This window comes from uncultured Mobiluncus sp. (assembly GCF_902488535.1).
GTDB lineage: Bacteria > Actinomycetota > Actinomycetes > Actinomycetales > Actinomycetaceae > Mobiluncus.
The window spans coordinates 1-57671 of sequence record NZ_CABTWO010000007.1 but is presented as its reverse complement, the minus strand read 5'-3'; the positions used below and the strand labels follow the sequence as shown (position 1 = coordinate 57671).

The following is a 57671-nucleotide window of genomic DNA, read 5'->3' as shown; positions in this document are numbered from 1 at the left end:
GGATTCCCACCCGGTCCGCCTCGTCGAGGTTACGGGCTCCGTCATGCAGGTCGGTCTGAGAATAGCGTTCGTTATAGAACAGGGTCTGCCATTGGCGCACCATCCCCAGCGAGGAGTTGTTGATGAGCAGCACCTTTATCGGGATATGCATTTGGGTGCAGGTGGCCAATTCCTGATTCGTCATCTGGAACGAACCGTCTCCGTCAATGAGCCAGACTTCCCGATCCGGATTGGCGACTTTTGCGCCCATCGCGGCGGGGACGCCGAATCCCATCGTTCCCAGACCGCAAGACGAAATGTAGGTGCGCGGGTAACGGTAGGTCATAAACTGGGATGCCCACATCTGGTGCTGACCGACCCCGGTGACCACAATCGCGTCGTCGTCGCTGACCTCGTCAAGCACCTTGATAGCTTTCTGCGGGCTGACCAGGCCGTCCAGGGTATCGTCGAAGTACGCGGGGTACTTGTCTTTCAGTTTGGTCAAGGACTTCATCCACGCGGTTAAGTCCGGCCGGCCATACTGTTTGTAGGCTTGGGGCAGTGCCCGCAGCAACGCCGCGACGACTTCTTTCAAATCCCCCACGATAGGAACATCGGCGTGACGGATTTTTGAGATTTCGGCCGCATCGATATCAACGTGGATGACCTTGGCGTGAGGAGCGAAGGATTTCACGTCCCCGGTGACCCGGTCATCGAAACGCGTACCGAGCGCAATCAACAGATCCGCCTGTTGCATCGACAGCACCGCGGACACGCAACCGTGCATCCCCGGCATTCCCATATGTTGCGGAGAGTCATCCGGGAAAGCCCCGCGCGCGGTCAGGGTGGTGACTACGGGAGCCCCGGTGGCATCCGCCAATTCTTTCAGCTCTGCGGTCGCATCGGCACCAATAATTCCGCCACCGATATATAGCACCGGTCGATGTGCTCCCGCGATTTCGGTCGCCGCCGCCGCAATTTGCTGTTTGGAAGGCTTGCCAGGCAGTTTATATCCGGGTAGCTCCATCGGCGGAGGCCAGGTAAAGGCCATTTTTTTGTTCTGGGCCGTTTTCGTGATGTCCACTAAAACAGGTCCGGGACGCCCGGAGGAAGCGATGAAGAAGGCCTCCGCTAGGCGGGAAGGAATGTCCTGGGGGCGCGTCACCAGGAAACTGTGTTTCGTCAGGGGCATTGAGGCACCGACAATGTCGGATTCCTGGAAGGCATCAGTACCGATAGACTCCGCTCCGACCTGGCCGGTTATCGCGACCATGGGGACCGAATCCATCATGGCGTCAGCCAGACCGGTTAGAAGGTTTGTGGCGGCCGGTCCCGAAGTCACCAGCGCTACCCCGGTTTTCCCGGTGGATTTCGCGTAGCCCTCAGCAGCGTGGGCGGCGCCCTGTTCGTGGCGGGTCAGCACGAAGTTGAGTTTCTGGGAGTCATACAGCGGATCAAAAGTGGAGAGAATCGCCCCGCCGGGAATCCCGAAAATATCGGTCACTCCCAGTTCCTCCAAGGTACGAATGACAGCTTTCGCACCGGTCATGACTTCGCCGCGAGCGGCGGGATCAATTTCATTGGGGGTCTCCTCGGGGCCATAGGCTCCCATGGATTTCGTTTCTGGTTCGCTCATGCACCCAACTGTAACTCTGGGGCTAAAAGGATGGAAACCCGCAAGGGGAAAATCTCACTATGTGGATTTCGAACCGAATAATGAGACACTTCCTTACAGGGCTATACCCCCGCCAGAAAGCCGGAAGCAGTGGTAGCTGGCGCTCTCAAACTTAGGGTAGCCTCATCATTTCCGCTGGCTGTGCCCTTAGTCCTGATTAATGGCGTCCACCAGATGGTTAAATCTGTTTGTGTCATTGAATCTAAATTTTCCCCGACGCGTGAAAGAGCAGACCGCAATGTTTCTGTCAAAGCACTTGGAACGACTGCGTGGCGAGCGCGACCACGCCTTTACCCCCAAGAAAAAAGCTGCTGACGAGCCTATTGAAGTCAATACCCAGAGCATGGTTGAGTACGAAAAAATTCGTATCCAGCTCACGGAAGTCTCCCGCACAACTATGCGTTTAGGCCATATGCTGCAGTCCTGCGGGGCTTCTGCGTACCGGATTAAGATTTCTATGGCACGCCTGGCTACCGCGTTGGGAGCCGATGAACACCACGTCCAAGTCACCTTTGGCGAAATCAGTTCCACCGTCTATCTGCGCCCTTTTTCCCGGACCGAGATCTCGGAACAGAGGGACTTTGGCACCAACGCGGCCAAACTTGATCGACTGCGCCTGTTTATCCAAAACATTAAACCGGATACGCCCGTCAGCGAGGCAAACCGGCTCATGGATCGCATTGAGTCCTACAAACCTGAATTCAATAAGATTGCTAACACTTTGGCAGCAGGATTTGCCTGTGCCTGTTTCTGTTTCCTGAACCGCGGCGGGCTCATCGAGTGCGTTCTGGCTGGTGTAGCGGCGGGATTCGGGCAAAGCGTGCGCCGGATAATGATGGCAAAGAAAACTAATCATTTTGCGGTCTGGATGACCGCCGGTTTTGCTGCCTCACTGGTCTACATCGGTTGCGCCGTGCTACTGGAAACGATGCTGCAGCGCGCCTATTCACCAGCGGTTCTGGCGACTATACCGCCTTGGATAACAGCTGATCCTCTCGGATTCCGGGTGGGAATTGTCTCCGCGGTACTGTTTTTGGTTCCCGGTTTCCCGCTCATTACCTCGATGCTCGATTTGGTACGCCTGGATCTTTCCGCTGGGATACCGCGCCTGGTTTATACCTTGATGTTGATTATTTCAGCCGGAGTGAGCGTGTGGATTGTGTCCCTAACCTTCCACTGGGCGGTAGACCCCGCGGTGAACCCGCCTCTGGAGGGGCATTGGCTGTACTTCGCCCGAACATTCTGTTCATTTGTGGCCTCTGCCGGGTTTGCCATGCTGTTCAATTCGACCCGGCGACTGTGCGTCTATGCCGGGTTGATATGCGCTCTGGTTAATCCGTTGCGTTTTTTTGTTGTGGAATCGGGATTCAATTGGCAATTTTCGGTAGGGCTGGAGGCGCTGGCAATCGGTCTGCTTGCTGACGTTATTTCCCGTCTGTCGAACTTTAACTATTCACGAGTCTCGTTGTCCGTTCCGGCAGCAGTGCTGATGGTTCCCGGCGTTCCTCTCTATTCAGCCTTAGTACACCTCAACGAAGGAAATACGATAGGAGCTATCGCCTCCCTTAGCGAAGTGTCCGTGGTCATTTTGGCCATTGGCATCGGCCTTTCCACAGCCCGGATGCTCACGGATCGAAATTGGCTGCAAGACAAGGAAATTGTCGACACCCACCCCGTTCTTAATGCCGACGCTGACGATTCTTTCAGTATGCGCTGATAGACTGACTTTGTTGGTTTTCCCGACCACAAGGTTGATTTATCACTACGTCTCTGGAGGACATTTTGTTCGAATTTTTCGCAACCCACCCAATTGTCCTTTTAGCTGCTTTATTGGGAATAGGCATGGCCTTTGGGCACATCAAAGTCAAAGGTGTTTCTCTGGGCGCAGCCGCGGTGTTGTTCCTCGCTATCGGCGTCTCCGCCTGGGCCAGTGCTTCGGGCATAAAGCTCATGATTCCGAAAGAAATCGCCGTACTGGGACTCTCTTTGTTCGCATTTTGTATTGGTTCAAACTCTGGTCCGAACTTTTTTGCGACCCTACAAACTGCCTGGAAATCAATCCTCCTGTTGGTCGGAGCCTATGTGGGAGTCAGTGCTGTCGCGGTGGGAATCGGCACCTTGCTGGGAATGCCAATCAGCCAAATTGTGGGGACCCTCTCCGGGGCACTGACGAACACTCCGATGCTCGAGGCGGGAGGGGAAACATCCGGGGATATCGCCACCTCCACGGTCGGCTATTCTATTGCTTACCTCTACGGTGTCCTTGGAATGCTATTTTTCGCCTCCCTGGCACTGAAAAAGGGCAAAAATGACCGGGACGCCCCCAGTCCTGTCGTGTCCAAAACGATTCGGGTGGAGATCGACACCCAGCCCCGCTTAGGCGAAATTTATGAGAGATTCAACGAAAAATTAGCTTTTTCACGTCTGCGCCGTGGCGAACAGGGGCCAATCACCCGCCCCAATATGTCTGATACGCTCAACCCCGGCGATTTGATTACGATTGTGGGCGAGGCCTCTGCCGTTCACATCATTATCGAAGAATTGGGTCATTCGTCCTCCCATTCACTACAGACCGACCGCAGCTACCTGGACTATCGGCGCATTACCCTTTCCGACGCCACCAAAGCCGGCAAGACTATCGCAGAGCTAAACATGGGTGACCGCTTTGGTGCCACGGTGTCACGAGTTCGACGCGGAGACGTAGACATGGTGGCTTACCCGGACTTTACGTTGCAGCTGGGCGACCGACTGCGCGTGGTGGCGCCGAAATCAAGCATCTCGGTCATCACCAAATACCTGGGCGATTCCACCCGCGGACTCACCTCACTCAACCCGGTAGCGCTGGGCATCGGGATGACCTTAGGTTTCCTCATTGGTGAGATTCCCATTCCCAACCCCGGAGGCGGATACTTCAACATCGGGTATGCCGCCGGAATCATCATTATGGGATTGATTATGGGCCGCGTGGGGCGCATCGGCCCATTTGTCACGACTCTGCCCTACACCACTGGTCAAGTCTTGGGCGAAATCGGACTGCTGCTGTTCCTGGCCCAGGCCGGAACGAATGCCGGAGGCTCCATTCAAACCGCTTTCACCGGCGGGGATTGGTGGAGAATTTTGCTTCTCGGCTTCATTGTCACCAATGTGTTTGGACTCACCTTGTTCATCCTGATGCGTCTGGTAGCCAAAATGGGAGGCACGAAGCTCTCCGGCTTCATGGGCGGCGCCCAAACCCAGCCGGCGGTGTTGGGATTCGCTAACGACCAAACCAACACCGACCCTCGGGTTTCCCTGGGCTACGCCATGGCTTATCCCGTAGCAATGATTACCAAGATTCTGTGCGGAACGTTTGTCGGGATGCTTTAGACCGCTGCAGACCCGCCCTTACTGGTGGTAGCGGGAGACGAGTTTGCTCAGCTGGCTGGAGGAATCAGCAACCGCCTGACCAGCCTCCAAAGTCGTACGCGCACCCTCCGCAGATTTCTCTGCCGTAGACGAAACCGTCTCAATCGAACCCACAATATCCTGAGTCGTCTGCGCAGCCCCACGAACGACCCCAAACATCTCATTCGTCGTCGCTGTCTGCTCCTCGACCGCCGAGGCAATCGTCTGCTGAGAATCATTAATCCGCGCAATAATCTCACTAATCTGAGTAATAGCCTCAGCCGCCTTGGTGGAGTCTTCTTGAATAGAACTCACTCGCTCAGAAATATCTGCCGTAGCCGCAGCCGTCTGCGCAGCCAAATCCTTGACCTCGCCGGCCACTACCGCAAAGCCCTTACCAGCGTCGCCCGCACGAGCTGCCTCAATCGTCGCATTGAGCGCCAAAAGATTCGTCTGTTCTGCAATCGAAGTAATCGAATTCGTAATCTCCCCAATAGACTGCGAAGACTCACCCAACGTGTCGATAACCTTCGTCGCCGAACCCACCGACTCCACCGCCTCCTCAGAAATCCGCGAAGCCGACGTAGCCGACTCAGAAATCTGACGAATCGCCGCCTGCATCTCCTCCATCGCCGCACTCAAAGTATCCATATTCGTAGCCAACAACTGCGCCTGCTCAGCAGCCCCCGCCGCCCGAGACCGAGTATCCTGCGCAGACTGATCCAACTCAGCAGCCGTATCCGCCAAATTAACGGCATGCTCCTGCAACCCCACAGAAGTCCCGCTGACTTCCCCAATCAACTCATTAACCTGATCGTTCTGCCCATTAAAAGCCTTAGCCAAATCCCGAATCTCCGGCACCCCGGTATCGTCACGCAACCGGAAGCTCAAATCATACTGATCATGATTCTGCAAAGCCACAGTATGCCGAGAGAGGGGCAGGCGTACGGTACGCAGCGCTGCAATCAGGAACAGCAGCACCGCTACCGCCAAAACGATAAATATCCCAATCAAAATATAGATGGTGATCTTTTGCAGGGAGGCGGCCCGGCCCATTTGGGTATCGGCAGCGTTGGCGGACCCAGTTTCCAGCTGATTCAACATATTTAAAGGCGACATCACGGACTTGTAAGAATTGGAGTAAGTTTCTCCAAACACCAAATCCGAGGCTGTCTGCAGCTGGGTCGCGGAATCCATAGCCAGTTCCTCTGGCGAGAACTGGAAGTGTTCCAAATCTGCTGGCAGAGCGCTGAAGTCACTTCCCCGGCCCAAAGCCGCCAAAGCCATGGCGTGCATTTCGGTTTTTTGAGTAACTTTCGCGGCTTCCAAAGACTGCTGCACCAGCTTATCTTGGTCTTGCGTACCGCCGTTGTCGGCGATGAGGCTGGCTCCATACTCAGAATCGCGATTCACATAGACCTGGTTGAAGTAATCCAGCATGGCCTCTTCCAGGCCGGAAATTACAAAAACCCGCGCGTTGTCAGCCAGGCTGGTCCGGGCATTCTTGAGGTAGGTAATCCCGTTATTGCGCTGGTTGGATTCTTCTTGAGCCTGATTGACCTGACCCGTCGTGACAATGGTGCCAACCTGGGCAGCCAGACCGAAAACCACCAGCACCAGCACCACGGTCATGGTGATTTTAATCATTGATGAAAAACGCATTTTCATTTCCTCCCTGAAGAAAATTAAGCAATCGGCGGATTTAAGGTTGCGTAGTTGAGCGCGATGAATTCCTCGCCCCAGGGCGCAAGTACATCTTTCAGCATTCCCGTATCCATCATCTTTTGGAGACCGGCTTGAATGGCTTTGGCCAGCTCAGGATTGTCTTTCGCAGTGACCGGGCCCTGCGGCGTCACCTGGAAAGCCTCACCGATAGTGGCGAACTTCGGATTCCTCGACTCGGCGTAAGCCATAATCGGGCTCTCCCCGATGACGGCATCCAAGGTTCCTTCCGCAACCTGTTGCACCAACTTATCTTGGTCGGCATCAGAGACAATCTGTATCGCCGGTTTTCCAGCTTTCACACAAGAATCGCTGGCCGCCTGCAAAATTTCGGCCTGCGTGGTGTCTGCCTGGGTGGCGACTTTCAATCCGCAAGAGTTGGCGGGATCGAAATTATTGGGGTTGCCCGCCTGGGTGCCATAGATGTAACCCGCCTTAATGTAGGCAACCATATTGGTCTGGTCCATCCGGGTCTTGTTGAGAGTCATGGATGCCATGACGATGTCATAGGTGCCATCGTTAACCTTGGGAATAATTGCGTCAAATTCTTCATCGGCAATTTTCAGTTCCGACACGCCCATCAGCTTCGACAAGGCTTTTAAGACATCGACTTCGTAGCCGACCGGCTGATTGTTGTCATCGAAGAACTCGGCGGGAGAATAGGGAATATCCATCGCGACCCGCAGGGTATCCCGGTTCGCCTGCGGTACCATCGCCACGATTTCAGCATCCGGTTTGATGGAATCGAAGTTATAGGATTTCACCCCTGCTGAACTGGTCGAGCCGGAACAAGAAGTAAGCGTTGCTCCCAACAAAGCTGCACCCGCTGCTGCCGAGATCATCTTCACTATGAGTTTCATTGCCTTTGCTTTCCTCCCCTCGGAAAAGGGGCATCGCCAACAACTCTACCGTTCCATAGTATCCCAGAGAGAAAAATTTGAAAGGGATTTCAGGCAATCGGCGGGTTTAGCGTGGCATAGTGCAACGCTATAGTCTCTTCACCCCAGGGAGACAGCACATCCGCAAGCATTCCCGTATCCATCATCTTTTGCAGACCGGCTTGAATGGCTTTGGCCAGCTCAGGATTGTCTTTCGCGATGAAAGGACCCTGCGGAGCATTCCCGAAGGACTCCCCGAACATCTCAAAATTCTGGTATTTTGCCTGGTTATAGGCCAAAATGGGTGTTTCTCCGATGATGGCATCAATGCTTCCCTGGTCGACCTGGGAAATCAATTTGTCCTGATCTGGCTCAGTAATGATAGTGACCGGCGGCTTACCTATTGACACACACTCATCGCTGGCCGCCTGCAAGGTGTCGGCCTGCGTGGTGTCCGACTGTGCCGCCACGCTAAATCCACAAGGCGAGACCGGGTCAAATTCCTTCGGGTTATCTCGCTGGGTTGCATAGCTGTAACCTGCCTCAACATAGGACACCATATTTCCCTGGCGGAGCCGCTCTTTATTCAACGTCAAAGCGGCCATGCCCAAATCATCGGTGCCCTCGTTTACCTTGGGAATGATGGAGTCAAAATCTTCGTCGATGAATTGCACTTCTTTGATGCCCATTACCTTAGCGAGAGCTTTTAAGACGTCGACCTCATAGCCCACCGGCTGATTGGCGTCATCGAGAAATTCCGCCGGGGAATAATGCAGTTCCATAGCAACCCGCAACGTTTCCCGATTTTCCTGCGGCACCATCGCCGCGATAACCGGATCGGGTTTGATGGAATTAAAATCGTAAGACTGCATCGCCCCCGATTTTCCTGCTAACGCACATGACGAAAGCGCCACTGCCGTCATTGCTACACACGCTGCTGCAACCAACCTCATCGTGAATTTCATATCAGCCAACAACCTCCTGTTCTAGGCTGACCCCCCCAACATTTACAGAGTTAACACTAACTGAAGTACCCAAAATTTTACCCCTACCTGGCTGAAGATTTACTGAAAGATTCACTCTGCCAACGCGGTATCGTTCCGATCCAAAACTGCCAGGACATGGCCCAGCACCGGGGTGAGAACTTCTACTGTATCACGCACCGCGCCCGGAGAACCGGGGGAACACACCACTAGGGCGGCCCCCGCTGCCCGCGTGGAAATCCCCACCACGGGACGAGACAGCATGCCCAGGGGCCCAGCCTGTCGGTTACGTTCCAGCAACGCGGCTTCCACTCCGCTCAAACGGGCTGTTACCAGTCCCTCAACAGCTTCGGGCGTGAGGTCTCGGGGACTGACCCCCGTCCCTCCTGTCGTAAAGACCAACCGCGCCCCACTGCGACACGCCGCCGCCACGGCCTTGTGAACGGAGTCCACCCCGTCGGGAACCACCACCGGTCCAGTCACCGCAAATCCCAGTTCCGTCAGCAATTCCACCGCCAGCGGACCGGACCGATCCGGGTTCACGCCCGCAGAAACGGAATCCGAAACTGTGATGACACAAGCCGGTGTCTGTGGCGGCAAAGACTGTTCGACGTGGCTCATGATTCCCGCTCCCACGTGCCCGAACGGCCTCCGGATTTATAGGTCACGAAAGCCTCACGCAAGGTAATCTGGCGGTCCACCCCTTTCAGCATATCTACCAGCGCTAACGCCCCCACCGTGACCGCGGTCAACGCCTCCATCTCCACTCCGGTACGTTCCACACATTTCACCGTGGAGCGCAAAATGACCTCGTTGCCCTCCTGGGTAATGTCCAGGGCTACGTAGTCGATTCCCAAGGGGTGGGCCAGCGGGAGCAGTTCCGGGGTGCGTTTCACGGCCTGAATCCCGGCGATGCGCGCTACTGCCAGGGCGTCTCCTTTCGGGACACGATTATCGCGTAAAGCGGCGGCTACCTGGGGTGATACGCTGACTGTGGCTTGCGCCCGCGCTTCGCGCAACGTCTCACTTTTCGCTGACACGTCCACCATGCGGGCCTCGCCGCGTTCGTTCAGGTGGTTCATGGGTAGGGTATTTTCCATCACAAGTCTCCCCGGGGACGTCCCCGTTTCGGTGCAAGTTTCCTCATCTGACCCTTTTAATATATGCAGGAAATCGTTTCCTTTACTAGAATTGTCAGGTGGAATTTTTTGGGATCAGCGGTTCGGAGCTGCTGCTCATTTTGGTCGTGGGCGTCATCGTCATCGGTCCGAAACACGCCGCCCAAGCTCTGCTGTGGTTCAAAGGAGTCATCGAGTGGCTGCGGGCGTGGTCCGCCCGGCTGCGCGAAGAGGCAAATTTCACCAAGTCCGGCTTGAATGTTGATTTAAAAAACTTTGACCCGCGCGAATACGACCCGCGCAAGATGATTAAAGACGCGGTCGCCGAAGAAATGCAGTTGTGGATGGAGCAAGCCACCAGTATCGAGAAAGCCGCCACCCAGGGCCTTGTGCCGGAAAAAACCCCGGGCAATCCCAAACCGCAGGCCGGCCCTAAACCTGACGATTCCCCTGCTAACCCTCCGGCCGAGCCTCCAGACGCTCCTCCGGCCACTCCCCGTCAAGAGAAACCCGCGTAAACTGATAAACTTGTGTTGATTTAGCCCTATACAGAGGAGAGATTAATGGTTCCGGCGCATGTGATGTTGTTCAGCGTAAGCCCCGTAGTGTGGATTACTGTCATCATTATTTTGGTCGTGGTTTTCGGTGCCTCGAAACTGCCGGAGATTGCTCGCAACGTGGGCAAATCCGCAAAAGTCTTGAAGGAAGAACTCAACGATTTGACCGAGGACACCAAGGCTGACGGCAAGGCTATCGAAGGCAAGGACGACGCTGCTACCGGCGATTCCTCGAAAACTGACTCTGCCTCAGGCAACGATGCCGCTAAGTAACCGCTCAAGTGCCCACTGAGAAGTCCTCTTACCAGAATCGTGATGCCCACTCTGAAGGTGTCATGACAGTGACTGCTCACCTAGCTGAGCTGCGGAAACGTATCATCTGGTCATTTGTGGGCATCACTGCGGCGGCGATTGGCGGCTGGTTTCTCTATGAAATCGCGCTGGCGCACATCACCGCCCCCATGAAAGACATCGCCGGGGCTAACCTGAACTTCCAAACTATCGGCGCGGCCTTTGACCTGAAAATCCGCGTGTCCCTCTGGTTGGGGGTGCTGATTGCTTCGCCGTGGTGGATTTTTCAAATTATGGCTTTCATCTGGCCCGGTCTGCGCCGGCGAGAACGTTTGTGGTTGCTGATTTTTGGCGTGGCCGGAGTCGTTTTGTTCGCGGCTGGTGCGGTTTTCGGCGACTGGACCGCACCGCGGGCCGTGTCGATTTTGTCCTCTTTTACTCCCCCGGATTCGGCGATGTTGCTGCAGGCCGATGCCTACATCAAGTTCTATATTCGCCTGGTATTGGCGTTCGGGATTTCTTTCCTGATTCCCGAAATTTTGGTCATGCTGAACTTCCTGGGGGTGCTCAGCGCCCGCACCATGCTAAAAGGTTGGCGCTGGGCGACGATGGTGGCGTTTATTTTCTCGGCTATCGCCAACCCACTGCCAACCCCGTGGCCCGTCATTTTGCAGGCTTCCGCCCTGCTGGCACTGTACTTCCTGGCGGTCGGCATCGCGGCTCTCCACGATTGGCGTCGGTCCCGGAAAAATTCGTAGCCCCAGCGGTGCCACGCCTCCCGGGCTCAGATCTCGAGGACTTTCACAATCGACCAAGGGGCCACGGTCTCAACGTCTCGGTCAATCAGCATCAAGGCATTCGCTTTATGCAGCGAGGCCACCAGGTGCGACTTCGATCCCAAGGGGTGGGTGCGCTGCACCGTGGGGGTTTCTCCCGGCTGTCCCGGCGTCAAACGGACGGGCACGACCTGAACTTTGCCTCGCGGAGAAGTCCACGCCTCCACCACGGTCGCCTCCCGGCACGCGTGCGCCCGCTTCGGATCACGCCCGCCGAGCTTCGCCAGCACCGGCAGGGCAAACAGGTACCACGAGACGAAAACCGAAACCGGGTTTCCCGGCAGGGTCAGCACCGGTACCCGACGCCCCCCACTCGCCTGCACGAAACCGTAACCTTGCGGTTTACCCGGCTGCAGGGCGACACGGGCGAAATGGAATCCCCAGTCGCTAACGCCCTGTTTCACCACCTCATAAGCACCGGCCGAAACTCCGCCCGAAGTGATGACCAAGTCGCTCATGTCCGCCACCCGGCGCAAGGTTTCTCGGAACTGTGCCACGTCGTCCCCGCATTGGCCCGCAAAACTGACCTCCGCCTGGGCAACTCGTGCCAATGCTGCCGCCAGGGACGAGTTTGAATCTGGAATCATCGACCCTTCCAGCGATGCGCCTGCCCCCGCTAATTCGGAACCGGTGGCGATAATTCCCACCCGAACCCGCGGGAACGCCGTTACTTTCGCGTAGCCCCCCGAAATTGCCGAAGCGATCGCCCCCGGGCTCATGACCTCGCCGGCAGCCAAGACTTCGGAGCCGACCGGCAGGTCCTCTCCTGCCCGGCGCACGTTCGCTCCGGCTTGGGGAACACGATGAATGGTGACCTTTTCCGGTAGCTCAACGGGACCGGGCTTTTGATCCGTGTCCTCCACTTTCACCACGGTGTCCGCCCCGGCGGGCATTTTCGCGCCGGTCATAATGCGCCACGCCTGACCCGGCTGGCACTCGGCGCTCGGATCCGCGCCCGCCGGAATATCGCCCGCCACCGGCAAGGTTACGGAACCACCAACCGGTAGCCCCGCGCTATTGAAAGCAAAACCGTCCATCGCCGAGTTTGTAAAGGGCGGCACCGACAGGCGCGAAATGACCGGTTCGGCCAGGGTCAATCCCAGAGTGTCGCCTACCGGGAGCTCCCGCGGGGTCAGCGGGGTGATTTCCGTCAAGAGACGCGCCAAAAATTCCTGGTAATCAAGCAGTTTTTCTGTCTCATTCACGATTGTTCTCCTTTGAGTTCACCAGTCTTGCCGTGCAGGTTTTCGTAACAGTTTGAGTTTTGGGGTGCGGCGGCGCGAGCTGAATAATCCACCACGTTCCATTTGCCGATTCGGGCGTCCCCAATGACCAGGCGGCCGATGAGGGGTTCGCCCCAGCCGGAAACCATCTTCAGCACCTCGGTAGCCATCAGCGACCCGGCTTGCCCACAAACCGGGCCGAGAATCCCCGCGGTGGTGGAGTCCGGGGTACTTGCGGGCGGGGGCGGAGTCGGATAAAGGGTGCGTAAACACGTCCCGACCTCCGGAGAAAACACGCTGACCTCGAAGTTCGCTCCGACCGCGGAACCCCAAACCAGGGGTCGCGCCAACTTCGCGCAAGTGTCTGAAATCAGGTATTTCGAGGCAAACGTGTCAGTGGCGTCCACCACCAGGTCGTATTGAGCGATGATTGCGGCGGCGTTCTGAGGGTCCAAGGGCGGCTCCTCGCTGATATTCACCTCGGGGTTTAGCGCTCGGACGGTGGCGGCGGCAGAAGCGGTTTTTGGCTCGCCTTGGCGGTTAAACGGGTGAATGACTTGGCGGCCCAAGTTGCTCAGGCTCACCGTGTCGCCATCGGCAATGCCCAGGACTCCCCCAGCTGCTGACAGGCCGACCCCGGCGGCGGCAAGGTACGCGATAATGGGCGAGCCTAGCCCTCCAGCGCCCACCACCAAGACTTTTGCACTCGTGACACGTTCCTGACCGGACGCCCCAAACCCCGGAATCGCACTGTGGGCCGCATAGCGGCTCTCCGGTTGGAAGTCTGCGTCGAGGTTTGACCACGCGGCATCTCCCTCGGAAAAAACCTGTTTCTTCCAGATGGGAACCCGATCCTTGACGGCATCGACCAGCCAAGACACCGTAGAAAACGCAGCTTGCCGATGGGCGGCAGAGACTCCGACCAAAATAGCGACCTCACCGACCTGCAGATGCCCCACCCGATGGCGCAACGCAATCTCGTGCACGCCAGGAACTGTACCGGCCTCATCGGCAATCTGTTGCAGTTCGCGGGCCGCGTCCGGGTGAGCGCTATAGGTGATAGCCTCCACTCCACGCCCCTGGTCATGGTTGCGCACGCGGCCGATGAACACAAGCTGGCACCCGGCTTCGGGCGCGATGAACCCCGCCTCAAACCGAGCCGGGTCCAAAGGCTCATCGGTCAGGTCCGCTTGCAGTATATTTGCCAAAGATGCTCCTAAAATAATTCCAAAACTACGCGAGGATGTTAACTAGCCGCCGGCAAATGGCGGCAAAACGTCGATGGTGAGGTCGTCGAGATCCGCGAAGTCCGCGAGGCGTTTCTCGCCCGATTCGCGCAGACCCCCCACCAGGTATGACGAAACTGAAAGCACTCGATTCAAATCATTACCGCATCCACCAGCTTGAGCCGCTGCCTGAGCCAAACTCGAATCCCGCGCCACTTGTGCGGTCGCCGTATCGGTGCCCGCCGCTTCCGCAGCCGCCGCAAAAAACCGCACTTGCACACCTACCGTGGCATCGACACTATCTCGCATCTTTACCCCCCAATCTGTGCCATCGAAATCGTGGGAGATTGAAAATCACTCTGTCCCAAACCATGCCCGGAGGGTTTCCCCTGAGTCACGCCGACCCACGCTTGGGCCAGCTCATCATCACTAGCACCGCGACGCAGCATCGCTCCCAGGTCACAGCTCAAGTCAGAAAACAGACAGGGACGCACCAGTCCGGTCGGGGAAAGCCGGGTTCGGTTGCAGTTGGCGCAGAAAGGCGCGGATACCGAAGAAATCAACCCCATCGTCCCCAGGCGCTTTGTGCCCGCTAAGTTAAACACCTGAAAACGGGTCGCCGGGGCGTGAATGTCGATGTTGTCCCGCACCGGAGACAGGCGAAACTCCTGTTCCAAGACGGGGCGCAGTTTAGAAAAATCGAGTTGCTCAGCGGAACCAACCCGAACCGTGTGCGGGCCAAAAGGCATGTACTCGATGGCGCGCCACTCGATGCCCCGCTCCAGACAAAACCGCAGCAAATCCGGAGCCTCGCGCAGACTGGCCTCGTCCAACATCACCGTGTTCAGTTTCACCGGCTGGAAACCTGCGGAGAGCGCGGCGGCGATACCTTCCAAAGTCCGTGCGAGTTCATCGCGCCCGGTAATCTGTGCAAAACGGTCGGGGTCGAGGGTGTCTAAGGAAATGTTGATGCGCTGAACTCCCGCCGCCCGCAACGCCGGAGCCAGCGGCGCCAAACTTCGGGCGTTCGTGGTGAGAGCAACCTGTGGGTCACGCCCCACAGCCACAAACGTCTGGGAAATCCCCGCCGCAATTTCTAACAAATCCGGCCGCAACAGGGGCTCCCCACCGGTCAGGCGAACCTGGGTAATCCCCAGGCGGTGAATCGCTATCCCGGCCAAACGCAAGATTTCTGAGGAGTCCAACAACTCCCTACGCGCTACCCACTTGACGCCCTCGCGCGGTAGGCAATATGAACAGCGCAAATCGCAGCGATCGGTCACGGACAAACGCAAGTCGCTGGCCGTCCTGCCCCAGCTGTCCCGCAGCGGCATCGCCCAAGCAGACGCAAGTGAAGACGCCTGCTCCACACGATTGTCTCGTGTCAGCGTCTCAGTCAAACCTGCCTACTTCCTCAGCGATTGGTATATCCTGCCATTCTATCGTGTCTCAATTATTATTCCAGTTCAATAGGCATTTGTGGTTCGCCCTCGCCTGATGTTGCCTTTCCATTATGCTAATGGAGTGAGCCCGCCGGCTCACTTAATTTTTGACCACACTCACCGAGGAGCAGACATGGCAGCAGAACATCGCAAAGACGATCCGGAAAAAATGGCGAAAATGGCAGCGTGGCTGCAAGCCGTCAGCCGAGAACTCCAACTGCCCGAAGAGACTATTGCCCCCGTCCAGGAGGAACTTTTGAACCTCATCAGCGAAGTCGCACACGGGCCGTCCCGCCCGGGAGCACCCCTCACGGCTTTCCTGGTCGGGTTTGCCGCGGACGGGGATATCCAGAAAGCGGCCGCAAACGTGGCAAAACTCCGCACCCTGGCCGCACAGTATCCCGCGAACTGAGGGACACTCACGCCCAGAGTGCCGCCGACGTTCGTTCCGCAGAAACCGGTCAAATTCGAGAAAATAACCGCAAAGATTAAGATAAGGTGACAGGTATGTCTCAATTACGGATTAAGGACGCAGCGAATTTGCTGGGTGTTAGCGATGATACGCTGCGCCGCTGGATAGATGCCGGGCAACTCAGCGCCGGAACCGACGACGCCGGACGCAAAGTCGTTGACGGAGGTGAACTGGCGAAACTCGCTCAAGACAAAGCCAAAGATTTTGGTGACACGGATTCTGCGGGCTCCATTTCAGCACGCAACCATTTCCGCGGCCTGGTCACCAAAGTCGTTTCCGACAAAGTCATGAGCCAAGTGGAAATGCAATGCGGCCCCTTCCGGGTGGTGTCTCTCATCTCCACCGAATCGGTGCAGGAACTCGGACTGGTGCCCGGCGCGGTCGCCACCGCCCGGGTCAAAGCCACGAACGTCATAGTTGATGCATCTTAGGGAAAACCTGACGACACCCTAGTGCTGCCCCAATGAAACGGTCGGCAACGGAAAACCGCCGACCCCGCTTTTGCGAAAGGAAAACTCATGAAAACACTCGCACGTCTCGGCGCAGGCTTAGCCATCCTCTCCCTAGCAGCCACCGGCCTCACCTCTTGTGCACAGAACAACGCCAACACCGCGAACCCAGAATCGGGTAAAACCGCTGAAGCCAAGACCATTCAAGTATTCGCTGCCGCCTCTCTCAAGGCGAGTTTCTCGGAACTGGGCGAATCTTTCCAGAAGGAAAACCCCGACATTACCGTGAAATTCAACTTTGACGGCTCCTCCTCCCTGTTTGATCAGATGCAAGGAGGCGCCAAAGCTGACGTGTTCGCCTCCGCTGACGAAAAGAACATGAAGAAAGCGACCGACGCGGGTCTGAACGCCGGCGAACCGAGCATTTTTGTGAACAATACCCTGACCTTGGCAGTGCCGAAAGGAAACCCGGCCGGGGTCACCGGTCTGGACAATTCCCTCACCGGCAAGAAACTGGTCATCTGTGCTGACGGGGTTCCCTGCGGCAACGCCTACCGGGAGCTGGCGCAAAAGGTCGGTTTCACCGGTCAGGCTGTGTCCGAAGAGACTTCGGTCAAGGACGTGATGGGCAAGGTCGTCAGCGGCGAAGCTGACGCGGGCGTGGTGTACCAGACCGACGCGCTAGCGGAAAAGGACGCGGTCGACACCATCGATATTCCCGGCTCTGACACCGTGGTCAACGCTTACCCGATTGTGGTCACCAAGATGGCTGCCGACAACGGCAACGACGCGGCCGCGAAAGCGTTCGTGGACTACGTGTTGTCCGCTGCGGCGCAAAAAGTCTTTGCCAAGTACGGATTTATGAGTCCCGCTAAGTAAAGGCCTGTTTTGAACCCTAATAACCACGGTTTTCCCCGCTGGCTGTATCTGCCAGCGGGGATAGCCTTGCTGTTGGTCGTTTTGCCTATTGTCGGGCTGATGGTGCGAGTGCCGTGGACCCGTCTGGCGGAGATCCTGACTCGCGACGAATCCCGCGACGCTTTGCTGTTGAGCCTGCGTACCTGCTTGGTGTCGCTGGTGCTGGTGTTGATTCTGGGTACGCCCCTGGCGCTGCTCATCTCGCGCACCGAGGGATTTTGGGCGTACGTGTGGCGCACTTTCGCGGTCCTGCCCATGGTGTTGCCACCGGTCGTGGCCGGTTTAGCGCTCTTGGTGACGCTGGGGCGCCGCGGCGTAGTGGGGCAGTACCTGTCCTTGGCCGGTATCGAGATTGGGTTCACCACCATAGCCGTGGTGCTGGGGCAAACCTTCGTGGCCATGCCTTACTACGTGGTGTCCCTGGAGTCCGCGTTGCGCACTTTTGATTCCGGTTACGAGCGGATTGCGGCGACCTTGGGGGCGTCTCCAACCTATGTGTTGCGCCGCGTCACGCTACCCTTGCTGAGCCCTGCCATAGTCGGGGGCGCCACCATGGCTTTTGCCCGCGCCTTGGGCGAATTCGGGGCGACACTGACTTTCGCGGGTTCTCTGCAAGGGGTGACCCGCACCCTCCCCCAGGCTATCTATCTGTTGCGCGAGGACGACTCTGACCTGGCTTTGGCGCTGTCCGTAGTCTTGGTGCTGCTGGCGGCCACCATGATGGGATTGTCGGCCATCTTTACCACCCGCCGCACCAAGCAGCTCACGACGCAACCGGAAAGTGGTGACGACCAGTGAAAACTCGCCCTGAAACCGCAGCAAACCCCGCAGAATTCCGGTCCGCTACCACCGCGGCCGGGAGCGAAGTCCTGGTGAAAGCAGGCATCGAGGAACGCGACGTCACGGTGCAGTGCGCTTTTCCGGCGGGACTGATTACTGCTATCGTCGGACCGAACGGGGCCGGGAAGTCTACGATTCTGGGGATGATTTCCGGGCTGCTGGCTCCCGATTCAGGAGAGGTTCGCAGCGGGGAAACGGTGTTTGCCGATGCCACCCGGTTCCTGCCGCCCCATCAGCGTCCCGTAGCGATGCTGACCCAAAAACCCCTGCTGTTTCCACACTTGAGCGTGCTGGAAAACGTGGCGTTTGGGCCGCGAGCCCGCCACCGGTCACGGGCGGAGGCTCGGCGTATCGCGCGCCAGGAGCTAGCGGCCGTGGGCGCTTTGGAACTGGCGGATCGCCCCGCTACGGCGCTGTCCGGCGGGCAGTCGCAGCGCGTGGCGTTGGCTCGAGCCCTAGCGACGCACCCGCAAGTCGTGCTGTTGGACGAACCATTTTCCGCCCTTGACGTCGAAACTGCCGCCAAACTGCGGGAAGTGCTGTCGAAACGGCTACGTCAAGAGCCGCGGCCGACCGTGATTTTTGTCACCCACGATCCGCTCGACGTGTGGATGCTGGCTGATCACGTGGTCGCCATCGAAAACGGCCATTTGATTGGGGAAGGCACGGTGGTGGAAATGCTGGGACAGCCTGCCACGAAGTTCCTGGAAAACCTGTCCGGCGTGAACCTGTTGGCCGGGGTCATTGAGGAATCCGGCGAAGTCGCCACCGTTGATGCCGGCGGGGTGAAACTGACGGGACTCTGGCAAGGCAAGCATCATCCCGGCCCGCAAACCCCAGCTCTCACTGCTTTTGCTCCCCAGTCCGTGGCCCTGTTCGCAACGGCTGTTTCCGGCTCCCCGCGCAATACCTGGCAGGCACGCGTCACGGACATCACGCCGCGCGGCGCGGTGCAGTGGATCAGTTTGGAGCTGGACGGGGGGCAAAGCATCCAAGCTATCCTGACCCCCCAAGCCGTCAGCGCCCTGAAACTGGAACCCGGTTCGCCCATTTTCGCTGAGGTTAAAGCCACTCAAATTACGGTGTATCCGCGTTAAGTTTTTATAAACCGTAAATATAAGGTGAAAATAGCGCTGTAGCTGCCATTATTGGCAGCTACCGCCCAAATCCCACCTTATAATCACCGATTCCAGTTTGACACCTATGGAATTGGCTCTTCCGGACACCCTTTCAGCACCCCCATCATGGCCTGTTTTTCAGCCGGGGTCACCCACAGCCCGTATTTCGCCTTCACCGCAATCTGACGCGCCACGTAAGCGCAGCGATAATCGCGCGCGGGCGGCAGCCATTCGGACGCATCCTGGGATTGTTTATCCTGATTGGCCTGGCCTTTTACCGCTTCCAAGTTCAGCGGGTCGTTGGCGATGGCTTTCCGTTGCCGCTGGCTGAGCTGCTGGCCGCCAGTACGCCACACGTTACCCAACGCCACCACGTGGTCAATCTGGACCGCGTCAGAGGTTTCCTGCGACCGCTTAAAATCAACGGTTTCTCCGGTGTATTTATCGTGCAAAACCCCGCTTTGCACCACGCAGTGCGCGGGAGTGGTGTTCGTAGCCGCTCGATATTGGACGTCCTCTAGGTCGCGAGCCAACACTTCGTTACGCGTATTGCAATTGTCACCGTCGAGGTCCAGCCACCCCTTGCCGAACAGTTGCTCACGGTCAAAGCCCCGGAAAGGATCTTTGTCGCGCACTTCCAAAGTGCCCAACACGTCACTAGCGCGGCTCCCCGCAGTTTTTCCAGCAGCGGCGTCACGAGTCTGTTGCCCGGCGTTCCCGGATTGACTGGCGGAATGAGTCTGGTCACCACCAATGAGCCCGAACAACCAGCCATCGTCCCCGACGAACTGGGTGCCCAAACCGGTCACAGCCACCACAGCGAACGCCACCAAAGCCAGATTGCGTCCGCGCTGGTTACGGTTTGAACTCTTGCCGAACCACCCATCCCAGGGCGCTACCTGCGGAGTTTCCGGTTCCAGACCGGGGTTTTCCTCCGGCGTGGCGCCCTGACCAGTTTTGTTCTGTTTGCTCATGCGTCCAGCCTAACGAAGTAATCTTGCCCGGTCACATCTGCCACCAGTCCCACCCCGCGAGGGCTGTCCCCGAAGGTGGCAAAATCAACGACCGTGTCTCGTGACGGTGCCACCACGGACTGAGGCGTGAAAACTCCGGCGGGGAAACCGGCAAAATCCGGATCCAGGGCCACCCAATCCACCAGCTCCGTCCAGTCCGGTTTGTCGGGTTCGTCGGTCTTATTGTCCTCGGCGGCACCCAACTTCGCGATGCGGGTTTCGACCTCTCGGCCCAACAACTCCAAGCCTGGCACGATTCGGTTGGCTCCCCAGGAGGCGGAATCTCGCCACACCTCAAAGCCGACCCCGTCCTGCACCAGGCGCCGCCGCGTCAGGTGCACCCCCAAACTATTGCGCTCTACCCCCAGGAAACGCCGTCCCAGCTGGGCTGCTGCCACCAAAGTGGAGCCGGACCCGGCAAAGCAGTCCATCACCAGGCCCCCCGGCGGGCACGCCGCGGCGATGGCGCGTTGCATGACTTCCACCGGTTTTTGGGTCGGATACCCCACCCAGGTTTCGGAATGATTCGGCGGCCGAGAAATCTGCCAAACATCGGGGGCGACCATACCCCGCGGGTTAAACATTTCGCGGCGTTTCGGGGCAATGGCCGCGTTATACGCCACCCGCACCGCGTCGGGGTCGAAATAGTGGCGGCGCCGGTCCCGGGCGTAAAACAGGATGGTGTCGTGTTTGTGGCCGAAAGCCCGCCTCGACCCCCCGCCCGAAGCATAAGCCCACACAATCTCGTTGACCAGGTTACTTGCCCCAAATACCTCGTCCATAACCAGGCGCAACGCGGCGGAAGAATGCCAATCGCAGTGGACAAAAATCGTCCCCGTCCGCGTCAAGAACTGCCGTAGCACCGTCAGCCTCTCATACAGATTTTGCAGGTAATCAGCGGTTTTCCAGCGGTCGCCGTACTGTTTCACGGCAATGGTGCGTTTCGGGGCACCGCGATGGTGCGTGCGAATCTGTTGCACATAGTCAGCCCCGGAGTTAAACGGCGGATCGATATAGATACAGTCAACGCTGCCCCCGTATTGGGGCAGTAATCCGCTCATGACCTGCAAGTTTTCCCCGACATAGAGGCGGTTTTTGCTCTGCGATGTCGCCACTTTGCCCCCGAGTGTTTCGCGGTAGCGTTCGGCTGGGACATAGGGTCGAGTTTCGGGCAACACCACTTCGTGTTTTCCGCGCCACGTGAAAGCCAGTTCCGGAGGTTTTTCCTGCACCATCCCATCCTACTGTGGGCGACTCAGCGGGCAACAACCCGCCACTTCCAGCGGGAAGTCGCGCTTTCACCGCCAGAGAAATTCCGCGGCAGGGCCTGGTGAAATCGGCTAAAATGGAACCTACCACCAGTCGGGAGGAAACGGGTCATGAGTGAGGACAGCGGGGATTTTTTCGATAATCCTTTCGAGTTGCCATTCGACAACACGCCTTTTTCCGTCAATAGGCTGCCCAACCTGACTCGTGACCGAGTTAAGAAAGTCTTGGAAGGCCACAACTGGAGTTACCAGGTCAACCACGACGGTGATGTGGGCGGGGCCTGGCAAAACGGCATCTATTACTTCCAGGTAACCGGGGAAAAGGACACTATCCTCTGCGTGCGCGGCACTTGGCGCGGAGAACCGGAACTAGATGATTTCATCCTGATTAACTCGATTTGTAACCGCTGGAACACAGACTATTACTGGCCGAAAGCCTACGCGAGAGTGACCGAAGACCGCGAAGTCTACGTGCATACGGAACTGCCCATAAGCTGGCGTACCGGCTTGACGGACGCGCAGCTGGACGAACAGGTACGCTGTGCCTTGGAATCCAGCGAGGATTTCTTTGAACATCTGGCCGAGCAGCTCCCCAACGCGGTGCCGGAACCGGACGAAGATTCCGAATAGGCTCTTACGTGGGCAGCATCCACCACAGGGCGCGGCCTTTGGCACGGTAGCGTTCCAAGAAACGCTCCATCCGCACTGCCCAATAGGGTCCCAAACCGTGACGTACCCGCAGCACCTGCTGCGCGCCGTCTTTGCCTTTCTTTGGGTAGGTCAGCTCTGCATAGAAACCCCGCGAGGAAATCAGGCCGTAATCCCAACACAAACTCAACACTGATTCAATCTCTTCCAAGGTTTCGGGCAAAACCTTGTTTTTCTGTCCGCTCAGTTCTTCGATAATCAAATCGGTGACCTGGCGGCTCATCAAGTGAGCCATGTCACGAGTCTGCATCGGGACGGGTGCCGGGACAGAATCGCTATCCGCGGTGAGTTCGCGCGTGTCCATCGCGATAGCCGAACCAATCCCAAAAATATTGCGATACGTGGGATTGCGGAAAGTGCGCGGCAAGACTGTCACCACTTGGCCGGAGCCGTTTTGCTGGGTTTTCGCGTCCACCCGCAGCCGCCCCCAGCCGTCGTACAAGTCCTCGCGCAGATCCGCTCCGTTCGCGTCATGCACCGCCAAGGGAGTGAGGACCCGCGCCGCTTCCACCGCCACCAAATCGCATTCCATTTCTTCGGGCTGGCCCTCGCCGTGTACCGGAACAAACCTGACTCTGCGCCCATTGATCGAGGCCAGGCGCATATCTTTGTGCAGAATCAGGCGGTGCCGATCGATGAGATGCACGAGGGCGGTCTGCATGTCCTCTTCCATCTTCGGGTCGTCGGTGTGGCCGTACATCCACGGTCGTCCCGCGTCGAAAAAGTGCAGTTCCACCCGGGAGCGCAGGAAAGCGGCCCGCAGCACCTCGTCCACGCACAAGGCATATTCCAGCGCCCCGTAAAAACCACCCATGCCGCGGGCGGACCGACCGATGGCGATGACTTTCGGCTTGTCGTCCACCGGGGAATCCTGCAGTTCAAACAGCAGTCTGCGCAGTTCTGCCTCCCCCGCGATGGCGCTGTCCAGGCGGTCCAGGACACAGGTCGGCACCGTGGTCGCTTCCGCGGGAATGCCCGCGACCCGATCAATGTCGTGCCCGGTGGCGATGACCAGATAATCGTAAGGCACCCGCGCGACTTCCCCCTCGAGGTGTGAGCCGGTAAAAGTCATCTGGACCTGGGGACGCGGGTCGTCCCGGTAGCCCTTGGGGTAAACCGCGGTGGCCACGCCCTGGTGAAAAATAATTCCTTTGCGCCGATAGAGCGGACCGAGCGGAACGGTTTGGCGCTGCACCGACTGCAGGCCAGAGGCAATCTGGGCCATAACGTCGGGATTAGTCCAAGCCGAGCCGGGGCTGATAACGATGACATCGTGGTCGTCTTTCAGGCGATGTTTTAAGCCGAGGGCTGTGGAATGACCAGCCATCCCTGCTCCTATGACAACAATCCGAGCCATCTTAGTATCCTTTTTTCTTCAGGAGTTCCGCCGAAAACGTTGCCCCGCAACGTTTTTTCACCGGCTCCACACCACCACGCGCCGACACACACTCGCTACGCTCCCTGTCGGCACGCCAACCCGCGCCTATAACAACAATCCGCGCCATGGGTCACCGGGCCGGATTGTCCAAGCGGACTTTGATAGTGCTGGTGGCTTGTTCCACAGGCTTGATTTTCAGCTGGTCGATATTCACGTGCGCCGGCAAGTTCAAGGTCCACACAATAGCTTGGGCGACATCGGCCCCCACCAACGGATAATCCACTCCGGCGTAAACGCCCTCCGCCGCAGCCTTATCCTCTAGGCGGGCCAAGGAAAATTCCGGGGTTTGCACCAATCCGGGCATAATCTCGATAATCCGAATCGGTTTACCCACCAACTCCAGGCGCAACGTCTCGGGCAGCATCGCCTCGGCGTGCTTGGCGGCGGTATAGCCCGCCCCGCCCGGATACGTCTCGTGACCGGCAGTCGAAGTGACGAACACCAAATCCCCGCCCCCGTGAGCCAACATTTGCGGCAGGAAAGCCTGGGTGACCTGCAGGGAGGACAAAACGTTGATGCTGTACATGGTTTTCCACCGCTCCAGCTTCGCCTCCATCACGGTGTCGGTGCCGCGCGCTCCCCCGGCATTATTGACCACCGCGTCCACGACCTGTCCCTCGGCGGTCGCCCACTCAAACAGCGCCTGGACGTGCTCAGGAACGGTCAGGTCAGCGGCAAAAGCCGCGCAGCCCGTCTCATAAGCCAGTGCGGCCAGCCTATCGGCGCGCCGGGCGGTCGCCAACACTTCCCACCCGCAGGCACACATCTGTTTCACGGTTTCCCAGCCGATGCCGGTAGAAGCCCCGGTCACGAGCACTCGTCCCGGCTGGCGGGCCGGTCGCGTTTCGGGAACTGTAATTCCGAAACTTTGGGGGTCAAGAGGGTGTGAGGACGGCTTTACGGGTCCGGGTGTGATGCTCATCTTTTGGTCACCTTTCCAAAATTTTTGGCTGCAGAGCCACGCTATAGACTTAGCCTATAGGAAAACAACTCCGGCGGTTTGCTCTGAACGCCAGGGAAAACCGCGCAAATCAGGAAAAGAGGCAACATGAAACTCGGTTTTATTGGAATGGGTGCCATGGGTTCGGCAATCGCGGCGGGAGCTCTGAAACACGACTTCGTCAAGGCCAGTGACCTGAGTTTTTCTGATTTCGGTGTGACCCCGGGGGAACATCCGCTGACCAAAGAATTCGGCGCCCAGCAGGTGGCTTCTAACCGGGAACTGGTCGGGTCGGTTGACGCGGTGGTCATCGCCGTGAAACCGAAACATATCGGCGCAGTCCTCACCGAAATCGCCCCGGAGCTGGGAGGCAAGCTGGTCATTTCTATCGCCGGAGGGGTCGGGCTGGACCATCTGGAGGGCTGGCTGTCCCCGGATACTCCCATCGTGCGGGTCATGCCAAACCTGAACGCCCAGGTCAACGCCGCCATGTCGGCCTTGTGCGCGAACGCGGCGGTAACCCCGGAACAAAAGCAGTACGCCCTGGGGCTGTTCAACGCGGTGGGCCGCACGGTCGAGCTGGAGGAATCCCTGTTCCCCGCGTTTACCGCCATTGCTGGTTGCGCCCCCGCCTGGACTTATACCTACGTAGAAGCCTTGGCAAAAGCCGGCGTGGCTGCGGGCCTGACGAAGGCTGCGGCCATCGAGTCCGCGACCCAGATGTTGCTGGGCTCCGCCCTCATGCTGCAAGACGGTTTGGAAAAGGGCGCTCACCCCGGCCAGCTGGTCGATCGGGTGTGTTCCCCCGGCGGATCCACCATCGCCGGTTTGCTGGCGGGCGAGGACGCGGGATTCTCGCGAGCCGTAGTACACATGGTTGAGGGCGCCATGGCCGGGGACGCCAAAGCGACCCAGAAATAACCCCCGCCCCATCGACCCCGTTAGGGTAGCGGGAACGCGAGCGGGTAGACTATTGCAGGTAAATCACAACGATAAAAGGAAAACGATGACCGAGAGACTGAAAGCTCCGAGCGTACCGGCAAAGACGACCCTGGACGGGATTGAGGACAAATGGCGCAAGGTGTGGGCGGACACACAGATTTACGCTTTTGACCCCGACACTACCCGGGAAGCCGTTTACTCTATCGATACCCCGCCGCCCACCGTGTCTGGATCGTTGCACGTCGGTCACGTGTTTTCCTATACCCACACGGATTTGGTGGCGCGCTACCAGCGGATGCGCGGCAAGAACGTGTTTTACCCGATGGGCTGGGACGACAACGGTCTGCCGACCGAGCGCCGGGTGCAAAACTATTTCGGGGTGCGTTGCGACCCGTCCCTCCCTTACGTGCCCGACTTCACTCCGCCGTATGAGGGCGGGGAAGGCAAGTCCATCAAAAACGCTGACCAGGTGCCGATCAGCCGCAAAAACTTCGTGGAGCTGTGCGAACGCTTGACCGCGCAAGACGAAAAACAGTTCGAGGAACTCTGGCGGACGCTGGGTCTGTCTATCGACTGGTCCTACACGATGCAGACGATCGGTAAGCCTGCGCAAAAGGTGGCGCAGACGTTTTTCCTGCGTAACTTTGCCCGTGGCGAGGTGTACGCTGCCGAAGCGCCGGGTCTGTGGGACGTCACGTTCCAGACTGCGGTGGCACAAGCCGAGTTGGAGGCGCGCGACTATCCCGGCTCCTACCATTCTTTCGCGTTCCACCGCGAGGACGGCAAAGGCGACATCGTTATCGAGACGACTCGTCCGGAACTGCTGGGGGCGTGCTGCGCGCTGATTGCCCACCCCGACGATGAACGTTACGCCGATATATTCGGTACCTATGTCACGTCACCAGGGTTTGACGTGCGGGTTCCCGTGTTGGCTCACCCCGAGGCCGAGATAGACAAGGGTTCGGGTATCGCCATGTGCTGTACTTTCGGCGACTTGGTGGACGTGGATTGGTGGCGGGATTTGCAGCTGCCGACCCGGGTCATCCTGCGCAAGGACGGTCGGATTATTCCTGACGTGCCGGATTGGATTACTTCCGAGCGCGGTCGGGCGCTGTATCAGGAAACCGCCGGGAAAACGACGTTCTCCGCCCGGAAAGCTATCGTCGAGGCGTTGCGGGAATCCGGAGAGATGCTGGGGGATCCGAAACCAACCCAGCGTATGACGAACTTTTACGAAAAGGGCGACAAGCCTCTGGAAATCGTGACTTCGCGCCAGTGGTACATCCGCAACGGCGGCCAGCCTTATGCTCGCACAGCGGGAGGCACGGATTTACGCGAGGAACTGTTGGCGCGCGGGCGCGAACTGGACTTTGTGCCTGACTTTATGCGCGTTCGCTACGAGAACTGGGTCAACGGTTTGAACACGGACTGGCTCATTTCCCGCCAGCGTTTCTTTGGGGTGCCGCTGCCCCTGTGGTATCCGGTCAAGGAATCTGGTGAAACGGACTTTGACCACCCCATTTTGCCCAGCGAGGACGTGCTACCTATCGATCCGACCACGGACACACCCGCCGGATTCGACGAATCTCAGCGTGGCGTGCCGGGCGGTTTCGTGGCGGAAGTCGACATTATGGACACCTGGGCGACCTCCAGCCTGACCCCCGAAATTTATTCGGGTTTTGGGCGGGACGAAAAGCTGTTTGCGGCGACTTTCCCGATGGACTTGCGTCCCCAAGGCCAAGACATTATTCGTACTTGGCTGTTCTCGACCGTGGTGCGGTCCCACCTGGAGTTTGACGCCCTGCCGTGGCGCCAGGCCGCGATTTCTGGCTGGATTTTGGATCCTGACCACAAAAAGATGTCGAAGTCCAAAGGTAACGTGGTGACCCCGATGGGACTGCTGGAAAAACATTCTTCCGACGCGGTGCGCTACTGGGCGGCTTCGGCCCGGTTGGGGACGGACGCGGCCTTTGACGAGGGCGAAATGAAGGTCGGGCGGCGTTTGGCCATCAAACTTTTGAACGCATCGAAGTTCGCGCTCTCGATGGGCGGAGACGCCGACCTAGTCTTGGATCCGGCGCTGGTAACGGTCGAGGTAGACCGGTCTTTGATTGCTACCCTGGCGGAAGTCATCACTTCCGCGACCAAGGCTTTCGAGGAAATGAACCATGCTCGTGCCCTGGAAGTGACCGAGAGTTTCTTCTGGACGCTGTGTGATGATTACTTGGAGCTAGTCAAGGACCGCGCTTACGGCAAGGATCCGGCGGCCGATAGTGCCGCGGTCGCTTCCGCGCGCACGACCCTGGCGCTGGCGATTGATAACGTGGTGCGTCTGCTGGCGCCGTTCTTGCCTTTCACCACCGAAGAAGTGTGGTCTTGGTATCGCACCGGGTCGGTGCATCGGACGGCTTGGCCCAGCACCGACGGCTTGGATAGCGTGAGCGGCAATCCCCAGGTGTTGCGGGCGGCCGGCGGAGCACTGTCGGCCCTCCGTAAGGTCAAGTCGGATGCCAAAGTGTCTCAGCGCACCCCGTTCTTGCACGCCACCGTGACTTTCCCCGAGCCTGATGTGGCGTGTGCCGAGGCGGCTCGCGCCGACTTGGTGGCCGCCAACCACGTGGAGGGCAAGCTGGAGTTTGTCGCCGGAGAAGTCGAATCCCCGCAGGTCAGCGCCGCCGAGCTGGGTGAGCCCCCGGCAAAACCGGCGAAACCCGAAAAACCTACTAAGTAGGTCCGCTAGCGCTCTAGTTCCGCAGAATTTATCGAGGAAGGATCTCCCCCCAATGACCGAAGAATACGTCTCGCCCATAGAGGTCAAAACCCTTCCGGATGGCACGATAGAGGCCTTCAACCCCGCTCCCGGCAACATACCCCACTCGTGGAATATTGTGAGGATGCTGCTCAACAGGGTAAAGCGCGACCCGGACGGCACCATCATCGAGCGAAAGGCAGGCTTGGGCCGCGAGTGGCAAAAGATTACGGCACGCGGATTTCTTGACGAGGTGGATTCGGTGGCGCGCGGCTTGCTGGCGCTGGGATTGCAAGCAGGGGATCGCATGGCGCTGATGGCGCATACGTCTTACGAGTGGACGCTGCTGGATTACGCGTGCTGGAGCTTGGGCGCGGTGAATGTGCCGCTGTACGAGACTTCCTCCATCGCCCAGATTGGAACGGTCCTGAGCCAGGCGGAAATCAAGATTGCCTTCGCGGAGGACGCGCGCTTGGCTGAGGCTATCTCCGCCGCCGCAGATAAGGTAAATCGCGAGGTGAAGGTGCTGTCCCTGGATCTTGGGGCGATAGCGGCTTTGCACGAGGCGGGCCGCAGTGTCGCGCAGGTGGAAGTGGATGAGGCGCGTAAACGCCTGAATATGGACACGATTGCCACCATTATCTACACCTCCGGAACCTCTGGAGATCCGAAAGGCACCCTGCTGACGCACGGAAACTTCACCTCCCTGGTGTGGTTCAACATGGATTGGATGCCGGATTTTTCGAAGGATCCGCGCGCTCGGCTGCTGCTGTTCCTGCCTCTGGCTCACGTCTACGCCAGGTTGCTTGAAATCTTTATGATTAGCGGTTCCGGCGTGATTGGCCACTCCCCGAACATCAAGAACCTGCTGCCCGATATCGCATCTTTTCGGCCAACCTACCTGCTGGTGGTACCCCGCGTGTTGGAGAAAATCTACAACTCGGCGCAAAACCAAGCCAGCCGTTCCAAACCGAAGCACATTATCTTCAATCGCGCTGTGAACACGGCGATTGAGTATTCTCGTGCTCTGGACACCGCCGAGGGTCCCTCGCGCGCCCTGCGTGCCCGTCATACCGTTTACGAGCAGCTCGTTTACCGCAAACTCATGGGACTGCTGGGCGGCAGATGCGAGTTCGTGGTTTCCGGTGGAGGGGCCCTGGGCGAACGCCTGGGACATTTCTATCGCGGAGTCGGCATCGATGTGCTGGAAGGCTACGGCATGACGGAATCCTGCGCCGCTGTCACCGTGAACACCCTGCAACTGCATCGCATTGGCACCGTGGGACCGCCGGTGTGCAGCGCGCGGATACGCGTCACCCCGGAGGGAGAAATCCTGATGAAAGGCCCGACCATCAGTCCCGGATATCTCAAGCCCGAGAGCAACGACGGAGTGTTCGACGCGGAAGGCTGGCTGCACTCGGGGGATTTGGGGCAGATGAACCAGGAAGGGATGCTGAAGATTACCGGCAGAGCCAAGGAAATTCTGGTTACGGCCGGAGGCAAGAACGTAGCCCCGGCAACCTTGGAGGAGCCGCTGCAATCCCACCCCCTGATTTCGCAGATTATGGTGGTGGGAGAAGGCAAGCCCTTCGTTGGCGCCCTGGTGACGCTTGACGGGGAAATGCTGCCGAGCTGGCTGAAGAAGAAGGGTCTGAACCCGATGGATGTGACGGCTGCGGCACGCCACCCAGCGGTACACGCCTCCATTGCCCGCGCCATCGCAAAAGCCAACGCCGGAGTTTCGCGGGCGGAATCTATCCGCGAGTTTCGCATTCTGCCTTTCGATTTCACCGAGGCTAATGGGATGTTGACACCTTCCATGAAGGTGCGCCGTCAGGTCGTGATGGAGAAGTGCGCCGACGCTATTGCGGATATCTACGCGGGGGTGTCCCAGCCCGATCTGGAGCCGCACTCCTCCAGGGAACTCACGGACTTGTCTAAGGTCACGGGGTATCTAAAGAACCTGCTGAGTTTCCCGCGCGGGGAGTAACCGCCGGCATTTTGGCGGCATAGAGAGCAAAGAGGTGCGAGACAATGTCCGCCTCCTCGCTATCGGAGGGCAGGCCGTAGGCTGCCTCGACCGCGCGGTCGTTTTCGCGGTGCGCCTCCCGCAACTCGGATGGCATCAAGTCCGGGTCATAGAGCGTGGCGAGTGAAGCGTCCGGATAGTGCGAACGCGCCTCCAAAATCCCCTGCGCGCTGTGTTCAATCCGCTCACGTTCGGCGGGAGCAGCATCTGGCCACACCAAGTTGTTGTACACCGTCGTGTTGCCGTAGCGGTAATCGCTTTTTAGCCGACCGGCAACCACGCGCATCCAGGCATTATGCGCCCGCGAGACTAAAACCCCGAAAACATAAAGTGAGTCGGTTGGCACGAAATAAAGTTGGTTTCCGGGAATCATACCGTCAGAGACAAATCCCATCGGAATATAATCGCGGCGCTCCGAAGATACTTTCGGCACCCCGATATAGGTGCCATCCTGGAATTTTCCGCACGGGCGCAACAGGTGCGGTCGGTCGGCAAGTTTGTAGGCATCTCCAGTCTTTACCTGCGCCAGACGCCAAGCACGGCAGGCCTCCACCCGTTAGCGCAGTTTCGGTAAGGCAGCCAGCTCGTTAGGGGTAATACCTTCCAGCCACAGACAGTAACAATCCTCGCCCCTGATGAACTCCGCTCCCATGGAAAACTTCCGCACCCAGCGCTCGGCTCCAGGCTCGACCGCCAGCAGCTCCGCACGTTCTTCGGGTGACAGCAGCAGAAATCCATTGTCAGTGGGCTGAAATCCCTTTGACATTTCCGGCACATCACACAGCGGCTTCATCTGGCGCTCCAAGAACACATCCGGCGCGTCCGCGAGGTATCCGTTCAAGCGACTCACCACACGTCGCACCCCGACGCCTCCCCGCCTGGTACGCTGCGCCGGCGGGAGGGCACCCGACGAAGGAGCCTGTGGGTGCTCGTAGTTTCTCTTAGCAACTACGTTGCTTAGAGAAACAGAGCAGGACCCCACCAAGCCCCGAGACGCGGTGCCCCCGGCGGCGTCACCCGGCAAAACAGCCTGCCTTGACGCATAATCCCACACGTATTTCACTTTCCGCTCCGTGTAGGAAAACCCGATAATCACGCAGTACACGTGCGCCTGGACGGACGCTGGGGCAAGCCCCGCCTCAGTATGCGCATAAAAGATAAAGTGAGCGAGCTTGAACTGGGGAAACGTTACTGTGAAATAACGCTGTTTTACGGCGATGGCATGGGAGCAGGAGTAGCTGACTCCATTCGCTCCTTGGTCCAGTAATTACTATCACCTACAGGTGCTTGCGTTGAGGTTGGAGAGTCCTGCACTGGAGTAGCTTGCCGTGAATGCAAAGCAAGCAGAACTAGCCCAATCACAAGGCAGATAATAATTATTGCGACCAATATAGGCAGCCAACGCCTCCTTATCAGGCTCATTTAATACCTAGGAAAAGATCCTTTACCGCGTTATCGAAAGGTGTAGAAATAAGCAACTTATCCCCTGAAGTTGTTCGGCGAGATGTTACACCGTAAACGTATCCCAGATTCGCATTGATTCTTGTTAGTAGCCAAGGACCTCCACTTGCCCCACCGGTCATACCGCAGGGCATTACCATGTCGCTGGACCAAAAACCCCGCTTCCTGGTATTCCCGTCACAGTAGTAAGGAGTTGTACCATGGTATGGTTTTTCTGCAGGCCAACCCCATATTCTCACTCCAGTCTGATTGTGTCCATAGTTATAAGAAAGCCCATTACCACCAACTGTAGCCACTAAGGATCTTCCGTTGCGAGGATACACGGTGAAGAATGCTTGGTCGCGAGAAAAATCTGATGAGTCAATCCATCCTTTAAAGGTGTGTGCCGTCTTCCAATTCCACAGGCCGTATCCTGACACGCCGTTGTAGTATCCAGGCGCGAATGCAATGTTTGAATGCCATCCTTCTCCCTTTCCCCCATGTACGCAGTGTCCTGCGGTGGACACTACGTTTTTCGTCGAACCGTTAATTGCCGAGCCCGAGCACACATAGTTTTTACCTTTATAAGTGAAAAACACTTTTCCAGCAGTTGATGGGACGGCCGTGTTCCGGGTTCGTGTTACTGTCGGCAATTCGGGGTACACAGGATGAGACAAATCCTCTCCCAAACTAACACCTTTAGATTGTTGACTGGATGGTTTGGTGTCGGTTTGATAAAACTCGGAAGCTAATTCGTCTGCAGGAATTGCAGATTGCATCTTTTCTTCCGTCCAGTAGCCTGTGGGATCTAATTCCTGAGTAGATGATCTTGGCGAATTGACTGAGGGTGCACTGGTTGATACTGGCTGGTCACCCGTGCCGTCATCTGCAATTGGAGATGCTTGGGCAGTTGGCATCATGAAGCCTGCAAACAACGCTAAGATAGCGAACAGAGCAGTAACAGGTATAGTTTGACGTCGAATTTTCATAATAACCTCCAATTTTTTTCTTTATTCACCTCTACTCTAGGTGGGTTTTAACTAATTTGCAAGAGTCTAAATTGACATATTGTCATTATTTCTGGTAAATAAGATTAACTTTTCGTCTCGTGGACGATTGTGTACCACACCTTGTTGGCGGTTCGGCACGTGCAGAATCCGCGGCATAATCCCACACCTGCGCCAACGGGGTCTTTAAAACCCCCTGCCGCATCTCGGGCGCGTCCAAGTCCACCCCCAGCGACTTTTGTTCCACCATCACAGAGGCATCGCGAATCCACACATCGATGAAACCACCGCCAGCAACCCGATGCTCAAACAGCACCAAGTCCATGCGTTCGTAACCCAGCACGTCACGCAGCAGCAATGTCCAGAACTTCTGGCACTCACCCTTCTCGTAACCCTTGCCAGCCCACTGAGCCGCAAACTCCCTGGCTGCCTGCAAATCCGAACCCATCACCACCTCGGCCTCTCTGTCACCTCTGGTGCCTATATCTCAGTATCTCACCGCACTGATACCGAAAGTGAAAAGATCGACGACAGAAAAGGTTTGCCACGCCTGCTAGGAAAGGTCGAGCGCCGACCCTGCGCGGCAAAAGCTCTTCGCAATAACGCTCGCTGGGAAGACCACCCCGCAAAACCAGCAAAGTGATTGAGGCCCGACCCCGCTGATGAAGTCACGACGCAGCGGCGCTATTGACCCCCCCTGCTGACCTCAACAGCAGGGTGAGCGGATAGCTAAAGTTAAGCCCCGTAAGAGTGAGAATCTCGCGGTTGCGGGCGAGTCGTGACGGGTTTCCAGCCGCGCGGGGTCTTTGCTCCGCGTATCCCTTCCGTGCGGGAACGATAGACCACGTAGGGACGTGTTGGGTACATAACCGGAGCGGAAACTACGTGAACCAGCCTGGTGAACGGCCAAATCGCAAACAGCAGAAGTCCGGCGATAATGTGCATTTTGAAAGAGCCAGGTACCCCCGCAAGCAGCTCCGGCTGGGGTTGGAAAGTCAGGATTGACCGCAACCAAGGGCTGATGGTTTCCCGGTAGTCGTAACCATTCGCCCCGCCCAGCACCTGATTTTGCAAAGTGGCCCAGAAACCCAGGCCAATCGGGAGACACAGCAGAACATACATGAAAATATCGTTCTTCGTGGTGGCGAAACGTACCGATTTATTGACGACACGCCGATAGAGCAAGCCCAGCAGGCCAACGACCGCGACTACCCCCGCCGTCATGCCGCCAATAGTTGCCATCAGGTGATACCCGTGCTCGGAAACCCCTAAGGCAGTGGTCCAAGACTTGGGGATGAGCAACCCCATCACGTGTCCCGCCCCCACGAACAAGATTCCGAAGTGGAACAGCGGCGAAGCCCACCGCAACAAAGTCGACTCGTGAAGCTGGGAAGAACGTGAGGTCCACCCAAACTTGTCATAGCGGTAACGCCAAATCAGACCTACTATCAGCAAGCCCAATGCTAGATAAGGGAACCCTGCCCACAAGAAAAGCTCAAAGGGATTCATCAGCGCGCCTCCTGTTTTGGTGCCAAAAAGAACGGTTGGGACTGCACGCCGACCATCTCGGCGGGCGGGCCTTGCAAGATAAGTTTACGGAAAGCTGCTTTCGCCTTTTCATCCAGCGGGTCTAGCGTCAAAATCAGCCCCGCAACGACAGAGGACCAGGGACTTTGCAAGGATTCCAAGGCTGCCCGCAGCACTTCCAGACCGTCACGGTGGATATTGATCAGATGCTCAGCTAGCTCATCGCCACTGCGGGCGGCTAACTCCAGCACAGCTGGCAAATAATCCGGCAGTTCTCCCCCACAGACTTTCCAGCCCATCGCCTCAAAGGCCTGTTGAAAAGCCAAAATAGCAGAGCCGCGCATCCGTGTGTCCCCGGTGGAGTAGTAGGAAAGGTACAGATTGCATTTGCGTTTCTGGTCAAACGTTCGCACATACAAATCTTCGATTTCGCGCAGATTTTGCGAGTCTGCCCAATCCAGAAAGGCCTGGAATTCATCGGCAACTTCCGGCTCTACGTTGTCCAGCTCCAACCGGATGATGGACAGCTGCTGATGGTAGTCCTCACTCGGATAGTCCAGCAGGACAGAGGCAATCATCTGGGCGGTCCGCGACCGTCCCGCCTCTGTTGAATTTAGAGCCTCCCGTGGCGGTAGGCTCGACTGCACCTGGCTCATTTATGAACCTCCAGTGGGACGAATGTCTTGGTGGAACCGGTTTTGCTGAAGGCAGGGATGCCCTCACCGCCCCGACCAGGCCCGCCCAGTACGTCCAGGGAGCAGCCCAATTCGCGCAAGCCTCGCGGGGCTTCCGCTCCGGCGGTAGGCACGACGAAACGGTCATCGTACTTGGCAATAGCCAGGAGCCGGTACATTTCCTCCATTTGTTCCCCGGTCATGCCCACGGCCTGTGCTCCCGTGGCATCGGGTTCTTCCCCGAGGTGGCGTCCACGCATATAGCTGCGCATGGCCGCCAGGCGGCGCAGTGATTTTTCAACCGGCACGGTATCTCCCGCCGTAAATAGTCCAGCCAGATATTCCAGGGGAATCCGCATGGTCGCGATGGAGGTCAGCAGGACTTTGGCGTCCTCACCGTCGGCACCCGCAGCCGTCACCGCATCGACTACTGGGGACAGCGGAGGAATGTACCAAACCATCGGTAAAGTGCGATATTCCGGGTGGAGCGGCAGAGCCACCTCATATTCTGAAATGAGCCGGTACACCGGCGATTCTTGAGCTGCCTGAATCCAGGAATGCGGCACCCCGTTTGCCTCCGCAGCGGCCCGCACCTCTGGGTCAAAAGGATCCAGCAGCAGGCTACGCTGGGAATGGTACAGGTCCTGGGGGTCTCGGACCGCGGCGGCCTCGCCAACTCGGTCCGCATCGTAGAGCAAAACGCCCAGGTAGCGCAGCCGCCCGACACAGGTTTCGGAACAAACCGTGGGCTCCCCCGCCTCCAAGCGAGGGTAGCAAAGGGTGCATTTTTCGGCTTTACCGGTGAGGTGGTTGAAATAAACTTTCTTGTACGGACAAGCCGACACACACATCCGCCAGCCGCGACATTTATCTTGGTCAACCAGCACGATACCGTCCTCGGTACGCTTGTACATAGCGGTTCCAGGACAAGCCGAGACACAGGCCGGGTTCAGGCAATGTTCGCAAATCCGGGGCAGATAAAACATGAAAGCATCTTGGATCTGGGCCTTAACCTGCACTGTCATTTGTTCCAAGATGGGGTCCTGGGGCAAAGTTTCCAGTGAGCCGGCTAAATCGTCGTCCCAGTTCGGGCCCCAAGTCGGCTGATTAATCTGCTCACCGGTGATTTGTTTCACCGGACGTGCACTCGGCAAATATTTCGAGTCCTTCGGGGCTGCGAGCAGTTTCTCATACTCATAGGTCCAAGGTTCGTAATAGTCATCAATGGTGGGCATCTGCGGGTTGGCGAAAATCTTGGACAGTTCGTGTACCCGGCCGCCGCCGCGAAGACGGAGTTTACCGGAAGGCGTGAGCTTCCAGCCGCCGCGATACTTTCCTTGGTTCTCCCATTCTTTCGGGTATCCCACACCGGGCTTGGTCTCTACGTTGTTGAACCACACGTATTCCGTGCCTTCCCGGTTCGTCCACGCTTGTTTGCAGGTGACCGAACAGGTATGACACCCGATACATTTATCGAGATTCATCACCATTGCGATTTGGGCTAGTACCTTCATGAGAACTTCACCTCCGTGGTACGACGACGAATCAACGTCACTTCGTCACGTTGATTGCCGGTAGGACCAATGTAGTTAAACCCGTAGGTCAGCTGAGCATGACCTCCGGCCATATGGGTTGGTTTCAACAAAATCCGGGTCAGTGAGTTGTGGATACCTCCGCGCAGACCCGACTTTTGTGAAATAGGTGTGCCGCTGACCCGCTCTTGTGCGTGATACATATACACCGTCCCTGGCGGCATCCGGTGAGACACCACCGCTCGCGCCGCCACGGCACCGTTACGGTTATAGGCCTCGACCCAGTCATTGTCCTTGACCCCAATCTTGGCGGCGTCTTCGGGAGACATCCAGATAGTCTGCCCGCCCCGTCCCAGAGTCAACATATACAGGTTGTCGTAGTACTGGGAGTGGATAGCCCACTTGTTGTGTGGGGTCAGGTAACGCACCGCAACTTGGGCCACGCCGTCGTCTTTGGAAAGTTCACCCACGACGGCGTCACCGTAAATCCGCGCCAAGTCCAGCGGGGGTCGATACACCGGCAAGGATTCACCGATGTCAATCATCCAGTCGTGATCCAGGTAGTAATGCATTCGCCCGGTAAAGGTGTGGAAAGGCTTGAGATGTTCAATGTTGATGACAAACGCAGAGTAGCGCCGCCCACCGTGTTCCGAACCGGACCATTCCGGCGAGGTGATGACCGAGCGGGGCTGAATGGTAATTTCTCTAAACGTCAGTCGTTTTTCTTCGTCCCCGAGGGCCAGTTGCGCCAGCTTTTGGCCGGTTTGGGCTTCGTATTGGCAAAAGCCCTGTACCGCGATACGTCCGTTCGTGGTGCCTGACATCTGCATCACCGCGTCGGCCGCCTTAATCGGGGTATCCAAGAGCGGACGCCCTTGCCCCACCCCGCTGGTAGCTACCCCGTTCATCTCCCGCAGCACTTCGACTTCCCGGTCGGGTTTCAACGTAAGGCCCTTGATAGGCAAGCCGAGTTTTTCCACGTTAGGGCCGAGCGTGGTGAACTTTTCATAAATCTTGGTGTAGTCACGTTCCACCGGAACGAACTTTGGCAAGGTTTTGCCGGGGATAAGTTCACGTGTCTCCAAGGGTTCCACGATTCCATGCGGCAAAGCCATCTCATCGGGGGTGTCATGGGCAATCGGTGCCATGACCACATCTTGCTTGGTGCCCAAGTGACGCTGCGCCATTTCAGACACCAGATAGGCCAAATCCCGAAACACCTCAAAGTCAGAGCGAGCCTGCCACGGCGGCACTACGGCCTGGTTGAAGGAATGCAGGAATGGATGCATATCGGTTGACGAAATATCGTATTTCTCATACCAGGTGGCTGCCGGCAGCACAATGTCTGAATACAGCGTGGTAGAAGTGTTCCGGAAGTCAGCCGTGAACATGAGGTCAAGTTTGCCGATACCCGGGTCGTCCCGCCACTTTATCAGCTTCGGGCGGCGCTCCGGCGCAAGTTCGTCAGCTGAAACTGCGTTGTCAGCTCCAATCATGTGACGCGCGAAGTACTCCGCGCCTTTGGCGGAGGAACCCATCAGGTTCGTGCGCCAGTTAGCGAGGACACGAGTAAAGTTTCGCGGGTCGTCAGGGTCGGTGCAGGCAAAGTGCAGACGGTCGGCCTGGAGCTCCTGCACCACGTATTCACCGGGTTTCATGCCGGCTTCTTGGGCCGCTTGGCCAATTTCCAGAGCGGAGCGGTCGAACTGCGGGAAGGAGGGCATCCAGCCGCGTTGGGAGGCTTCAATCAAAGTGTCTGCATTCGTCAAGCCTTTCCAGTCGGCCAGCGGGGACCCCACTTGTCCAGCCAGGGAACCGTCATAACGCCACTGGTCGGTCAACAGATACCAGAAACCTGTGGAAATCATTTGCCGAGGTGGGCGGGACCAGTCCAGACCCATGGCGTACTGTTGCCAACCCGCAATCGGGCGGACCTTTTCTTGACCGACATAGTGCGCCCAGCCGCCGCCGTTCACCCCTTGTGTGGCACACATGGTGGTCAGCGCCAGGAAAGTGCGATATATCGTGTCGGAGTGGAAGAAGTGGTTCGTGCCCGCACCCATCACAATCATGGAACGCCCTTTTGAATCGAGGGCATTTTGAGCAAACTCGCGGGCAATCCGGATGGCTGCGTGCATGGGCACGCCGGTATGTTCTTCCTGCCAGGCGGGAGTTCCGGGAGTGGAGCCGTCATCGTAACCGCTGGGCCATTGGCCGGGCAGGTCACCGCGTTTCACCCCGTATTCAGCCAGCAGCAAATCGTAGACGGTCGTGACGTAGTCCGATCCGACTTTGAAAGCGGGAACTCCCCGTTTCACAAGGCCGGCACCGAGCGCTACCGTTTCGGATTGGGAACTCGGCAGGTCAAAGCGCGGCAAAACAATTTCAATACCAGCGGCATCAGGCCGGTCGAGCGCCGAAATTGCTGGCTGAACCCCGTCCAAAGCTAAATTCCAATGACCCTTGCTACTGGATTCACCCCACCTGTCTGCCAGGGTCCCGCCGGGATCTTTGATGGTTCCATCCACGTCGAGTACCAGTCCGCGATGCTCCGGATTGGGCCGATCTTTCAAGTCTCCTGCCAGTTCAGCAGGCAAATCAGCAGCCGTCAGGAACTTGCCAGGCACCACTCCGTGTTCGGTTTCCTGCAGTTTGACCAGGAAAGGCGCATCCGTGTAGCGCGACATATAATCCAGGAAGAATGGCTCCTGGCGTTTAACGTGGAACTCGCTGAGGATTACATGGCCCATAGCTTGCGCCAAGGCCCCGTCCGTGCCGGGGTTTACCCGCAGCCACTCATCGCCGAACTTGGTGTTATCAGCATAATCAGGCGAAATCGCCACGACTTTTTGCCCGTGATAGCGGGCTTCGGCCATGAAGTGAGCGTCTGGGGTACGGGTCAGGGGAATGTTCGAACCCCACATGATGAGGTATTGCGAGTTGAACCAGTCGCCGGACTCGGGAACATCGGTTTGATCGCCGAAAACTTGGGGCGAGGCGGGAGGGAGGTCAGCGTACCAGTCATAGAAGGACAGCATGACCCCGCCCAGCAACTCATAGAACCGCGATCCGGCGGCGTAAGAAATCATCGACATAGCGGGAATCACCGAGAACCCGGCTAACCGATCCGGGCCGTATTCTTTGATGGTATAGACGTGGGCCGCGGCGATGATCTCATTGGCTTCATCCCAACCGATTCGCACCATGCCGCCTTTACCCCGCTGGGACTTATAGGCTTTGGCTTTTTGTGGATCCTCCACAATCGCCCCCCAAGCCTCTACCGGGTCCTTGCCCGATTTTCGTTCCTCTCGGTACAAATCCAGCAGGACCCCGCGAATATGCGGGTAACGAATCCGGGTCGGAGAGTACTCATACCAAGAATAGGCAGCTCCACGAGGGCAACCACGCGGTTCATAGTCAGGCAGTTCCGGTCCGGTGGAGGGATAATCAACGGCTTGGGATTCCCAGGTGATGATGCCGTCTTTTACATACACTTTCCACGAACAAGATCCGGTGCAGTTCACCCCGTGAGTCGAACGCACGACCTTGTCATAGGACCAGCGTTGCCGATAAAAAGCGTCAGCGTCACGGCCACCTTCGATAAATAGCTGGCGGGAATCGCCAGACATTTCGCCACGGCGTAGTTTAGAACCCAGTGCGAATACTCCCGAGGGAACGTCTTTGTATCCCCCGCCTTGGATTTTCGATTCACTCATTGTTTATTACCTCCACTTGACAAGGTCTAACCGGGGAACGGAGCGTTCTTGCGGGCGTAAAGTACCCAGCACAGAACGGAACAGAAAATGCAGTACACGGTGGCACCGAAAAAGAATTGTGCCGCCGGAATAACGGCCAGGCCCGCCCCGACCAGGAACGGTCCGAGCGCGGCTACTGAAGCCGTGAAACCGATGGCTCCGCCGGCTTGGCGTTTGGGCATAATCATGGGCATCTGTTTAAAGGTGCCGGCGTTGCCGATTCCCGCAAAGAAGAACATAATCAACATCGCCCAGAGGAACCCGCTAAAGTCCGCGGCGGACTGGGGATTCATCAAGAAAAATCCGGAAATCGCCAGCGTGACGGCCATGCCGACACCGGAAACGAAAGTCCAGAGACCCCCGCCGAACTTATCGCACAGCGGCCCCCACAAAACCCGCACTATGGAGCCAATGAGCGGACCGAGAAAAGCATAGGTGGCACCTTGCACAGCTAGGTGCAAAGTTGAATCTGGCCCATAGTTGTTGTTGATGAGCAAACCGAACTGAGCCGAGGCGCCCGAGAAAATCCCGAAGGTCATCACATAGAGCAGAGTCATGAACCAGGTGTTTTTGTTTGAAAAGATGTCCATTTGTTCCCGAATGTTGGCTTTCACCGGAACATCTTTGAGCAGCGTGAACGCGAGGACAGCTGCCACGAGGGACCAGGGAACAAAGAAGATAGCAGGGTTGTGAACCCAGATATCGCCGTTGGGACCGCTCTGCGGAGCTATCCAAGACAAACCGAACAGGGAGAATCCCATGAGGATAGGCCCGACGATTTGAATGATAGACATACCCAAGTTTCCGATACCGGCCTGGAGGTTCAGAGCGGTTCCGGACAGGCGCTTGGGGAAAAAGTAGCCGGTTGACGGCATATATCCCGAGAAAGAACCTCCGCCAATACCGCACATGAAAGCCAAAGTCAGCAGCCACCAGTACGGAGTGTCCGGGTTTTGCACCGCGAAAAACCAGCCAAACATGGGAATGGTGAACAGGATTGAAGAAATCCCCACCAACTTGCGCGTTCCAATCACCGGCGGGAGGAAAGTGTAGATGAAACGAATCAAGCCCCCGGACAGGCCCGGCATCGCTGCCAGCCAGTACAGCTGCGCTTTGCTGAGGCCGAAGCCGATTTCATTGAGTTTTGGCGCCAATGCCGACACCAAGAACCACACACAGAACGCCATAATCATCGAGTAGGTGGAAACCACCAGGGTCGTCCAGGCTATTTTTGAGCTCCACTGCTGGGAATCTTCGGGATTCCAGTTTTTCAACAGTTTTCCGGAGGTATCTAGTTTCTGAGCGTCTGCGGTCATTTTTCTCCCCATTGATTCATGAGCCACTATGGCATTTATTGAACACCTGTCTAAAAGCTAACAGAGTTAAACGTTTCTTTGGCAGATTTTAAAATCCAGGTCATGTAACCGCGTTTAACCAGGTAATCAACCTCGATTCGTCGGCACCAAGAGCCAGAAACGTGTCGTTTGCGGCTATAAACTGGTAGTAATTTAGCTACGTAGCAGATGCGTAAATGGAGATTTCGGGTTCAGGAGGTCATCGTGGCAGAGCATTCTCAGGTAACCGCGGCCATCATCACTGTTGATTCACGAGTGGTTAGCGGCGATAAACCACCGAAAGGTGCCACCAAAGCTCGTGAACTGCTGAGCGACTTTGGGATTGAGGTAATCCGCGAGGAAGTCATCGATGACCTCGCCGCTCCCCTGCGTGCCGAGTTTGAACGGGCGCAACAGGCCGGTGCGCGCCTCATCGTGACTGTGGGCTCTACCGGGGTTTCCGCCCGAAACATCGTGCCCGAGACAACTCTGGCGGTGTGCGATGTGGAGTTGCCGGGGATTGCCGAACAGATTCGCGCTGTAGGGCTGAAAAACACGCCGCAATCGGTGTTGTCTCGTGCTGTAGTCGGGGTGACTTCCAGGACTTCTCGTGGGGCGGTCATTGTGAACTGCCCCAGTTCCTCGGGCGGGGTCACGGATGCCTTGCAGGTGGTGCTCCCCCTGCTGCATTACATCATTGAACAGCTTGACCAGACCCAGGCGTAAGGGCCAGCTGAGAGGGTGCCGCCCGGGAGCGAGCCGTGGCGGGGGTCACCATCAGAAAAATGAACCACAGTTCATAAATCCACAGAAATTGGGCAAAAAATGAACCGTACTTCAAAAATGGAACGCGGTTTCTGAGAATCAAGCCTCAACTACATCGGGGGGAATTTCTAGACGCGCCGCCAGTTCACGCGCGTCTTGGGGCGTGTCGACGTCCGCGCAATAATGTTGCGGGTCCGCCACCGCGGCCACCTCCAGGCGGGAAAAACCGCTGCGGATTGACCGGTTACGCACTTGGGGTAGTCCCCGCAAAGCGCCCAGCCGGTAGCAACCATGCAGGTACTGAAGCCGCGTTTCACCATCGTCCGCCATTGGCGCCGCCCCGACACAGTCCGCGAACTGCGCGCACAAGCGCCCCCACAATCTTGGGGTCAGCGGAGCGTCACAAGGCATGACTGCCACCACCGCGGAATCTGGCAGGTCCCCCAACTGAGACACCCCGGCATTGAGGCCCGCCAGCGGTCCGCCCAGAGGGGGATCTTCCAATGTCAGCACCACCCCGGGGGGAACCGACAGGTGCTCAGGAGCGACCACGACCACCCGACCTGAGCACCTAGTGCGCTCGATTTCAGCAAAAACCCAATCAATAAGCCTGATGCCTCCGACCCGATAATCGGGTTTAGACACCCCGCCCAAACGTTTCGCGGTCCCTCCTGCCAAAATCACCACCGCGTCGGGCACGGCCGCGAGGTTTCCTGCACAGTCACACATTTACGTTCAGTCCGCCTCCTGGGGTTCGCGCTCACCCTCGGGAGCGTTTAGGTAAATTGTAGGCTCTGTGCCAAACTTTGGTTTGGCTACCGGCTGAGCAAAAGCCGCCGGGCCGCACCAGCCCGTTGCGGCGTCAGTCCGCCAACACGGGGCTCAGTGGCAGCGGTTCGGGCAAATCTAACGTAATACTCAACTGTAGCGCGGGGTCGGCAAACACCCTCCCGTTGGAAGTCATGGCGAGGGCGCGATACGACGCTCCCAGGACGCCCTTTTCAGTCAAATCGTGCAGCAAAGGCGTGCCCCCCGCAATCAGCGCGGTAGAGAGAGCCTCGCAACCCATCGCGTCAGGTCCCACCACAAGTGCCGCGCAAATATCAGTAAACGCGAGCTGCCCGTCCAGACCGCGAATGTGGCTGCGCACCAGACTGGGAACAATCTGGGTTTGCGGCAGTGCGGAAAAGGACAGGGACTCGTTTTCTATCTGCAGGTTTCCCAAGAATTCCGAGCCTGTCCAGGGTGATTGCACCCTAATGGTGGCCCGGCGATCCGGCGCCACAATCGACGAACCTCCAAACGACACCAAGATGTCGCTGCCGCCCGATTGTGCAATGAGGGAAGCCAGCTGCGCAGCCGCGTAACCTTTCGCGATACCTCCCAAATCCAGCCCCCCAGACCCCACACCGTCGGTGAGACGAGCCTGTTCGCCCCGCAACTGCAGCGTTTCGGCGCCCACACCCAGGCACGGAAATAGTTTAAAGAACCCCCCGGTACGCTGCGACCAAACCTGAGCAGCCCGAAACACCGCGGCACAGTGCGGCCCGACATCCGTCCACTCGGTGTTCAGGCGGCTCACGGGAGAATCCGCCCGAAACCGCGACAGATCGTCCTCCAACTGCTCCACCCTTTGCGGCAGACTCACCCTCAGGACTTCCGCGACCTGGGGAGCACTGCGCCACGAGACCGACACCAGCGTCCCCATCGCCGCGAAGGTAATCGCGGTTTCTCCGTGCAAAGTCTGCGCGAGGTGCACGAACGCCTACTTTTGCGCGGCGTCCATAGCCGCCTGAACCGCGTCGAGGAACAGCCGATGCGACAAGGACGCCCCGGCCACCCTATCGACCTTATTTTGATCCCCGGTCCTCTGGAACTGCTGCACATAGCGCTGTTCAGCGCTTATAGCGTCTTGGGCGCGCTGGTAGAACTCCGTGTCTATCCCGCCGCTGGCGGTTTTCCCGTAATTTTCGTCATGTACCGTCCCGTCTTTGTCATAGAGACGAAACTCGGCGTCAACCACCTGACCGTGCTTAATCGTGAAGCGAATTTTGCCGACGGTACCGTCCTCTTCGGGCTGCGAGCTGCCTGCATATTGGCCATCGGGCAAAGTTGAGGCCGCTGGGTAAGTCGCGCAGCCGCTGAGGGCGACCATGCCGATTGCGAGCAGTGCCCCCGCGGTCGTTTTACGCATCTTTCCCTCCCGTTTCCGACGTTTCCTGCGCGCCTGCCGCGGAAGTATGCGGCTGATTTTTTACTTCGCTGACGATTTTTCCGTGTTCCAAAATGATTTGGCGCTGCCCTTGCCGAGCGACGTTGGCATCGTGGGTGACGACCAGCAGGGTCGTGCCCTCCCGATGCAGCTGCGAAAAGAAGTCGATAACGATGTTTTCGTTTGCCTCGTCGAGGTTTCCAGTCGGCTCGTCGGCCAGGATGACGGAGGGGTGGTTGATGAGGGCACGAGCCACGCACACGCGCTGCTGCTCCCCTCCGGACAGTTCATGAGGGAGGTGAGTGGCGCGAGCGGACATGCCCACCCGGTCTAGTGCCTCCATCGCCTCGGCTTCATCAGGGAGGGAATGGTAGTACTGGGCCATCATCACGTTTTCCACTGCGGATAGGTGTTTGACCAAGTGGAACTGTTGAAAGATGAGGCCAATCTTGCGGCGGCGCACGGCAGCCAATTCCAGTTCACCCATTTTGTCCAGACGCTCACCCTCCAGGTAAACCAGTCCTTCGGTGGGGGAATCCAGGCAGCCCAAAATGTTCATCAAGGTTGACTTGCCCGAACCGGACGGCCCCACTACCGAGAGCCACTCGCCGCGAGTCACATCGAGGCTGACATTATCCAGCGCCGCCAGCTCGCCGTATTTTCGAGACACCTTCTCGACTCGATAAATCAATTGTTCATCATTATTATCTGCCATAGCATTCTCACTCTCCACCAAGAACATTTATAGGATTAATTCGGGCAATACGTTTAGCCGGCCACAGAGAACCGATAACCGCTACTGCTACCGAAAACACAATTGTGAGGACTATAATTATCCAGTTAATTTCTACTCGTGCCAGGAAAACTCTTTGCAATATGTAATCGGCCAGTCCAATTCCCAGCAGCACTCCCAAGAGGCCTCCGAACATCCCTAACAGTATCGATTCCCCGATAAGCTCCGTGAACACGTCCTTACTCAAAGCCCCTAAGGCCTTTTTCAGCCCAATCTCGCGGGCGCGTTCCGAAACAATCGAACTCAGTGTCGCGGATACTGCAATGAGCATTAGGGCGGAAATAATAATACTGACCAACCAAATTAGGTTGCTTAGAGTATGGGCAATGCGGGTTTCATTTTGGGTAGTCCGACGCACCACTTCAGCGTCAACCCCGTTAACCTTTTTTCCGATGGTTTTCGCTAAAGCGCTCAATTGGGAAGTATCACCTTTCAGGGAATATTCCACCAAACCATAGTGGTCGGCAACCCCACCCATAGCGGTGTAACTGTCCGGACTCAACACCGCCAGGTCGTCCTCGGGACCGCCGGTGCGCAGCAGCCCGGAGATTTCCAGCTGTTTGCCAGCCCGGTTGGCATCCCCCGAGTCGTCCCCGCCGGTGTTTTCCCGCAGCTGCGCCACCTTGAGGCCGATCAGGTCACCGACGTGCAGACGGAATTTTTCCGCCAGGTTCACCCCTAACAGGATCTGTTCGCTGCCCTGCGGCACTTTCCCCTCGATTGACCAGTAGGGTCGCACCGACCGGGCGTCGGCAAATTTCGTCACCATGAGGGGAACGGGCTGCTGACCGTAGAGCAGGTTACCGTAACTGTAGCCGGCCCGCCCCAACAGGCTCTCGCCGCACTGCCGGTCGATGGCAGACACCGTTTCCGGAGTAATGACGTTGGAGCCTTGCGGCAGCACCACCAGGTTTGCCCCAAAAGAGCGCAGTTCCTTGGCGATATAGTCGGGAACTGTCACCGCCACCAGCCCCAACCCGGAAAGAGTGGAGGCGCCCATCGCGATTGCTAGGGAAGCAATCAGGACCCGGGAGAAACGGTGCGCAAAGGCTTTCCAGATGATGCGCACGAACATGCGTTTGTGTGAGTTCATTCCCGCCTACTTTCTGTGCAGGACCCGCGCCGGCTGCAAAGTCACCAGCGCCCGGATTGAAGGTAAACAGCCCAGCAAAACCGTCAGCCCCACGATGACCGCCATCAGGGGGAACACCACCGGGCGGATATTGATACTGACCCCAAATACCAGGTGGCCGACCAGTTGGGCCAAACCGATTCCGCCCACACATCCGAACGCGGCCCCGACCAGACTCACGATGAAGGTTTCCGTCAAAATCATCAGCACCACAAAGAGATTGCGCGCCCCCAAAGCTTTCATCAGCCCGATTTCGGCGGAACGTTCCATCACCGAAGCGGTCACCAGGTTAGCAATGCCCAGAGCGGAACCCGCCATGGCTAAAATCGCCACCAAAGTCATAATGAGCTGGGTTTTTTCCAGAATCGTGCCCTCGCTGTCAGCGATTTGGTGGACGGGGGTGGCCACGGCGTTGCTCATGACTTCCTCAATCTGATAGGCGATTGAGGACGTGTAAGCGGTGCAGTACCAGGTTTCCCAGTCCTCCAGAGATAGTGAGCTGGGATCGCGGGCAGCGCGGCGGGACAAGTCATTTTCCGGCGTGGTGATAGCCCGCACCTCGACCCGGTCGACCTGGCCCGGACGGCCCGAGAGGCTCTGAGCTACGCTCAAATCCGCAAACAGTTGCCGGTCTTCATTGGAACCGGAAGTAAAGATACCGCTGATAGTCAAGGTTGGACTGGGTGCGGAGCCAGCTATTCCGGGCGGGGGTTTCAAGGTCAGAGAGTCCCCCAGGTGCCAGCCGTTTTGCTGGGCCAGTTTCGTTCCGACCATGATTTCGTCGGGGGCTTTCGGCCAACTGCCTTGGACTTCCCACCAGTCGCGCATATCCGCCATGCCTGTATCGACTTTTTCCCCGGTGGGGATGGCTAGCTTCTTGCGAAACCAGGTCCCGACTACGTCAACGTCTTGGCCTGAGGAATCTGCCTTGGTTTCCAGGAACGGAGCAAAGTTTTCGATGTTGTAAGCCCAAAATATGGTTTTCAGTTTCGCCAGCTCGGATTCTTGCAACGCTCCGGACTGGGAATTCGTCGAGCTATCCGTATCCTCGAAATCATAGAGTTGGGAAACTACGGATTTTCCTTGCGGTAGCACTTGGATATTGGCACCGTAAGAGCCAAGTTCCTGTTTGATTTTATCCCCGACATCCAGCATGACCGACAGCATGGAAGTTGTGAGACCCGCCCCTAAGAAAATCGTTAGCGCAATCATGAGGCGTTTACCGACCTGGCGGCGTAACGCCTTGAAAATCATCCTGAAAAAGAACATGGAAACTTATACCTTAGAGCCTTAGATTATTTTGGTTTTAAAGATTTTGGCGTGCCCACTCAGCTCGTCAGCAAAAAACCGTAATTCTTTCGGGCCCACTTCATACTTAATCGGAATGGGGTTACAGCCACCGGGAAAGCCAATAGTTTGAATGTTCATCATGACCCCGCAGCGCCGGCAAATGACTTTCCCGCCGTCCTCGTAATAACCGGATTCGCCACAGATTTCGCAGGCATCCAGACCGCAACCGTAAGCCACGGCGTTCTTTTGAATGACGATGAAACGAACTTGCGTCCCGTCCTTGGTCACGTAGGCGAACCGATGCAGGTGTCCATCAGACACCAGCTCCCGACTGACGGAAACCACATTTCCTTTCACGGTGGAAGGCTCTATCGGGGATAACTCCGGAACAGCCTCCGCCACGCGCTTGCCAACGGTCAAGGCAGTAACGAAAACAACCGTGCCACCCAAGGCCAGCTCCAAAAAGTGACGGCGGGTAATCCGATCCGCTTTCGCTAGACGCGCTTCGGGGCCGGAAATGTTGACGGGTTTGGAACCGAACCAAATGGCGATGATGCCAGGAATGGCGGTCAGCACCACCAGGGTCAGCAGTATGACGGTGTTGGCATTTTGAATCCACAACACGAGTTCAAAGATGGTTCGTGACCGTGGCAGGAAACCACGTGCGGCGAGCTGTTGATACAGCAGAATGGAGCGCGGACCGATAACTACCAAAAATACCGCGGTGGTGATTGCCAAACGCACCATGGCGGGAACCAACCTGGTGGCGCGCACGTAGGCCCAGCCGGCGACGACCACCAGCAACGTCCCAAACGCAAATCCGGCAAAACGCGCCAGCGATTCCGTTTCTAACGGAGAGGACCCCATCAGCACAATTTCATCGGTCGAAAATGCGTATTCAAAGCCGAAATTGATGATGATGCTGACGGCAGTCAACAGCGAGACTACCAGCAGTGCCCGATGTTTAGCACTCTGTTTAATGTCATAGAGGTCGGCAGGTCCGAACCACCACGACATTCCCAGGAAACCTAGGGAACAAATCAGCATGACTGGAACCAGATAGAAGTTCATGGTGGGAACGTCTATCAGGTTTGTATTCAGTCGAAACCATGCCAGTGTCGCCGCCGCTAGGGCTGCCACCACCAACACCACGGTGGTAATCCGAGCTACGACTCGGCGTTCCATCGGGGTGTGCGGTCGTGTTGCCAGCAAGATTGCCAGCGGCACGAATAGCGGCAGCCCGTAGCGGAGGGCGACAACAAATAACTTGAGCAATGAAATCTACTTAGAGAATCTGCCCGTCCCACTGCCAGTTCTTGAACTCGAACTTCAGCGGTTCTTTCCAGAAACGGCCCTTGACCGCGGAGGAATCCTTACCCGTGTGCAGCATGAACTTGTCCTCCGGAGAGGGGATGGTGATGGTCACATCGTACAGACCGGGCTTGAGCTTGATGTTGTTACCGTAGTGAGGACCGTCAACGGCGATCATCGGCATCATGGTGCCCAAATCAGTTTCCTCACCGGTCTTTTGATCCTTAACTGTGGCCTTCAAATCGTCCAGGTAGGGCAGGTATGAATCGGCCGGGTATCCGAATTCTTCGGCCTTTTCATTGGTGGAAACGTCAATCTCAAAGTGCATATCGGACTCGGAAGCCGGAGGCATCTTCATTGAGCCGTGCTCCATATCGACAGCCTGGAAATAAACAACGTTTACATTCAGCGGCCCGTTGGTTTGTTCGCCAGAATCCCCAACCGGAATCTCCTTGATACCCACAACATTAGGATCGCTGGGGGTTTCCGGCTGTTCCTGCCCAGTCGTCGCCGGCTTGGAGTCCTGCGGCTTCGCCTGGTTGTCCGGGTTTTCGCCACAGCCGCTGAGACTCGCTCCCATCGCCAGGACGGCTGCCAGAGCCAGTAGCTTCTTCTTCATTATTCTTCCTTTCCGCTGTGTGCTTCGACAGCGTCTTGTGTGTCTTCCCTCGAAGAGTTTTCTTCGGGAGCTTTATCATTACTTTCCGAGATAGGGGTGTCGCAACGTGTCTCGGAACCGCTCGCCTCGGGCTGGTCGGCTTTTGCCTGGCGGCGTTGCAACAGAGCTAGGCCGACCAATACCGCGGCGGTAATAAGCTGGGCACCGAGGGTTTCCGCAGTGGGATAAATCCCCAGGAACACCACGGTAGGAACGGAAGGCACCACATGCGCCCCGACCAAAGCGGCCTCTTGCAGCTCTTTGATTGCCCCGCCCACGATGGCTACCGCCAGCAACGCCAGCAATATTGAAGTCCACTTAAAGAACGGCTTGAGCGGCAGGCGTACCCCGAACTGCCAGACCAACACGAATAGAATCGCGAGGATGATTACCGCCGTTACGCCACCCAAAACGATAAACCAATAATCGCTGTGCGTTTTCGCCCCGGCAACAATCGGGTAAAAGAACAGGATGGTTTCGGCACCTTCCCTGGCCACGGTGAGGAAGGACACAAATGCCAGGGCAAAAACGCCTCCCGACGCGGTTTTTTCGCCCGCGGTCGCCTTTATGTATTCCTCCCAGCGTTTGCCACTGGACTTGCTCAGTATCCAGTTAGACACATAAATCAGCATCAGGGCGGCCGCTAGGCCGGTGATTCCCTCCAGCAGTTCCTGACCCATTCCGCTCTGCACGCTGGCGCTGAGCTGGCCAAACAGAATAGCCAGACCGATGGAAATGACCACGGCGATACCCACGCCCGCTAGGATTCCCCGCAGCTGGTCGCGCCGTCCCGCTTTCAACGCATAGGTGACCAACGCCGCCACGACCAACAGCGCCTCCGCGCCTTCACGCAGCAAAATCAGAAAAGCGGCAAAGAAACCGGAGATCCCCAGCGGTCCCGTGTCCTGCGTTTTCGAGTCTAAAAATTGCGCGTCCTCAGTCAGCTTCGCAATCAGATCCTTGCCAAGTTTCTCCTGTTGAGCCTGGTCACGACCGTCTTTGTAGCCCTGCCGCAAGTCACTGAACATGCCCTCAATCTCAGTCACACGGCTGAAACCTTTGTGCACAATGGTGGTGTTTTCAAACCCGTCAGCTTCGTAATGCCCCAGGTACGCTTCGGTAGCCAGGGTGAATGCCCGGTCGGCTTGTCCCTTGACGTAGGCGCTTTGGGCATCGGTGATAGTTTGCGCAATCGTGTCGGCGACCCTACTCCACTGATCCGCCACCTTCGGGGCTTTGACCAGCTTAGTTACCGTTTCTGTAAGCAGGTCTATGACTTTGTCGCTGGCTTCTCGCAGCGCCTCCGGGCTCGCGCCGTCACGGCTGAGATTGCGTAAGTTCAATAGTTCGGCGACGAACTTATCGTCGACGTCACGCCCCAAAGCGTGTTTGACCTGGTCCTCCAGTCCGCTGGTCTGGTAGTTCTCATAGTAGGCTTGACGAATCAGAGTCTGGACCGCGCTCGGATCGCCAGCTTCCGGAACCGCGGAGAGCTTTTCCTGCATTACCGCCACAACCTCAGACCATTCACCCAGATCGGAATCTTGGGGTGTGGCCGCGCTGGGCCAGACCACTCCGCCGAAGGCTAGCGCCACCACCAAAGCGGAAAAACCTACGATAAACCGCAGTCCACGTGCCCACAGAGAAGGCTGGTTTCTGGTTGCGTCCACGATTTCCTCAACTTCTTTCTAAATCGAAACATGACAAGGCTACAGAAAAATAATAAATAAGGCAAGCCTTGCCTTATAGCAAATTTAGCTGTTCAGGGTTGATTTTTAACAAAATGCCCTCGCCCTACCGCAGCTCTTCCAGGTGGCCGTCTAGCATATTGAACCTGCGGTTGCAGTATTCATAAGCGGCCGCGTCGTGCGTGACCATGACGACCGTGCTGCTCCCTTGTGTGAGCTCGTGAAATAGCCGCAGCACCGCCGCGGTAGAGTCGTCGTCCAAGTCGCCGGTCGGTTCATCCGCCAACAAAACTTCCGGTTGGGCCATGAGTGCTCGGGCGATGGCGACCCGACGCATCTCTCCCCCGGACAGTTCTGCGGGCCAGGCGTGTGATAGGTCCGCAATGTCGAGCTTTTCCAGTAAATCCAACGCGCGATTGACGGGCAAAGACTCCACCGCCACCGGCGACGATTCCCCCGACGACCGCCCTTTTGACCGCAAAGTCGCGGGCAGCACCACGTTATCCAAAACGTTGAGGGAACTGACCAGGGTTTGCTGCTGCGTAATCATGCCCAGACGAAACCGGCGCAGCTGGGACAGTTCCCGGTCCGAGAGACCAGACAGATCCTCTCCTGCCACCAGAACCGTTCCTGAGCTGGGCCGCAGCAAACCCATCATGAGGTTCAGCAGGGTGGTTTTTCCGTTACCCGATTTGCCTGAAATGACCACAAACTGGCCGGCATCAATACTCAAGCTCACACTGTCTACCGCGTTGAACTCACGTCCCCGCCGCGAAAACTTCTTGGTCACTTCGCACAGTTCCAACAACATCTATTGCCCCTCCCGCACGACCTGGTAAGTTTCTTTTCGTAGCAGGCGAATCGCCGAGATAGCACTGGCCAGCACAGCACTGAGGCACACCGTCACCAAGATGAGAACGCCCAGAGAACACTGACTCCACAGATCACTTTGCAGATAGGGCTGCTTCAAGGCTCTTTGAATGGCATTACCAAAGGGCCGCAGCAGCGCCGCACTGAGCCCCAGCCCCAGCACGCCACCCGCCAGGCTGACCAGCAGATTCTCTTTCAGCAACATTGCGGTCAGCATCCGCTTGGTGGCACCCATTATCCGCAACGAGCCCAGCTCTTTGCTCCGAGACATGACACTGACCCAGTTGACCGTCACCAACACCGCCAGTGATACTGCCCAAAAGACAGTCAGAAAAATCTGTAGAGCGCCCACAATGTGGCCCACACCCTCCTTGAGCCGGGAACTAATCCCGTTCGCGGACACAAAGCCCAAGCCCTCCAGCTGCGGGGATTTGGAAATATACCGCGCCACGTCCTCCGGGGCGTAACCGGGCTTGACCTTTACCATCACTGCGGAAACCCGGTGTCCAATCTGAGATTGAGACATCACTGGATGCCCCACCTTTTCAGCTTGTCGCGCCAGGATTTTCGTGGTCGCCAGATTGGCAAACACAGACGAATCCAGGTTTGTGCCCGTCGGCGCCAGACGCGCGCTTACCGGGAATTCATAGTTAAACAGGCGAATCTTGCCCTGAGCATTAATCTGGACTTTGGAGCCCGCGACCAGCTCCCCGTCCTGCAGACCACGGGAATAAGTGGCTTGAATCCAGGGTTTAATGACGAAGTCAGTGTCCGGATCAATGCCGATAATTTGCAGCCGCACCTCGCAGCAGCTCGCCATCAGGGAGGCAATATAGGTCTGCGTGGTGACCCGTTCCACTCCGGCAACATTGGCGACCAAATCCGAAACATCATCTGGCAGCAAGAACCCGCTCGGCTTTCCCCCGCAAAGGTAAATATCCTTTGCGGACTGCTCAAACTGGGAGGGCACAATCATTATGTCCGCCCCCAGACGCTCCTTGACCGACGACAAACCTTGGCTGAGGTTCAGCGAAACCATCCCCGCACCAAACGTTATCGCGCTGAGCAGGACTGCCACCAGGAACAGTCCTAAACTGCGGTAACGGTAATATTTGAGATTACGAAAAGGGAGTTTGCCCCAGGTTATCTGGCTGCTTTGCATTGCCGTTTATGCCGCGGCTTTCTGAAGTTCCGGACGATTCCTTTGATCCAGGAATATCGCCGCACCGACTGCCAGGATCCCTATACAGCTCAGCGCTAACAGCGTGGGCATAGCGTACACATTGCAAGACATTTCCTCGCCTTTGCACACTCCGATGAGCACGGTGACAATCGAAATTTCCAGCACGTAGATGAGCGCCGCGCCGAGGTTCAAACCGGTGCGAATCTGAGAGTTCACGAACAGTGCCAACAGCCCGATGACCAGCAGGAGGATTCCAATCCCCAAACTGGCTTGAGCGGTCCAGTAGCACGCCATGTGCTGATGCGCCGCGCCCATCGCTTTGCCAGCCTGCCCCATGTGGTCCATGTGGTCCATGCCGCCGGAGCCTTTCATCCCGGACATTTTCTCCATACCGGAGCTGTGTTTGGCAGCGAACTCGCAAACCGGCGCAAAAGTCCGGGGCGCGATGGCTATGAGCAGGCCCAACACGATGGTAGGCAGCGAACCGATGATTCTATCTTTCATGCGAATTTCTCCTTAAGATTTAACGACGCTGTCAATCATGGCATAGCGCAAAATAATTAGCAAGGCTTGCCTTACCTAATTAGCGAGAAATCCGCTTTCATCTGCGAAAAATGACGCACAAATGTTAGTGAGAGGGCGTTTCGCGCACCGCTTCGTGGTGACGGATGACCTCGTCCACGATGAAACGCAGGAACTTCTTGGCAAACTCGGGGTCGAGCCCTGACGAGACGGCCAAAGCCTGGAGACGCGCTACCTGCTGCGCCTCACGCTCGGGATCTGCCGGGGGCAAATCCAGGCGCGCCTTTAGCTGACCGACTTTTTGGGTGCAACGAAACCGCTCCGCCAGCAGATGCACGAGCGCGGCGTCGATGTTGTCGATGGTGGCTCGGTATTCCTTGAGTTCAGCAGGGGTTTGCGGCGGGTTCGCGGCGATAGCTTCGGCTTGCGTAGTGTTCATTGTTGCCCCTTCACTAGGTTCCCCTCTCACTTTACCGGCTCACCTCCCCACTGCGGAAGTGGTCTGAGATAATCCAATGGGTTGCCCGAAAGCGTGGTAAAGCCACATCAGCCGCTCCGAAAGCTGCATATGCCGGCGTCAATCAAAAGGATGAGAATCAGGTTTAGAACTCTGAGTAATAAATGAGCCCTGAATATTTCGTTTCGATGAGTCTGGAAACATCGATGGTTTCATCTATTTCAGCCAATAGTTTTGGTGGCAGATTATCATGATCCAACATACCGCCATCTGGATTTGTGGTTCCTTTACGTTGCCTGAAGTTGAGCATGTCTTTAGAGGTGTCGTAGGTCAGGCTATAGTTTCCCGTCGAAAGATAACTGGTCCTAAACAGGTATTCGGATAATCCCCGTGCCGCGTTACAGAGTTTTTCAGTACTGTTCTCAACATAGGTGACTTGGACTTTTGGGGTGGTTTCTGGCAAAAGCTCTGCCAACTCGAGAGCTCCTTTGTCCTGCGGAATATCGATCTGTTCGATAACTTTGTGCCAAGTCATCTCGGTACTTTTTCCATTACCCACGAGCGAAATTCCACTTTGGTTGTTCGTTGTATCAAAGTACAGCCCCATACCGACCCGGTCAGGATGATAGGTCTGTATCAGACGCAACAGAGTCAAAGAGACTTCCCCAATAGCATCCGGGTTGCCTGATTTAATGTTTTTCTGGATTTGTTTATACCAAGAACCGCCATTTACCGCTGGTACACTCGGATCCCAGATACGGTTATAGTTTAGGGGAATAAGTGTCTCTGGCTGAGGGTTTACATCGATACTGGGTATTGAAAGACTGCAATTAAGCACTTCGCGGGTGGAAAGTGATCCTGTATATCCCGGACCGGTTTCAAGCATGAGGGGATTAGCTGCGTCGACAGAACTAGCAGTATTACTGGGGTCGTTCTGCGTGGAAAGTGTCACCGATTCATCGTGAGAACATCCTGATAAGCCAATCATGAGGATGGAAAAACAAACCAGTCCTGAAAAAAGTTTTCTCATGATATCCCTCCCAAATCCGAGTTTGAGCCTACCATGAATCTGGGGATAGTGAACGATTTAGTCTAATACAGCGCGATGGAGCTCGGACAGCTGTTTTAAGGCGCTTCCTCAACGAGCTGGCATTATGAGTTAGTAATGCTGTCTGCCCTTAGAGCGGAAAGAATCTTAATCGTTGCACACAATCGCCCGCCTCCGAGGGGTCGCAACTACTACAGAGGAGCCGCCGGGGAACCTTGTGACGTAAACGTTAGGCGGTCTTTGCGACCGAACCACCGTGGATGTCCTGCAGCACGTAGGTGGGCTCAGCACCCTCAAAAACGCACTCCGTCTCGATGATGACTTCCGCCACGTCGTCGCGTGAGGGCAGGTCAAACATGATTTGGGAGAGGGTGTTTTCCATCAGGGTCGACAGCGAACGCGCCCCGGTACCGCGCTTCTCAGCCAACTCGGCCACCGCGTGAATCGCCGCATCGGTGAAAGTCAGTTTCACCCCGTCGAGCTCAAACAGATGCTGGTATTGCTTTAAGATGGCGTTCTTGGGCTCGGTCAAAACCCGGGACAAATCGTCAACGTCCAGAGCCGACACATTGGTAATGACCGGCAGACGGCCGATGAACTCCGGAATCAAACCGAACTTGTGCAGGTCGTCGGGGGTTACTTTGGCGAACAGGTCACCGTGTTCCTTTACGGATTTGAGATCCGAGCCAAACCCGGTGGAGCGCTGCCCCAACCGAGCTTTCACGATTTCGTCGAGACCGGCAAACGCCCCGGCGGCAATGAACAGAATCGAGGAGGTATCAATCTCGATAAACTCCTGATGCGGGTGTTTGCGCCCGCCCTGCGGCGGCACGGAGGCGGTGGTGCCCTCGATGATCTTTAGCAGAGCTTGCTGCACGCCCTCGCCGGACACGTCACGAGTGATGGAGGCGTTTTCGCCCTTGCGGGAAATCTTGTCGATTTCGTCGATATATATAATGCCGCGTTCCGCCTTTTTCACGTCCCCATCGGCGGCTTGAATCAGGCGCAGCAAGATGTTTTCCACGTCCTCGCCCACGTAGCCGGCTTCGGTCAGGGCGGTGGCGTCCACGATACAGAACGGAACTTTCAACAATCGCGCCAAAGACCTCGCCAGGTGCGTCTTTCCGGTTCCGGTGGGGCCGAGCAGCAGGATATTCGACTTCGTCAGTTCCATGCCGGTGTCTTCGCCGTGGCGTTGGGCGCGCACCCGCTTGTAGTGGTTATAGACCGCTACGGACAGGGCACGTTTCGCGTTTTCCTGACCAATCACGTATTCCTGCAGGAAATCGAAAATTTCATGGGGAGTCGGCAGGACGTCCAGACCGCCCGCGGGGCTACCGTCGAGTTCCTCGGCAATAATGTCATTGCACAGCTCGATGCACTCATCACAGATATACACGCCGGGACCGGCGATGAGCTTACGAACCTGACGCTGGGACTTTCCACAGAAAGAACACTTCAGCAGGTCGACCGATTCGGCAGTGCGTGACATGAGTTCCTCTCATAGACGAGTTCAGGCTGATTACGATTCTACGGTTTTAGAGGTTTTTATTCTCGTTAACACGCCTTTGAGGGCCAATCCGCTGACTCTGGGGTGCAGTTCGGCGGGTTTATGGTGTTCTGTAAAGTGTTTCGGGCAAGGATTTTGCGTCGGCTCCGCGCGAGGCTTCTGGTGCCTGACGGGTAGCGCCGCACCTACCATTGTCGGTAGTTAAATACCCACATTTGTGGGTATATTTGTGCTGGCTGCCGTATTAGTATTAAGCAGTTTCCGGGATTAACTTTCCCTAGACATCAGAAAGTCAGAAATATAAGGGGGCGCGATGCCTGACGTAATAGCTTACCTATTCATTGGTCTGGGAGTGCTGTCCGGCCTGTCCATGGTCGTTTTTCGCAACAAAGTCAACGGTACCGCCCAGATTTGGACGGTTCTGCTAGCTCTGGCAATAATCATTGCCTTGGCGGTCTTGAATTTCATGCAAGTTCTGCCTCCTATCAGCAACGTGGCCATAATCTGCATCAGCCTGGGGGCAATAGTCAGTGTCTTCTCTAGGAAATCATCAAACTGATAGACCCGTGGCGCGGCGGTGAACCCGACCTGGCGGCGAGTCGACCGACCGATTAGCAACGCCCGCACCGCGCTTCTGAACGGTGGACACCTCAGGGGCACAGCCTCAGTCCAACCAGGCCCAACCAAAGCTAACCAAGGCTAAACACAGCCAAAAAATCACGTGGCTCCACGCTATCAAAGCGTGAAGCCACGTTGATGGCAAGT

53 protein-coding genes and 1 pseudogene (1 of these 54 running past the window's edge) are annotated in these 57671 nt (G+C 57.1%); 16 read left to right on the top strand and 38 right to left on the bottom strand.

What is annotated here, in order from left to right:
- Nucleotides 1-1615, bottom strand: the 5' portion of a protein-coding gene (locus tag RDL66_RS03800) for an acetolactate synthase large subunit (RefSeq protein WP_308535296.1). 227 nt of this gene lie to the left of the window's left edge; only the first 1615 of its 1842 coding nucleotides appear in the window; it begins with the start codon at nucleotides 1613-1615; its stop codon lies off the left edge, out of view.
- Nucleotides 1616-1892: 277 nt separating this feature from the next.
- Here RDL66_RS03800 and RDL66_RS03795 point away from each other — a divergent pair, with 277 nt between their 5' ends.
- Nucleotides 1893-3371, top strand: a complete 1479-nt coding sequence (locus RDL66_RS03795; RefSeq protein ID WP_308535295.1) for a threonine/serine exporter family protein — start codon at nucleotides 1893-1895, stop codon at nucleotides 3369-3371.
- 65 nt (nucleotides 3372-3436) lie between these two features.
- Nucleotides 3437-5020 (top strand): TrkA C-terminal domain-containing protein, encoded by a 1584-nt coding sequence (locus tag RDL66_RS03790; RefSeq protein WP_308535293.1) that lies wholly within the window; start codon nucleotides 3437-3439, stop codon nucleotides 5018-5020.
- Between the two features lie 18 nt (nucleotides 5021-5038).
- On the opposite strand, the gene RDL66_RS03785 is transcribed toward RDL66_RS03790, so the two are convergent.
- The 5 genes from RDL66_RS03785 to moaC form a co-directional block, all read right to left on the bottom strand.
- Nucleotides 5039-6700 carry a methyl-accepting chemotaxis protein gene (locus tag RDL66_RS03785; RefSeq protein WP_308535291.1) on the bottom strand — a complete coding sequence of 554 codons (1662 nt, stop codon included), beginning with the start codon at nucleotides 6698-6700 and terminating at the stop codon, nucleotides 5039-5041.
- 23 nt (nucleotides 6701-6723) lie between these two features.
- On the bottom strand, nucleotides 6724-7620 hold the full coding sequence (locus tag RDL66_RS03780) for a transporter substrate-binding domain-containing protein (RefSeq protein WP_297723366.1): 897 nt from the start codon (nucleotides 7618-7620) through the stop codon (nucleotides 6724-6726).
- Between the two features lie 89 nt (nucleotides 7621-7709).
- A complete protein-coding gene (locus RDL66_RS03775; RefSeq protein ID WP_308535289.1) occupies nucleotides 7710-8510 on the bottom strand; it encodes a transporter substrate-binding domain-containing protein in 801 nt (266 codons plus the stop codon).
- A 204-nt stretch (nucleotides 8511-8714) separates the two neighbouring features.
- The gene (locus tag RDL66_RS03770) at nucleotides 8715-9242 is read right to left on the bottom strand and encodes a MogA/MoaB family molybdenum cofactor biosynthesis protein (RefSeq protein WP_297723362.1); all 528 of its coding nucleotides are present in this window, start codon (nucleotides 9240-9242) and stop codon (nucleotides 8715-8717) included.
- A complete protein-coding gene (gene moaC, locus RDL66_RS03765) occupies nucleotides 9239-9721 on the bottom strand; it encodes a cyclic pyranopterin monophosphate synthase MoaC (protein ID WP_297723439.1) in 483 nt (160 codons plus the stop codon). Before moaC ends, RDL66_RS03770 begins: the two co-directional genes overlap by 4 nt.
- Before the next feature lie 98 nt (nucleotides 9722-9819).
- Here moaC and RDL66_RS03760 point away from each other — a divergent pair, with 98 nt between their 5' ends.
- From RDL66_RS03760 to tatC, 3 genes are all read left to right on the top strand, one after another.
- Nucleotides 9820-10257, top strand: a complete 438-nt coding sequence (locus tag RDL66_RS03760; RefSeq protein ID WP_297723360.1) for a translocase — start codon at nucleotides 9820-9822, stop codon at nucleotides 10255-10257.
- A gap of 45 nt (nucleotides 10258-10302) precedes the next feature.
- Nucleotides 10303-10569, top strand: a complete 267-nt coding sequence (locus RDL66_RS03755; protein ID WP_297723358.1) for a twin-arginine translocase TatA/TatE family subunit — start codon at nucleotides 10303-10305, stop codon at nucleotides 10567-10569.
- A 62-nt stretch (nucleotides 10570-10631) separates the two neighbouring features.
- Nucleotides 10632-11345 carry a twin-arginine translocase subunit TatC gene (gene tatC / locus RDL66_RS03750; RefSeq protein WP_297723356.1) on the top strand — a complete coding sequence of 238 codons (714 nt, stop codon included), beginning with the start codon at nucleotides 10632-10634 and terminating at the stop codon, nucleotides 11343-11345.
- Nucleotides 11346-11371: 26 nt separating this feature from the next.
- Here the strand turns inward: tatC and glp are convergent, their stop codons facing one another.
- From glp to moaA, 4 genes are read right to left on the bottom strand one after another with little or no spacing between them, the layout of a single operon-like run.
- A complete protein-coding gene (gene glp / locus RDL66_RS03745; RefSeq protein ID WP_308535283.1) occupies nucleotides 11372-12628 on the bottom strand; it encodes a gephyrin-like molybdotransferase Glp in 1257 nt (418 codons plus the stop codon).
- A complete protein-coding gene (locus tag RDL66_RS03740) occupies nucleotides 12625-13854 on the bottom strand; it encodes a ThiF family adenylyltransferase (RefSeq protein ID WP_308535282.1) in 1230 nt (409 codons plus the stop codon). Before RDL66_RS03740 ends, glp begins: the two co-directional genes overlap by 4 nt.
- A gap of 42 nt (nucleotides 13855-13896) precedes the next feature.
- Nucleotides 13897-14181, bottom strand: a complete 285-nt coding sequence (locus RDL66_RS03735) for a MoaD/ThiS family protein (protein WP_297723350.1) — start codon at nucleotides 14179-14181, stop codon at nucleotides 13897-13899.
- Between the two features lie 2 nt (nucleotides 14182-14183).
- A complete protein-coding gene (moaA, locus tag RDL66_RS03730) occupies nucleotides 14184-15272 on the bottom strand; it encodes a GTP 3',8-cyclase MoaA (protein ID WP_308535279.1) in 1089 nt (362 codons plus the stop codon).
- A gap of 175 nt (nucleotides 15273-15447) precedes the next feature.
- Between moaA and RDL66_RS03725 the strand changes: the two genes are divergently transcribed.
- The 5 genes from RDL66_RS03725 (at nucleotide 15448) to RDL66_RS03705 (ending at nucleotide 19090) form a co-directional block, all read left to right on the top strand.
- Nucleotides 15448-15726, top strand: a complete 279-nt coding sequence (locus tag RDL66_RS03725; RefSeq protein ID WP_308535278.1) for a DUF6457 domain-containing protein — start codon at nucleotides 15448-15450, stop codon at nucleotides 15724-15726.
- A 95-nt stretch (nucleotides 15727-15821) separates the two neighbouring features.
- Nucleotides 15822-16217, top strand: coding sequence for a TOBE domain-containing protein (locus tag RDL66_RS03720; RefSeq protein ID WP_308535277.1), 396 nt, complete (start codon nucleotides 15822-15824; stop codon nucleotides 16215-16217).
- Nucleotides 16218-16304: 87 nt separating this feature from the next.
- Nucleotides 16305-17114 (top strand): molybdate ABC transporter substrate-binding protein, encoded by an 810-nt coding sequence (gene modA / locus RDL66_RS03715; protein ID WP_308535276.1) that lies wholly within the window; start codon nucleotides 16305-16307, stop codon nucleotides 17112-17114.
- 9 nt (nucleotides 17115-17123) lie between these two features.
- Nucleotides 17124-17951 (top strand): ABC transporter permease, encoded by an 828-nt coding sequence (locus RDL66_RS03710; RefSeq protein ID WP_308535275.1) that lies wholly within the window; start codon nucleotides 17124-17126, stop codon nucleotides 17949-17951.
- On the top strand, nucleotides 17948-19090 hold the full coding sequence (locus RDL66_RS03705; RefSeq protein WP_308535274.1) for a TOBE-like domain-containing protein: 1143 nt from the start codon (nucleotides 17948-17950) through the stop codon (nucleotides 19088-19090). The genes RDL66_RS03710 and RDL66_RS03705 overlap by 4 nt, the downstream gene beginning before the upstream one ends.
- Nucleotides 19091-19194: 104 nt before the next feature.
- On the opposite strand, the gene RDL66_RS03700 is transcribed toward RDL66_RS03705, so the two are convergent.
- Nucleotides 19195-20085 carry an HNH endonuclease family protein gene (locus tag RDL66_RS03700; protein WP_308535272.1) on the bottom strand — a complete coding sequence of 297 codons (891 nt, stop codon included), beginning with the start codon at nucleotides 20083-20085 and terminating at the stop codon, nucleotides 19195-19197.
- Nucleotides 20082-21359: a site-specific DNA-methyltransferase gene (locus tag RDL66_RS03695; protein WP_308535270.1), complete on the bottom strand. Its 1278-nt coding sequence runs from the start codon at nucleotides 21357-21359 to the stop codon at nucleotides 20082-20084. Before RDL66_RS03695 ends, RDL66_RS03700 begins: the two co-directional genes overlap by 4 nt.
- A gap of 144 nt (nucleotides 21360-21503) precedes the next feature.
- Here RDL66_RS03695 and RDL66_RS03690 point away from each other — a divergent pair, with 144 nt between their 5' ends.
- Nucleotides 21504-22022: a YbjN domain-containing protein gene (locus tag RDL66_RS03690; RefSeq protein WP_308535268.1), complete on the top strand. Its 519-nt coding sequence runs from the start codon at nucleotides 21504-21506 to the stop codon at nucleotides 22020-22022.
- A 4-nt stretch (nucleotides 22023-22026) separates the two neighbouring features.
- On the opposite strand, the gene RDL66_RS03685 is transcribed toward RDL66_RS03690, so the two are convergent.
- Both RDL66_RS03685 and RDL66_RS03680 read right to left on the bottom strand, forming a co-directional pair.
- Complete coding sequence (locus RDL66_RS03685) at nucleotides 22027-23457, bottom strand: FAD-dependent oxidoreductase (protein WP_308535266.1); 1431 nt, start codon at nucleotides 23455-23457, stop codon at nucleotides 22027-22029.
- A 151-nt stretch (nucleotides 23458-23608) separates the two neighbouring features.
- Nucleotides 23609-24460, bottom strand: coding sequence for an SDR family NAD(P)-dependent oxidoreductase (locus tag RDL66_RS03680; protein ID WP_308535265.1), 852 nt, complete (start codon nucleotides 24458-24460; stop codon nucleotides 23609-23611).
- Nucleotides 24461-24586: 126 nt separating this feature from the next.
- Here RDL66_RS03680 and proC point away from each other — a divergent pair, with 126 nt between their 5' ends.
- The 3 genes from proC (at nucleotide 24587) to RDL66_RS03665 (ending at nucleotide 30159) form a co-directional block, all read left to right on the top strand.
- Nucleotides 24587-25399 carry a pyrroline-5-carboxylate reductase gene (gene proC / locus RDL66_RS03675; RefSeq protein WP_308535264.1) on the top strand — a complete coding sequence of 271 codons (813 nt, stop codon included), beginning with the start codon at nucleotides 24587-24589 and terminating at the stop codon, nucleotides 25397-25399.
- Nucleotides 25400-25484: 85 nt separating this feature from the next.
- Nucleotides 25485-28151 (top strand): valine--tRNA ligase, encoded by a 2667-nt coding sequence (valS, locus tag RDL66_RS03670; RefSeq protein WP_308535262.1) that lies wholly within the window; start codon nucleotides 25485-25487, stop codon nucleotides 28149-28151.
- Nucleotides 28152-28203: 52 nt separating this feature from the next.
- Complete coding sequence (locus RDL66_RS03665) at nucleotides 28204-30159, top strand: AMP-dependent synthetase/ligase (RefSeq protein ID WP_308535260.1); 1956 nt, start codon at nucleotides 28204-28206, stop codon at nucleotides 30157-30159.
- On the opposite strand, the gene RDL66_RS03660 is transcribed toward RDL66_RS03665, so the two are convergent.
- From RDL66_RS03660 to RDL66_RS03620, 9 genes and pseudogenes are all read right to left on the bottom strand, one after another.
- Nucleotides 30113-30415, bottom strand: coding sequence for a type IIL restriction-modification enzyme MmeI (locus RDL66_RS03660; protein ID WP_308535346.1), 303 nt, complete (start codon nucleotides 30413-30415; stop codon nucleotides 30113-30115). The two genes, RDL66_RS03665 and RDL66_RS03660, sit on opposite strands and share 47 nt — an antisense overlap.
- Nucleotides 30416-31009, bottom strand: a pseudogene (locus RDL66_RS03655) (type IIL restriction-modification enzyme MmeI); the annotation flags it as partial.
- A gap of 607 nt (nucleotides 31010-31616) precedes the next feature.
- Nucleotides 31617-32627, bottom strand: a complete 1011-nt coding sequence (locus RDL66_RS03650) for a hypothetical protein (protein WP_308535259.1) — start codon at nucleotides 32625-32627, stop codon at nucleotides 31617-31619.
- Between the two features lie 85 nt (nucleotides 32628-32712).
- A complete protein-coding gene (locus RDL66_RS03645) occupies nucleotides 32713-33093 on the bottom strand; it encodes a type IIL restriction-modification enzyme MmeI (RefSeq protein WP_308535344.1) in 381 nt (126 codons plus the stop codon).
- Between the two features lie 287 nt (nucleotides 33094-33380).
- Entirely contained in the window at nucleotides 33381-34154 is a 774-nt protein-coding gene (gene narI / locus RDL66_RS03640; protein WP_308535257.1) for a respiratory nitrate reductase subunit gamma, read from the bottom strand.
- Nucleotides 34154-34828 carry a nitrate reductase molybdenum cofactor assembly chaperone gene (gene narJ / locus RDL66_RS03635; protein ID WP_308535256.1) on the bottom strand — a complete coding sequence of 225 codons (675 nt, stop codon included), beginning with the start codon at nucleotides 34826-34828 and terminating at the stop codon, nucleotides 34154-34156. Before narJ ends, narI begins: the two co-directional genes overlap by 1 nt.
- The gene (narH, locus tag RDL66_RS03630; protein WP_308535255.1) at nucleotides 34825-36360 is read right to left on the bottom strand and encodes a nitrate reductase subunit beta; all 1536 of its coding nucleotides are present in this window, start codon (nucleotides 36358-36360) and stop codon (nucleotides 34825-34827) included. The genes narJ and narH overlap by 4 nt, the downstream gene beginning before the upstream one ends.
- Nucleotides 36357-40094, bottom strand: coding sequence for a nitrate reductase subunit alpha (locus tag RDL66_RS03625; protein WP_308535254.1), 3738 nt, complete (start codon nucleotides 40092-40094; stop codon nucleotides 36357-36359). The genes narH and RDL66_RS03625 overlap by 4 nt, the downstream gene beginning before the upstream one ends.
- 26 nt (nucleotides 40095-40120) lie before the next feature.
- Nucleotides 40121-41449 (bottom strand): nitrate/nitrite transporter, encoded by a 1329-nt coding sequence (locus tag RDL66_RS03620; protein WP_308535251.1) that lies wholly within the window; start codon nucleotides 41447-41449, stop codon nucleotides 40121-40123.
- A 243-nt stretch (nucleotides 41450-41692) separates the two neighbouring features.
- Here RDL66_RS03620 and RDL66_RS03615 point away from each other — a divergent pair, with 243 nt between their 5' ends.
- Nucleotides 41693-42193 (top strand): molybdopterin-binding protein, encoded by a 501-nt coding sequence (locus tag RDL66_RS03615; RefSeq protein WP_308535250.1) that lies wholly within the window; start codon nucleotides 41693-41695, stop codon nucleotides 42191-42193.
- Nucleotides 42194-42331: 138 nt separating this feature from the next.
- On the opposite strand, the gene RDL66_RS03610 is transcribed toward RDL66_RS03615, so the two are convergent.
- The 15 genes from RDL66_RS03610 to clpX form a co-directional block, all read right to left on the bottom strand.
- Nucleotides 42332-42961 carry an NTP transferase domain-containing protein gene (locus RDL66_RS03610; protein WP_308535248.1) on the bottom strand — a complete coding sequence of 210 codons (630 nt, stop codon included), beginning with the start codon at nucleotides 42959-42961 and terminating at the stop codon, nucleotides 42332-42334.
- A gap of 133 nt (nucleotides 42962-43094) precedes the next feature.
- Nucleotides 43095-43991, bottom strand: a complete 897-nt coding sequence (locus RDL66_RS03605; RefSeq protein ID WP_308535247.1) for an FAD:protein FMN transferase — start codon at nucleotides 43989-43991, stop codon at nucleotides 43095-43097.
- 6 nt (nucleotides 43992-43997) lie between these two features.
- Nucleotides 43998-44426, bottom strand: coding sequence for an FMN-binding protein (locus RDL66_RS03600; protein ID WP_299296007.1), 429 nt, complete (start codon nucleotides 44424-44426; stop codon nucleotides 43998-44000).
- Complete coding sequence (locus tag RDL66_RS03595; protein ID WP_308535244.1) at nucleotides 44419-45159, bottom strand: ABC transporter ATP-binding protein; 741 nt, start codon at nucleotides 45157-45159, stop codon at nucleotides 44419-44421. Before RDL66_RS03595 ends, RDL66_RS03600 begins: the two co-directional genes overlap by 8 nt.
- 7 nt (nucleotides 45160-45166) lie before the next feature.
- Nucleotides 45167-46330, bottom strand: a complete 1164-nt coding sequence (locus RDL66_RS03590; RefSeq protein WP_308535242.1) for an FtsX-like permease family protein — start codon at nucleotides 46328-46330, stop codon at nucleotides 45167-45169.
- Nucleotides 46331-46336: 6 nt separating this feature from the next.
- A complete protein-coding gene (locus RDL66_RS03585; RefSeq protein ID WP_308535241.1) occupies nucleotides 46337-47638 on the bottom strand; it encodes an ABC transporter permease in 1302 nt (433 codons plus the stop codon).
- 21 nt (nucleotides 47639-47659) lie between these two features.
- Nucleotides 47660-48934 carry a DUF2318 domain-containing protein gene (locus RDL66_RS03580; RefSeq protein WP_308535239.1) on the bottom strand — a complete coding sequence of 425 codons (1275 nt, stop codon included), beginning with the start codon at nucleotides 48932-48934 and terminating at the stop codon, nucleotides 47660-47662.
- Nucleotides 48935-48944: 10 nt separating this feature from the next.
- Nucleotides 48945-49589: an iron transporter gene (locus RDL66_RS03575; protein WP_308535237.1), complete on the bottom strand. Its 645-nt coding sequence runs from the start codon at nucleotides 49587-49589 to the stop codon at nucleotides 48945-48947.
- Complete coding sequence (locus RDL66_RS03570) at nucleotides 49589-51298, bottom strand: FTR1 family protein (protein WP_308535236.1); 1710 nt, start codon at nucleotides 51296-51298, stop codon at nucleotides 49589-49591. The genes RDL66_RS03575 and RDL66_RS03570 overlap by 1 nt, the downstream gene beginning before the upstream one ends.
- A 124-nt stretch (nucleotides 51299-51422) precedes the next feature.
- On the bottom strand, nucleotides 51423-52127 hold the full coding sequence (locus RDL66_RS03565) for an ABC transporter ATP-binding protein (RefSeq protein WP_308535235.1): 705 nt from the start codon (nucleotides 52125-52127) through the stop codon (nucleotides 51423-51425).
- A complete protein-coding gene (locus tag RDL66_RS03560) occupies nucleotides 52128-53348 on the bottom strand; it encodes an ABC transporter permease (RefSeq protein WP_299295989.1) in 1221 nt (406 codons plus the stop codon). It lies immediately after the preceding gene.
- 6 nt (nucleotides 53349-53354) lie between these two features.
- Nucleotides 53355-53873 (bottom strand): DUF4418 family protein, encoded by a 519-nt coding sequence (locus RDL66_RS03555; protein ID WP_308535231.1) that lies wholly within the window; start codon nucleotides 53871-53873, stop codon nucleotides 53355-53357.
- Nucleotides 53874-53997: 124 nt separating this feature from the next.
- A complete protein-coding gene (locus tag RDL66_RS03550; protein WP_296181594.1) occupies nucleotides 53998-54330 on the bottom strand; it encodes a chorismate mutase in 333 nt (110 codons plus the stop codon).
- 163 nt (nucleotides 54331-54493) lie between these two features.
- Nucleotides 54494-55378, bottom strand: a complete 885-nt coding sequence (locus tag RDL66_RS03545; protein WP_308535229.1) for a hypothetical protein — start codon at nucleotides 55376-55378, stop codon at nucleotides 54494-54496.
- Between the two features lie 247 nt (nucleotides 55379-55625).
- Nucleotides 55626-56888, bottom strand: coding sequence for an ATP-dependent Clp protease ATP-binding subunit ClpX (gene clpX, locus RDL66_RS03540; RefSeq protein WP_308535227.1), 1263 nt, complete (start codon nucleotides 56886-56888; stop codon nucleotides 55626-55628).
- 331 nt (nucleotides 56889-57219) lie between these two features.
- Between clpX and RDL66_RS03535 the strand changes: the two genes are divergently transcribed.
- Nucleotides 57220-57465 carry a hypothetical protein gene (locus RDL66_RS03535; protein WP_308535226.1) on the top strand — a complete coding sequence of 82 codons (246 nt, stop codon included), beginning with the start codon at nucleotides 57220-57222 and terminating at the stop codon, nucleotides 57463-57465.
- Nucleotides 57466-57671 lie beyond the last annotated feature (206 nt).

Bases quoted from the DNA above. Each gene is read 5' to 3' on its own strand.
- RDL66_RS03795 (WP_308535295.1), top strand. From the start codon at position 1,893: ATGTTTCTGTCAAAGCACTTGGAACGACTGCGTGGCGAGCGCGACCAC.
- RDL66_RS03785 (WP_308535291.1), bottom strand. From the start codon at position 6,700: ATGCGTTTTTCATCAATGATTAAAATCACCATGACCGTGGTGCTGGTG.
- RDL66_RS03780 (WP_297723366.1), bottom strand. From the start codon at position 7,620: ATGAAACTCATAGTGAAGATGATCTCGGCAGCAGCGGGTGCAGCTTTG.
- RDL66_RS03775 (WP_308535289.1), bottom strand. From the start codon at position 8,510: ATGCAGTCTTACGATTTTAATTCCATCAAACCCGATCCGGTTATCGCG.
- RDL66_RS03770 (WP_297723362.1), bottom strand. From the start codon at position 9,242: ATGAGCCACGTCGAACAGTCTTTGCCGCCACAGACACCGGCTTGTGTC.
- moaC (WP_297723439.1), bottom strand. From the start codon at position 9,721: ATGGAAAATACCCTACCCATGAACCACCTGAACGAACGCGGCGAGGCC.
- RDL66_RS03755 (WP_297723358.1), top strand. From the start codon at position 10,303: ATGGTTCCGGCGCATGTGATGTTGTTCAGCGTAAGCCCCGTAGTGTGG.
- tatC (WP_297723356.1), top strand. From the start codon at position 10,632: ATGACAGTGACTGCTCACCTAGCTGAGCTGCGGAAACGTATCATCTGG.
- RDL66_RS03735 (WP_297723350.1), bottom strand. From the start codon at position 14,181: ATGCGAGATAGTGTCGATGCCACGGTAGGTGTGCAAGTGCGGTTTTTT.
- RDL66_RS03725 (WP_308535278.1), top strand. From the start codon at position 15,448: ATGGCAGCAGAACATCGCAAAGACGATCCGGAAAAAATGGCGAAAATG.
- RDL66_RS03720 (WP_308535277.1), top strand. From the start codon at position 15,822: ATGTCTCAATTACGGATTAAGGACGCAGCGAATTTGCTGGGTGTTAGC.
- modA (WP_308535276.1), top strand. From the start codon at position 16,305: ATGAAAACACTCGCACGTCTCGGCGCAGGCTTAGCCATCCTCTCCCTA.
- RDL66_RS03700 (WP_308535272.1), bottom strand. From the start codon at position 20,085: ATGAGCAAACAGAACAAAACTGGTCAGGGCGCCACGCCGGAGGAAAAC.
- RDL66_RS03695 (WP_308535270.1), bottom strand. From the start codon at position 21,359: ATGGTGCAGGAAAAACCTCCGGAACTGGCTTTCACGTGGCGCGGAAAA.
- RDL66_RS03690 (WP_308535268.1), top strand. From the start codon at position 21,504: ATGAGTGAGGACAGCGGGGATTTTTTCGATAATCCTTTCGAGTTGCCA.
- RDL66_RS03685 (WP_308535266.1), bottom strand. From the start codon at position 23,457: ATGGCTCGGATTGTTGTCATAGGAGCAGGGATGGCTGGTCATTCCACA.
- RDL66_RS03680 (WP_308535265.1), bottom strand. From the start codon at position 24,460: ATGAGCATCACACCCGGACCCGTAAAGCCGTCCTCACACCCTCTTGAC.
- proC (WP_308535264.1), top strand. From the start codon at position 24,587: ATGAAACTCGGTTTTATTGGAATGGGTGCCATGGGTTCGGCAATCGCG.
- valS (WP_308535262.1), top strand. From the start codon at position 25,485: ATGACCGAGAGACTGAAAGCTCCGAGCGTACCGGCAAAGACGACCCTG.
- RDL66_RS03665 (WP_308535260.1), top strand. From the start codon at position 28,204: ATGACCGAAGAATACGTCTCGCCCATAGAGGTCAAAACCCTTCCGGAT.
- RDL66_RS03650 (WP_308535259.1), bottom strand. From the start codon at position 32,627: ATGAAAATTCGACGTCAAACTATACCTGTTACTGCTCTGTTCGCTATC.
- RDL66_RS03645 (WP_308535344.1), bottom strand. From the start codon at position 33,093: ATGGGTTCGGATTTGCAGGCAGCCAGGGAGTTTGCGGCTCAGTGGGCT.
- narI (WP_308535257.1), bottom strand. From the start codon at position 34,154: ATGAATCCCTTTGAGCTTTTCTTGTGGGCAGGGTTCCCTTATCTAGCA.
- narJ (WP_308535256.1), bottom strand. From the start codon at position 34,828: ATGAGCCAGGTGCAGTCGAGCCTACCGCCACGGGAGGCTCTAAATTCA.
- narH (WP_308535255.1), bottom strand. From the start codon at position 36,360: ATGAAGGTACTAGCCCAAATCGCAATGGTGATGAATCTCGATAAATGT.
- RDL66_RS03625 (WP_308535254.1), bottom strand. From the start codon at position 40,094: ATGAGTGAATCGAAAATCCAAGGCGGGGGATACAAAGACGTTCCCTCG.
- RDL66_RS03620 (WP_308535251.1), bottom strand. From the start codon at position 41,449: ATGACCGCAGACGCTCAGAAACTAGATACCTCCGGAAAACTGTTGAAA.
- RDL66_RS03610 (WP_308535248.1), bottom strand. From the start codon at position 42,961: ATGTGTGACTGTGCAGGAAACCTCGCGGCCGTGCCCGACGCGGTGGTG.
- RDL66_RS03600 (WP_299296007.1), bottom strand. From the start codon at position 44,426: ATGCGTAAAACGACCGCGGGGGCACTGCTCGCAATCGGCATGGTCGCC.
- RDL66_RS03595 (WP_308535244.1), bottom strand. From the start codon at position 45,159: ATGGCAGATAATAATGATGAACAATTGATTTATCGAGTCGAGAAGGTG.
- RDL66_RS03590 (WP_308535242.1), bottom strand. From the start codon at position 46,330: ATGAACTCACACAAACGCATGTTCGTGCGCATCATCTGGAAAGCCTTT.
- RDL66_RS03585 (WP_308535241.1), bottom strand. From the start codon at position 47,638: ATGTTCTTTTTCAGGATGATTTTCAAGGCGTTACGCCGCCAGGTCGGT.
- RDL66_RS03575 (WP_308535237.1), bottom strand. From the start codon at position 49,589: ATGAAGAAGAAGCTACTGGCTCTGGCAGCCGTCCTGGCGATGGGAGCG.
- RDL66_RS03565 (WP_308535235.1), bottom strand. From the start codon at position 52,127: ATGTTGTTGGAACTGTGCGAAGTGACCAAGAAGTTTTCGCGGCGGGGA.
- RDL66_RS03560 (WP_299295989.1), bottom strand. From the start codon at position 53,348: ATGCAAAGCAGCCAGATAACCTGGGGCAAACTCCCTTTTCGTAATCTC.
- RDL66_RS03555 (WP_308535231.1), bottom strand. From the start codon at position 53,873: ATGAAAGATAGAATCATCGGTTCGCTGCCTACCATCGTGTTGGGCCTG.
- RDL66_RS03550 (WP_296181594.1), bottom strand. From the start codon at position 54,330: ATGAACACTACGCAAGCCGAAGCTATCGCCGCGAACCCGCCGCAAACC.
- RDL66_RS03545 (WP_308535229.1), bottom strand. From the start codon at position 55,378: ATGAGAAAACTTTTTTCAGGACTGGTTTGTTTTTCCATCCTCATGATT.
- clpX (WP_308535227.1), bottom strand. From the start codon at position 56,888: ATGTCACGCACTGCCGAATCGGTCGACCTGCTGAAGTGTTCTTTCTGT.
- RDL66_RS03535 (WP_308535226.1), top strand. From the start codon at position 57,220: ATGCCTGACGTAATAGCTTACCTATTCATTGGTCTGGGAGTGCTGTCC.